The following is a 57671-nucleotide window of genomic DNA, read 5'->3' as shown; positions in this document are numbered from 1 at the left end:
GCATATCTCCTAATGGCCCGCTGTCCCAGATACCGATAAGTTCTTTATTTTCCAGAATATTGATGGCAACAGATTCTGGCTGATTGGCTAACATATCATTGGGGTACATGAGTATTAACTCAGACTCACATATGACTTGCTGCTCTACACCGGATAATGGCGGCGGAGAGAACATCAAGGCGAGATCAATTTTGTGTTCGAGTAAGGCCTGTAATACATTTTCGTTGTGAATGGTCTCTAAGTTTATATGGATTTCCGGATGGGAGCGCCTATAGGCCGCCACTGAGGCGGGTAATAGATCGAAACCTAAAGCTGGAGTCAGGCCAATACTGATGCTGCCACTGCGGCTTTTTCTTATGTTGTCGGCCGTATTGCGCACCGCATGGATCTGCTTATAGACCTTATCCACTTCACTGAACAGCATCTGGGCTTCGCTGGTTGGGCTTAAGCGGCCTTTTTGACGCTGAAACAGGGGAAAACCCAGCTGCATTTCGGCATGGGCCAGCACCTTACTGACCGAAGGTTGTGAAACATGCAGAAACTGAGCTGCATTGGTTATCGATCCCGTAGTATAGATGGCATGAAAAACCTCAATATGACGTAATCTCATCGGACCCTCGTTTTTATATTTATCGTATCAATGGGTTTGGTATTAACATTCTTATCCTGACTAAGCTCTATTTAACAGTAAAGTGCTTGCTGATAAAACTAGCTGTGAGTCATATGAGCTATCTATTCGGTAGTTTAGATTGTATGAAAAATCTCAAAGACCAAACAAAATTCAATGATGCGCTTATTTTAATTGATGATATTGCCCTGATCGAGTGACAGTCAGCAAGTATTGTTTGCTCTAAGAAGTATTCGCTTTAACTTGTGTGTACACACCTGTTTGTTTTTTTGATGTGTTTAGTATATTATCTCAGGTTATTATCAGAGGTGTAGTGAGTTTGTATGTATTTTTTACAAGTGTTGAGATGGATATAAATATGAAAGTACTACCCGAAGGCGTGAGTTATTCAGAAGGACTCTATGCCGTTGAAATCTCAAGTTGCAGTGGCCTGGAGACTAAGTATTATAAAGATCCGCTGATAGCATTTACTACCAAAAGAAGGGCCGATCGTAAGGAAGCCATTAGACAAGATAAACGCTTGGCTATGCAGATGGTTAATGACTAGTGCTATTCATAGTAATACAAAATCATTTTTATAAACCAGTTTAACTATTACCACAGCCTATTAAAATAATCATAATTGTGAATGGTGACTATAAATATTAAGTCATATGTAAGATTGGATAATATCTTAATTGTTAAAAGTTCGTTTGTGTTTGTTTTATTTATTCTGGTTCGCATCTGTTTTTCATGGTTAATATAATGATAGCTCAACTTCTTGTTTTGGTTTTTTAACTATATGCTTTTGCAAAGTGTTGAAAGTTATTATTAATTTGTCTGTATTTTTTAACTTTTCTGATGGTTAATTGTTTTCATTGATTACTTCTGCGAGAATTAACAAATATAGATCTTATTGGTATCACCTGATTCAATTTGTATCTTTATGGTGTTATTTATTTGACTCTTGAGTTGTTTTTGAACACTTTGAATAAGTGAAAGCTAAACAATATTTATTCAAGCTATCAATATATTCCTAGTTAATTCTTAATTTATTGAATTTAGAAAAGGAGTTCGACATGAAAATATCAAGTTCAGTTAGTGCCTTATTTCTGTTTATGGCATGTTTACCATTCCTGGTTTCTGCTAATACACCAGAACCTATCTACCCAGATCAATTGAAATTATTTAACCTTGGATCAGAGAACTGTGGAGAATCTTATCGCACCGTCACCCGTGATGAGGCCCAATCGGCTAAGTCTTCTATCGTTGCCAAAATGGGAAAATGGCAAATATCCGGTCTCGCCGATAACTGGGTGATCATGGGGCCCGGATATTACGGTGAGATAAAGCCAGGCACAGCAAATAATACATGGTGCTACCCTAAAAACAGTGATATTGATGAGATCCCTGTTTTATCTACGCGTGCTATTCCCTCTGGTGATGAAGTGGATGTGCAATGGCGACTCGTTCATGATCAAAATTATTTTGTTCAGCCTGCTAGTTATTTAGCTCACTTTCTAGGTTATGCCTGGGTCGGTGGTAACCATAGCAACTATGTTGGTGAAGATATGGATATTGTCCGCGAGGGAGATAGTTGGCGTATTCAAGGTAATAACCAAGGTTCTTGTAGCGGCTACAGGTGTGGAGAAAAGACATCCATTAGGGTCAGTAACTTTGCGTACACCCTGGACCATACTGGTTTTTCTCATGGAGAAATTACTGAATCAGGTAAGCAACTGATTAAAACGATTACTGCCAATGCAGTGAATCATGAAGATACGCCTCAACAGGTGGTAGTGACATTAAGGTACGACACGGCCAGCAATTGGTCGAAAACAGATACTTATGGTTTAAGTGAGAAAGTCACTACAAAAAATAAGTTTAAGTGGCCCTTGGTGGGAGAAACTGAAATCTCAATCGAGATAGCTGCAAATCAGTCTTGGTCTTCTCAAACTGGCGGGTCTGAGAATAACGGTGTATCGGTTGAAGCTAGACCTATGGTACCGGCCAACTCGACAACTCCAATCAGGATAGCCATTTATAAATCAAGTATTTCATATCCTTATCAGTTCGATGCCGATATCAGTTATGATTTGACCTTAAATGGTTTCTTACGTTGGGGAGGCAATGCTTGGTATACCCATCCGGAAAATCGTCCGACCAAGTCTCATACTTTCACCATTGGGCGGTGGAAAGATAATGCCAGCAGCATCACTTACCAATGGGATAAACGTTATATCCCAGGTGAGATCAAGTGGTGGGATTGGTCATGGACAATCGATGAATATGGTTTATCTACCATGAGAAATACGTTGGGGCGAGTCCTAAGGCCAATAAAATCTTCAGTTACGGGTGATTTTTATGCTGAAAACCAATTCGCTGGTGATATCGAGATTGGTTACCCTAAAACTCGTCAGCTTGATAGCTCGAGAAATGGCGGACAAGGGGTAGAGCTTAAAGATATCAACTTCAGTGCAGATGAAATGGATTTACTCGGTTTCGAAAATGTTGAATTGACTGTGACACCTCTAGTGCAACCGTAACAGAGCTAAATCATTTAAGCTGGTAATTAAACAGTAATTACCCCATTCCTTATGGTTTGGGGTAAATTAAATAATTGGTCTATCTGAGTTATCCTCTCTTAAAATATGATTTATGTAAAAGTCTATAATAAATTAATTGATGAAGTTTTATTAGTTTTATAGCTTAAATAAATGGGTCATATTAACTAAGCTACTTAAATTTTTAACCATCCTCACTTATAGCGTCAATTTCTCTATCACTTGTCAATTTTTTGCGCCATAAATTTACTCAAAGATAGTTCTTTCTTCCGATTGTGCACGTATTTTTAGCTCTATAGCATGATGGTTAACGATTTGTTGGTTTTATGTGGTTTATGGTTTTTGATTATATAAAAAATTATGTTTTGCATAGGTTTTATATGAGTTTGTTAATCAAAACACTTACCGACATGAATATCATCGAGTTGAAAATGACTTGGGTATCTGTATTTTCAGAGATTCTATCTTTTTAATAAATCAATGGGTCAAAATAATGCTAAACAATAAAATGTCTTTGGTTTTTCTCGCTGTATCGGCGTCTATGGCGAGTTCAGCATATGCAGCCAATAAAGTTGACGTGTTTAACTTGATAAATACAACGGCCAGTAATAATATTCAGAATATTATCTCTGCCGAGAAAGGCAGTGAATTTAGAGTATCTAAGGAGATATCTCTGGGGAAATTAGGTACTAAACAACGTTTACAGCAATATTTTTATGGTATACCTGTATTTGGTTATTCTGTCAGTGCCTCAAAATCTAATATGGGTTTTTATTCTCAGATACAAGGTTCGATTCTTGCAAATATAGCTAAACCTGAAAGTTTTGTTAAAGCGAAAATAACGTCAGAGCAGGCACTTGATATTTCGATGAAGAAGACGTCGAAAAAAAACCTGAAGTCTGATGTAAACAATCCTAAATCTGACATGTGGATCTATCATGATAAATCGGGTGAGCCTAGACTGGTATATATCACCTCCTATGTGGTTTATGGCACGAGTCCCAGCCGTCCTTTTACTATTGTGGATGCCAAAACTGGTGCAGTCATCGAGCGTTGGGAGGGTCTTAATCATGCACAGGTAGGCACCGGACCTGGCGGTAACGATAAAGTTGGCCAATACGAATATGGTACTGATTTTGGCTTCTTAGATGTGATTGAATCTGGTGATAACTGCACCATGGACTCGGCTAATGTAGCAACTGTTAACCTCAATCATGGCAGCAGCGGCAACACGGCATTTAGTTACCTTTGTCCTCGCAATACAGTGAAGGAAATTAACGGTGCTTTCTCTCCGCTCAACGATGCACATTTTTTCGGCAACGTCATCTATAACATGTTTAGCGACTGGTATAACACTGCGCCATTGAGCTTTAAATTAACCATGCGTGTGCATTATGGCACCGAATACGAGAATGCGTTCTGGGATGGCTCAGCGATGACATTTGGCGATGGTAAAGACTTCTTTTATCCTTTAGTGAGCCTGGATGTGTCAGCCCATGAAGTCAGCCATGGATTCACCGAGCAGAACTCAAGCCTAGTGTATGCCAATCGTTCGGGAGGGATGAATGAAGCCTTCTCTGATATGGCCGGTGAAGCCGCAGAATTTTATATGCTAGGAAGTAATGATTGGTTAGTGGGCGCTGGGATTTTCAAAGGGGAAGGGGCGTTAAGATATATGGCCGATCCGACCCAAGATGGTAATTCAATCGGTAATGCGGCGGATTATTATGATGGCATCGATGTGCACCATAGCTCTGGAGTATTTAATAAAGCCTTCTATACCTTAGCCAACACATCAGGTTGGGACACTCGAAAGGCATTTGATGTGATGGTGAGGGCCAACCAAGTCTACTGGACCGCTAACAGTAAATTCTGGGATGGGGCATGTGGTGTGAAGAGTGCTGCTGCCGATCTTGGTTACAGTGAAGCCGATGTACTGGCTGCGTTTACAGCTGTGGGTGTGGAGGCGTGTGTCGAGCCGGATCCTGAGCCAGAACCTACTCCGGAAATATTGACTAACGGTACTTCGGTACAAGTCTTAGGAAATACAGGAAATAAAGCTTATTACACCTTAGAAGTTGGTGCACAGGTTACAGATTTGAGCTTTGTTATCACAGGTGGAACAGGTGATGCTGATCTCTATGTGAAATTTGGTGAAGTGCCATCATCTGATAACTATGATTGTCGCCCTTATGAGTCAGGAAATGAAGAGACATGTTCAATCGATTCAGCCCAAGAGGGGACATATTGGGTAATGTTACATGCTTGGGAAGCATTTGATGGCGTAAGCCTGACAGGCAGTTACCAAGGCGTTGATTTGCCAAATGAGGCGCCTGTGGCCGCATTCGAAGCAAGTTTTGATAGGGGCAATGGCACATTTACCAGTACCAGTACCGACAGTGATGGTGATATTTCGGATTGGAGTTGGAGCTTCGGCGATGGTGCATCGGCCAATGGAGAATATGCGACTCACAGTTATGCAGCGTCGGGGAGCTATGATGTTAGCCTAACCGTCATAGACGATGATGGAGCCTCTACAACTGTGACTCAGACCTATGAGGTTGAAGTGTCTGATGCCGCCATCGATTTGACCGTGACACGAGCCAAGATATCTAACCGAGGCACAATTCGTGTGACGCTGGATTGGAGTGGTGACTTTGCTCAAAGTTACACCGTCTATCGTGATGGAACAGCAGTAGGCACATCGACAAATACTCACTATACCGACAGGTTCCACGGTGAAGTGGGTAGTAGCTTTACCTATAAGGTCTGCTTATCTGATACAGAATGTTCAAATGATAGAGTCGTGAGTTTTTAAATTAACCATTAACGTCATTGATACCGATAGGTATTAACAAAAAAACCACTCTTATCCAGGGTGGTTTTTTAATGCTTAACGCTTACTGAATTATCATCGAGAAGAAGATAACCTTAACCATTACTGATAAAACCTTCATGCTTGTAGGGTAAAATTGTGCTGGCGACTTGTTTCATCGCCGAGGTTAGCTTGGTCAGCTGCTTTGGTGTGATCACATAGGGCGGCATAATATAAATCAGATTAGAAAACGGTCTAATCCAGACGCCTAAATCGACAAACTTTTGCTGAAGCTCAGCGGTATTGACGGTCGCGTTCATCTCTATAACCCCTATGCCGCCCAGCACTCGCACATCTTGTACTTCCGGGAAATCGATGGCTTCTGCCAGCTCAGTTTTTAATTGAGCTTCTATGCTGGCGATTTGTCCTTGCCATTCACCATTTGCAAGCAGGTCTAAGCTGGCACAAGCGGCGGAGCAGGCTAACGGGTTACCCATAAAGGTGGGGCCATGCATAAACACGCCGGCAGGGGAGTCGCTGATCCCTTGTGCGACTTCATCACTGCATAGGGTGACAGCGAGAGATATATAGCCGCCGGTGAGCGCTTTGCCTAAACAGAGGATATCGGCCTCGACGGTGTGTCCATTAATTGTGGCGTGCTCATAGGCAAACATCTTACCGGTGCGGCCAAAGCCCGTGGCTATCTCATCAAGTATCAGTAGCACCTTAAATTCATCACAAAGCTGACGCAAGCCGACCAGGTAATCCGGGTGGTAGAAACGCATGCCCCCAGCGCCTTGCAGAATTGGCTCGATTATCACTGCGGCAATGTCATCGTGCATCGCCTCAAGCTTGGCCCGCATCTCGCACAGTTCGCTGGGATTAAAACTGGCGCCAAAACTGGCCTGTGGCGCGCTAACAAATTCGTGCTGAGTGACTGAGTCGCCGAACATAGTGTGCATGCCACCTTCAGGATCACATATGCTCATGGCGGCGAAAGTATCGCCGTGGTAGCCGCACTTTACCGTGAGAATGCGCTGTTTGTTAGGCTGATTTCTGCCTTGCCAATATTGTAGGGCCATTTTAAGCGCCACTTCGACGGCAATAGAGCCCGAGTCCGCTAAAAATACCTTAGTTAGGTTATCACTGGTCATGGCGATCAGTTTTTTCGAGAGTTCGATGGCTGGTTGATGTGTTATGCCGCCAAACATCACATGGCTGAGTTTGCTTAGCTGTGTCTGCATTGCATCGACGATGACGGGATGACTGTAACCGTGAACACAGGCCCACCAGGAGCTGGTGCCATCGATAAGCTGGCGGCCATCATCTAAGGTGAGTTCGCACTCTTTTGCCGATACCACACCGAACGCGGGCAAGGCATTACTCATTGAGGTATAAGGGTGCCAGATGTGCTGCTTATCAAACTCAAGATCTATGCTGGATGTCGAAGATTTTGATGTAGAAAGAGTCGCTGCTGAGATACTAGGACTGATATCGGAATTGTTTTTGTTCATATATTGACCGTTAGTAAACCTATTTGACTGGTTGGCGTTGACAGATTACGACCTGCAGGTATCCTAGGCAAGATAAAAACAAATTATATTGAGCAAAAAGGGTAAGTTAAATGTCGGATATACAGCTGCGCTATAATTGGCAACGTGATGAAATAAAAGAACTTTTTGATTTACCTATGAATGACCTCCTGTTTAAGGCCCATTCATTACATCGTCAGGTATTCGATCCAAACGAAGTGCAGATCAGCCGATTATTGTCGATTAAAACTGGTGCTTGTCCCGAAGATTGCAAATATTGCCCCCAGAGTGCCCGCTACGACACGGGTCTGGAGAAAGAGCGACTCATCGAGATTGACAAGGTATTGACCGAGGCTCGTAGTGCCAAGGCTGCCGGTGCTTCACGTTTCTGTATGGGCGCCGCCTGGCGTAATCCCCACCCAAGAGACATGCCTTATTTAAAAGATATGGTCAGCGAAGTCAAAGGCATGGGAATGGAGACCTGCATGACCTTAGGCATGCTTTCTCCTGAGCAAGCCGGCGAGCTGGCTGAGGCGGGACTGGACTACTATAACCATAACTTAGACACCTCTCCCGAGTACTACGGCGACATCATCACCACGCGAACGTATCAGGACAGACTCGATACCCTGTCTAACGTGCGCGCCGCCGGCATGAAAGTCTGTTCCGGCGGCATCGTCGGCATGGGCGAACAGGCAAGTGATCGTGCCGGTTTATTGCAGCAGCTGGCGAACATGGAGCAGCATCCTGATTCTGTCCCCATTAATATGCTGGTTAAAGTCGCTGGCACGCCGTTCGAGAATATCGACGATCTCGACCCCTTAGTCTTTGTGCGTACGATTGCCGTGGCGCGGATCTTAATGCCTTATTCAAGAGTTCGCTTGTCGGCAGGGCGTGAGAAGATGTCTGATGAGATGCAGGCCATGTGTTTCTTCGCCGGGGCTAACTCTATCTTCTACGGTTGTAAGCTATTAACCACCAACAACCCGGAAGAGAATGAAGATATGACACTGTTTAAGCGTCTGGGTTTACATCCGGAGCAGGGCAAGTATGCCACGGTCGAAGATGATAAGGCCGTATTTGTTAAGGCGACGGCTAAGGCGAATGCCATCAGAGATAAAAAGAGTGCTGCCTTCTACGATGCGGCAGCCCTATAAATTAGATGAGAGTTCTGAATTGGCTCTCGAGTGAGTAAGGGCGATGAGTACTGCTATGCTTGATAAGATTGAAAAGGCTCAGGCCCAGCTTGCCAGTCGAGGCTTGCTGCGCCGCAGAAATGCTATTTCAGCAAGCTTGCCTTGCGAGCCAAATCTTGAATTGTCCGGCGCGTTATCCTTCACGCTAGAGGGCAAGCATTACCTGAATTTTAGCAGTAACGACTATCTTGGCTTATCTCGCTCATCTAAGTTAATCGATGCCATGTGCAGCGCCGCCAAACGTTATGGTGTCGGCAGCGGTTCTTCACCTTTGGTGACAGGTTACAGTGAGGCGCATTTAGCATTGGAGCAGAGGCTGTGCAAGATCACCGGCCACCAGGCGGCCTTGTTATTTTGCTCGGGTTTCAGTGCCAATACGGCATTGATGAAGACCCTGTTCGACTCAAGTGACACTGTGATGGCAGATAAGCTAATGCATGCCTCTGTCATCGATGGCTTAAAAGATAGTCAGGCTCAGTTGAAGCGGTTTTTACATAATGATATCGCCAGCGCCGAGCGCATAATGAATCAGCGAGTTCCCACCGCCTTAGTCACCGAAAGTATTTTTAGCATGGACGGTGATATAGCACCGCTTTCATCGCTGTCTCAACTCTGTAAGCGGAATAATGTCAGCCTGATTGTCGATGATGCCCATGGTTTTGGCGTGCAAATACCGCCGTTAGTCGATGCCAAAATTGCCGATATCCAGGTGGTGACCTTTGGTAAGGCCTTAGGTTGCCAAGGCGCGGCTATCTTAGCCAGTCAGCAGGTGATCGATTTTCTGGTCTCTAATGCCAGAGAGTATATCTACTCGACCGCCATTTCACCTGTGAATGCTTGCGTTGCTCTAGCCGCGGTGGATTTGATTGATACAGACAGGTCTCTGGCTCAAAGACTCGGTGATAATATTCGCTACTTTAGATTGCAATGTGAACAGGCCAACATCAAATTGGCCGATTCAGGCACTGCAATTCAGCCCTTGGTATTGGGTGATGTTGATACCACCTTGCTCGTTGCCGACAAACTTAAGCAGTTAGGACTCTGGGTCGGAGCTATCCGTCCTCCAACAGTGCCTAAAGGCTCTGCGCGACTGCGAATGACCATCACAGCTATGCATACTCGCGATGATATCGACAGGTTAGTGGACGGACTGAGCACTAGCTTAGCCTAATTTCGAATAGTGATATTTAATGGTATTAAAGGCTCTGCACGACGACGAATGACTATCGTGCACGGCCATGCATACTCGCGATGATATCGACAGATTAGTGGATGGATTGAGCACTAGCTTAGCCTAATTTCAAATAGTGATAGGAAGGAGCCCGAAGTAGTGAATCAAAGGGTAGCACAAAGCGTTAATGGTCAAACAGTTGCTCAGCGATTTTCCGCTGCAGCAAAGCATTACCATGAACATGACAGAGTGCAGAAGCTCTCCAGCATGCAGCTTTTTGACACCATGACCCCAAGCGGGGTCATGCTGGACATAGGTGCGGGGCCGGGGACTGATTTCAGTCAGTTTTCATCGGTTAACCAAGTGATAGCATTAGATATCGCTCAAGGCATGCTTGAGCAGGTTAAGCTGGACTTTCCCGATTATCAGACGGTTTGCGCCAATGCCGAATCCATCCCACTGCCTGATAACTCAATTGACAGTGCCTATTCTAATCTCGCCCTGCAGTGGTGCGGCGACCTTTCCAGCAGTTTCAATGAGACGGCTCGGGTGTTAACAGCCGGGGGCGAGTATCATCTGGCGATTGTTGCCCAAGACAGCTTACCTGAGCTTGCAGAATTAGGCTTTAGGGTGAATGCATTTCGGTCGATGGAGGAGATCTTGAGTCATTTTGATAGGGACCAGTGGCAGATTATCTCGTTTGAAACGACGGCGATTAGTGTCTACTTTGCCGATCTGAAATCGTTACTCTATTCCATTAAAGGCGTCGGCGCCTCTATTCATGGGAATGGCGATGACAATGAAAGAACTAAGGACAAGCTAAGCCATGGGATCCGTGGCAGAGGCGATTGGCACAAATTATTGGCGGCCGCTGAGCTTAGTCGAACTGCGCAAGGCCTCCCGCTGACTTATCAGATTGCTAGTATTTCTGCAAAAATAATAGGTTAATCCATGAAATTTTTCGTCACCGGAACAGACACTGATAGCGGCAAGACCTTGGTCACTTCGGCGCTCTTGTATAAAATGAAATTAAGCCAGGCTTATGGCCGTACCTTAGGCCTTAAACCTGTCGCCTCTGGTTGTGAGACGACTGAGAAGGGCTTGAGAAACAGTGATGCACTGGCCCTCATCGAGCAATCCAGCATAGAGTTGGATTATGAGCTGGTAAATCCTATCTCTTTCTTGCCTGCGATTGCGCCGCATATTGCAGCGTCACAGACAGGAGTCGACATCAGTCCCGGCGCAATACTGGCGAAGATACAGCAAAGTATTGTTGCAGCAGAGCTGAATGATAATGATGTTTGCCTCATCGAAGGGGCGGGGGGCTGGCGTCTGCCTTTAGGGGAAGGTCAATTTCTCTCTGAGGTTGTGCAGAGCTTAGATATACCTGTAATTTTAGTCGTGGGTGTGAAACTAGGCTGTTTAAATCACGCAGTACTGACACATGAAGCGATCATAGCCGATGGGTTAACCCTTGTTGGTTGGGTCGCTAATATCGTGGAACCACAGACCCGCTGCCTGGATGATAATCTCGCCAGCTTACACCAACTCATGCCTTCTTCGTGTCTAGGAGTTGTGCCCTATCTCAGTGAGGCTACAGCGGAAGCCGCCGCTGAGCATCTGAATCTGGCTGCTTTGGTTTCATAAACAGCTAAGGTTTCTTGGACTGTTTAGCTCGTTTAGCTCGTTTAGGTTGCTTAGCCCTGAATGTTATCAGGGCTAAGCTTTAGCCATTCTTTCTGGATTAGTCTTTCAACCCCCTGCGCTTGAGTAGGGCGTCTGTGGTCGGTTTATTCCCCCTGAAATGCATATAATCTCCCATCAAATCTTGGCTATTTCCCTTGGATAGGATGGCTTGGCGGTATTTGTTCCCATTTTTCAGGGTCAGACCGCCGGTCTTATCCATGTAAGAGAAGGCGTCGGCTGCCAGCACTTCAGTCCAGAGGTAAGCGTAATAACCCGCCGAGTATCCGCCGCCAAAACTGTGGCTGAAATAGCTGGTCTTATATCTGGGAGGCACTGGTGCGTAGTCTATACCGTGTTTGGCTAATACCTTATGTTCAAATTCCTCAACATTATCGATACGCGTACCGGGTGCTATTGAGTGCCATTCCATATCTAAGATGGCGGCGGCGAGGTATTCTGTGGTGTCATGGCCCTGATTAAACTTGTGGGACTTAAGGATCTTGTTTAACAGCTTGGCCGGGATAGGCTCCCCCGTCTGATAGTGCTTGGCATAGTGGGCGATCACCTCAGGGTTTATGTCCCAATCTTCGTTAAACTGAGAGGGAAATTCGACGAAGTCTCGAGCGGTAGCCGTGCCTGCGATACTGGGATACTTCACCTCGGAGAATAGGCCATGGACTGCATGGCCAAACTCATGAAACATGGTGGTGACCTCATCGAAGGTCATCAAGGTTGGCTTTCCTGCTGCGGGCTTAGGGATATTCAGTGCGTTGTACACCACAGGATGGGTGCCTAATAAACCGGATTGAGTGACAAATTCATCCATCCAGGCGCCGCCATTCTTACCTGGACGTGCATAAGGGTCGAGATAGAAGATGCCAATAGAGCTGCCGTCTTGGTTGAAAACTTCGAATGCCATCACATCTTCCTGCCACACGGGCAGATCGGTGCGAGGCTTGATCTCTATGCCGTAGAGTCGATTCATGGCGTAGAATAGTCCATCTTTCAATACTCGGTTAAATTCGAAGTAAGGCTTAATCTGGTTTTCATCAAGACTGTATTTTTGCTGACGGACCTTTTCGGCATAAAAAGCCCAATCCCATGGTTGAAGCTCAAAATTGGCTCCCTCCCTCGTCATCTCTTCACGTATGTCCTCAGCTTCTGCTCTCGTCTTGGCGATAGCTTTGGGAACAAGATCGTCGAGAATGGCGAACACGGCGTCTGGGGTCTTAGCCATTTGATCGGCAAGGGTATAAGCTGCCCAATTAGGGTATCCAAGTAGGGCAGCCTTATCTGCGCGCAGTTGTGCCAGCTTAATGGCTAAGGGACCATTGGTGTCCATGACGCGATTGGTAGATGCTTGCCATATTTTTTGGCGCAGTTCTCGATTATTCAACTTTGCCAGTATGGGCTGCCTGGTGGTATTGACTAGGGTTATCATGTACCCCTCTGTGCCTGTGGATTTCGCGGCAGCGGCGAGTGTGGCTATCTCATCGGCTGACAAGCCGAGCAGTTGGCTCTTATCGGTGACAAGAATCACCTCATTTTTAAACGACTTTAAAACATTTTGCGAGAAGTCGGCGCCAGCTTTGGCCAGAGAAGTATTGAGGTCTCGTATCTTAGCTTGATCTTTCTGCGAGAGCTTGGCTCCGGCACGCAGGAAATTGTTGTAGTAGAGCTCGGTGAGGCGTTTTTGCTCACCTTTTAGTGCGTCTTTATGTTGGTAAATGGTCTCGATGCGGGCAAACAGGTCTCGATTGAGATAGATATTATCCTCATGGGCTGTGAGCTCTGGCAAGATAGTATCTTGGATCTTAAGCATCTCATCATCGGATATCAGGCCGGAGAGGTTGAAAAACATGCGCGACACCCGGCTCAAAAGAGCGCCGGAGGTCTCCATCGCCGAGATAGTATTGTCGAAGCTAGCAGAGGCTGGATTATTGATGATCTTACTGATATCTGTCTCGTGTTGTGTCATCCCCAAACGAAATGCCGGTAGATAATCATCGGAGACTATTTTATCGAATTGAGGGGCCTGATCCTGTAATGGACTGGGATGAAGCAGCACCTTGTCGGCATTTTGTTGAGTGATCATGTTTGCCTTTGCTTGAGTTTGCGGCGTATCGTCAGATTGAGTTGAACATCCACCCAAGACAAATACCATACTCATTGCGATTGTTATTAGATTTTTGCGCATGTGAAATCTCTTCTTCTATTGTTGGTTGACCAGTTTGTTTTATTTAGTTGGTAAGTTCAGGTCTTAACTTTTGTTGCCGTGACACCCTAGCAAGCTTGAAGTCTGCTGCATAATGTTAAACTTTAGTCAGACTTAAGCTGGTGTCATTTATGTTTGATAAATCTTGAGCATTTGATTTTACACTGTGTAAATCATTTGTTTTTATTGTGTTTTGTGCGGGTTGCTTTTGTGAGGGGGTTGGTGTTCGAGATCACTCCAACGACTGAAAACATCAGATCTGTCCTATTTTCTCTTAACTTAGATCATTGTCTCAATTGTGAATAATATGATCGCCCGTTAAGGCCCTTATGGTCAGGAGCTGCTGAGGTTAATTTTTATTCATCTTTGGTGAGCTTGGTAGTCAGTTAACTTGGTCTGTGCTCTTTACTCTACTCAATTCCTAGACTAGTCAGCGCCTGATTCATCATCTTTTCTTGCTCATGTAGAAATAGGCGCATCTCATCACCTTGTAGGAAGAGTTCTTGCCAGACTTGGGCATCACGGGTTTCCGCCCAGAACTTAGTCTGATTGAGTTTATGGAGTAAATATTTACTCATAGCGTATTGGGCGTGCTAAATCTACGAATCGCGATATGCCATTGTGAACATATTTTCATCGAATGATACCGAAACTGTAAGCAGGTGATGGGTTAATCGTTGACAACTTTGGCCGCCTATATGGTGTGACACAAAGGCCTATAAGAAAGTGTAGCGGGAAATTAAGTATTAGGGTGACATCAGTCGCAACAAGATTTGAGAGGTATCTGTGGAGGAGATGTCTCTAATTAACCAAGTTTAATGCTTATTGTCAGCTGTAGTTAAGCTAGCCGCAGTTAAGCTAGCCGCCGAGTTTTAAGCTTTGCTTAATGTAAGCCTCCTAGACTGCATCTTCTTTACTATGGAAGGTCAATAGATCTTAGTATTTTGCGAGTTTAAAGTGATCCCGAATTGAGTTTAATTTGTCCAGATGTACATTTTTTTACTATTCTCCCCTTGAATTCTCGCCATTCGGACATATTATGTCTTTAGAACGCAACATCAGGTACTCAAGTACCCAACAGGAGCTTATTTAATGCGTATTTTTTTATTGATTGCGACCAACATGGCAATCTTACTTGTGGCCTCAATTGTGATGTCACTATTAGGTGTTAATACATCTACCATGGGCGGTTTACTCGTCTTTGCTGCTATTTTCGGTTTTGGCGGTGCTTTTCTCAGTTTAGCTATCTCTAAATGGATGGCTAAAAAGACCATGGGCTGCGAAGTCATCACTACACCTCGTGATAATACCGAGCGTTGGTTAGTCGAGACTGTCGCTCGTCAGGCTGAGCAGGCAGGTATCAAGATGCCGGAAGTGGCTATCTATCAGTCTGAAGAGCTTAATGCTTTTGCGACGGGTCCAAGTAAAGATAAAGCCCTTGTTGCTGTGAGTAGTGGTCTGCTTTATGGCATGAGTCAAGATGAAATTGAAGGTGTGCTTGCCCACGAAGTGAGTCATGTGGCAAATGGCGACATGGTTACCCTGACCCTTATTCAAGGTGTGGTTAACACTTTCGTTATCTTCGCTGCCCGTGTCGTTGCTGGCATTATCAATAACTTCGTTGCTAGTAATGATGAAGAGGGTGAAGGCTTGGGCATGTTCGCCTACATGGGCGTGGTATTTGTCCTCGACATGTTATTCGGTATTCTTGCCTCTATGATCGTGGCCTACTTCTCGCGTATTCGTGAGTTCAAGGCAGACGAAGGTGCAGCTAAACTTGCGGGTAAAGATAAGATGATTGCGGCTCTCGAGCGTCTACGTCAGGGACCTGCAACAGGTGCTATGCCAGCTCAGATGTCTGCACTAGGCATCAATGGTAAAAAGTCTATGTCAGAACTGATGATGAGCCATCCGCCGCTAGAGAAGCGTATCGCAGCACTGCGTGCCAGCTAGTCACTAGTCAGTAATCATTACAAACACAACGGGAGCCTAGGCTCCCGTTTCTATGTCTGGACTTCTTATAGTAAAGAGTTATGCAAGCACTTAGGTAACTAGGTAGTCATATGTGCTTTCGCTCTTAGCTAGATGTTTACTACACTTATGTCATCGGGATATACAGTTCACGCACTAAGAAGCTTATTCGAGAATATAGGCAGGTGAGAATGAATATCATTACTGTGATTTTATGAAGTTTTCTTGCATAGTTATTAAGTCTTTTTACTGAATTTGATCTTGAATTAAATGAGAGGGATTATGCAGTATCACATAAGGATTATGTGATAGGGCTCACTATATGACTGAATTCAGTACATAAGTAACAGCATAATTTGATTAAGCGCACAGTTTCAAACTTGCTTTGACGATATCATAAATCTAAGAAAAGTTGCGTATTTGCAGTTCCTTAGCTATTTTATGCAATGTCGTGCTAAGACTGTTGAGAGCAAGATGGGGTTAACTAATAAAACTTCACTATGCTGTCATTATAAGAGGATATGATTGTGAGCAAAAAAATACTAAGTGCATTATTCGGTGCTGCTTTGGCAGCATTAGCTTTATCACCAGTTGCTATGGCTGAGCCACAAGAACTTGCAGAAATGCATGTAGAGATGGATGGCTGTGAAGCCTGTCATGCAGATGGCGAGCCATCTGCAGATGGTGCTTATGAGTTTGAGCAGTGCCAGAGCTGTCACGGTACACTGGATGAGATGGATGCTGTACACCAACCACATGAAGGTAATCTAATGTGCGCCGATTGTCATGCTCCCCATGACATGAATGTCGGTGACAAACCAACATGTGATAGCTGTCATGATGATGGCCGTACACCTGAGTCCATCTTGAAGTAGAGCTGTAATAAGCGTTTAAATAAAGTATCTGATTATCAGGTGCTTGAAAAATGGGAGCTTAGGCTCCCATTTTTACGTTTGGATAATTGTTCGCCTCTTAAGATTTAGTAATACCAACGGTGTCGTGCTGGATAACGATAATCAGCTGTTGTCGACAGAGTTAATATAGAATCCACTCTATAATTTGTGGTAAGATTTTTTACCTGCACCTTCTTAATTTCTTCCTAAAATGATAAAAACTGATGAATGATATAACGATAGTAACCCACGACGGTAATTTTCATGCCGATGATGTTTTCAGTATCGCCGCACTTAAGTGTGTTTTTCCGACTTTTAATCTCGTAAGGACACGTAATGCTGACATTATTGCTAAAGCAGATGTCGTGCTTGATGTCGGTGGAGAGTATGATCCGGATGCAGGCCGCTTTGATCATCATCAACGTGGCGGAGCAGGTGAGCGTGAAGATGGTATCCCGTATTCATCTTTTGGCTTAATTTGGAAAAAATATGGCTTAGAAATTTGTCAGGGTGATCAAGAGTTAGCTACATCAGTTGATGCTGGTTTAGTATCGACCATCGATGCTATTGATTGTGGCCATGTTACTGGTGTTGCTACAGGTATTAGTCTTAGTCACACTATTTCCATGTTTAACCCAACTTGGCAAGAAGAGGGTGACTTTGATGCTAGCTTTAACGAAGCGGTAGACTTTGCATCACGGATTTTAACACGCTTTATTGCTTCGGCTAACGGTGGTATTAGCGCAAAAGCGATTGTGGCTAAAGCGATTGATGATGCTGAAGATCCAAGAGTGATTGTATTAGAAAAATATACACCTTGGAAAAGAACTGTTCATGCCTTATCTGAAGCGGCTTTATATGTTGTTTATCCATCTCAGTCAGGGCAGTGGAGAATTCAAACCGTACCCGCAGAACTTGGTTCATTCGAAGATAGAAAGTCGCTACCAAAAGCGTGGGCAGGATTAAACGGTACAGCGCTTCAAGAAGTGACAGGCATAGATGATGCAATGTTTTGCCATAACGGTTTGTTTATCGCTGGTGCAGAATCGTTTGCAAGTACCATGAAGATGGCAAGCATCGCACTCGCTGAGCAGTAAATAAGTCTGTCTGCAGCAGCTAGAGTAAGAAACATTTGAGGTTAGCCTTTATAACATTAAGGGCTAACCTTTAAGATAAGTAAATAAGTTACTAAATAAAGTTTTTTATAAAGTGTTTTAGCCTCTGAACACTCCCCCAGCGTGTGATCTGTGAGCCCCATATTGGTGCAACTTCTTACAGCTTTTACCTACTGATTGCACTCTCTTTGCTCATTTTATCAAAAAACAATACCGGATAATTTTTTTATTGTTAATTATCAATTAATTGAATGTTGGCGCGTTGGTTGCAATCTTATATTTATCGCGAACATAAGTGGGTGATATGAGATGGAAAGTGCCGATATTATTGAATTTAAACATAGCAAGAATGTAAATCTCGGGGATATCTCATCCTCGCACAGAGTGGCTATTATTGGTGCTGGTTGTGGTGATGTTGAGCTACTGACGCTTAAAGCCGCTCGTCTAATTTCTTCTGCGGACGCTTTGATCTATGACAGTCTGGTCAGTGAAGATATTCTTGATTTGGCATCGAATGAGTGTGAGATGCACTTTGCTGGTAAGAGGTGTGGTAAACCTAGTGCCAAGCAAGATGATATCAATCAACTACTGGTGGCTTGTGCGAAGCGGGGACTCAAGGTCGTGCGATTAAAAGGTGGCGATCCCAATGTATTTGGCCGGGGTTGTGAAGAGGCCATGTTTCTGGCTAAACATGGTATTAAGAGTCAATTTGTCCCCGGTATTACAGCTGCTTTGGGCTGCGCCGCCAGCGCTGGGATCCCTCTGACTCATAGAGGGGTAGCAAGGTCTGTGACCTTAGTGACTGGCACTGTCATCGATGATGCTTCCCGGACTGGCATAGGCTGGCAGGCTCTGCTAACTGCGCAGTCGACGTTAGTGTTTTATATGGGTAAGGAGCAGGCAGCGCATATCGCACATGGTCTGTTAACGGCGGGGGCAAGCATCAAGCTGCCTATGGTATTTATCAGTAGCGGGGCTAGAGTCGAGCAGAAATTAAGTTTTGCCACGTTAGGAGCCATGGCCGAAGTGGCCAGTCAGCTCCAAGTGTCGGGTCCTACTTTGATGATAGTTGGCGAAGTGGTTTCTGTGGGACAAGAGCTTGCGGAGCTAATCAATCAAGTCGAGAACAGCAAAAATAATGTCATTTCCAGTGATAAAGAGATGAGTGAGTCTGCTTAGATTCTTCTGCCGATATAAACATGAGTTTGATTGTGGTGAGAAAGGTTATCCTTCATTAATTTATGTCTTTGTTTTAAATTGAAATAATAAGAGGCTGTAGACTCCATGAAGAAAGCCTATCAGGGGTTAATAAGAACATTAGGGCGAGGTGAGAAAGGCTCCCGATCATTGACGCTCAGTGAGGCGCACTTTCTTATCAAAGGTTTCTCTGACGGCATTGGCACTAAGGTGCAGCTCGCTGCGGCGTTGATGTTGATGCGGGTCAGGGGAGAAACCTGTGAGGAAGTTGCTGGCGCGGCTTTGGGGATTAAATCAACCATGAGCACCCAATGGTCAAATCTCGATGTGAGCATCGACTGGCCCTGTTATGCAGGAAAACGTGAATTATTGCCTTGGCTATTACTCGCCGCAAAAGTACTGGCAAATCAAGGTGAACGGCTACTACTGCATGGAGACCCTAGATCGCTCAGTCATAGAAAGCATATTGCGGCTTATGTTGAGCGACTTAATATTCCTAAGGCGAGCAATCCAGAAGAGGCTCAATCTGCATTAGATTCAGTGGGAATTTGTTATGTCGATGCCGATAGTTTCTCGCCCTTGGTTGCGCAATTTCGCGAGTTACATCAAGAGCTAGGTTTAAGAAGTCTGTTTCAGATAGCCATTCGCTGCACTAATCCTGCTAATGCTCCTGTTAGCCTGCGCAGCTATTTTCACCCTGGTCTGGATAAGATGCATACCAAGGTCGCTAAGCTGATGTCCCATGCGTGTTTAGATGTGCGTCTGCTGGATGACTCTTTTAATGACAGTGTTGAAAGCACTGCTGTAAATGCTGCCGAGCAAGCTTTTGCACTCAAAGGTAGAGTCGGTATTTTTAAAGGGGTTCAGGGAGAGACTGAAATTAATCCAAGGATTTCTACCGAGCTGACCATCGCATCGCGGGGTGACAGCCAAGTTATTCATCTTCCCACCCGGCTTGAAGGTTTTGTTGGCATGAACACCTTGTCATCAGAGCTTGCACTTGTACCGGAACAAGCTTCCCTGATATTGAGTCAGATTTGGGATCAAGGTGAGAGTGATCATCGCCGTGGAATCGACTCAGCATTATTCATTAAGCTAGGAGAAGTTGCCGAGGCGAGTGTGATAGGTACACTGTCGGCAGTTTATCTACTGCAAGGTAAGTGTCAATCAGTGTCAGAAGCTGAATCTTTAGCCGATCAGGCATGGAGAATGAGATGACTATTTATACCTGTTTTACAGATCAACCTGATGAGCTTCATATCCATGATACTCACTGGCAAGTTACTAGCTTAACTAAGTTACAGGATATAGAGAGAGTACCTCTTTGCAATGAACAAGATCTTCTCGTTTATGTTTGCTCAGAGATGATTGGCGTCGATCTTCAACTGTTGTTACGCCTGATGCAATTCTCTCCCATTCCGCTGGTGGTGAATGCTAAGTGCTGGCAGAAAGAGGACCTGACGAGATTACTCGAATGTGGCAGGGTGACATTTGTCCCCGGTGAATTTGAGCCCGCTAGACTAAAGCAAGTCATAGAACTGGCCAAGCTGAGGTTCAGCTTGGCCAATGAGCAGCAACAGAAGATCATTCAATTAGAATCATCATTAGCAGCACAGAAGTTGCTGGCCAAGGTGAAGGCGAGACTCCAGCAAAACGGATTGAGTGAATCTCAAGCCCATAAACTCTTGCAAAAACAGGCGATGGACAGCGGGATATCTATTGAACAGCTGGTTCATCAATTGCCGCTAAGCTAAGCTTTCATTTATCTATCGTCACTCCTCAGCTCTCATCATTTCAAAGCCTCACTATTTCAAACCTATCCATTTCAAACTTAAGCATTTCAATTCCGCCCAAAATGGTGCAGAAGCGCCTTGGTTGTGCGATCACTCATTTCATTTCGTACCAGAAAACATAATAAGCGTAGTTAAATCAAAGGCTTGGTCTTGTTGTTTTCTTGGCATAATCACTGCAATAAGTAATAAGCTTTAAGACAACAAGTAAAATAAAAATTCGGATCTAATCGGCAATGGCGCCATGTTCTCACTTGAGAGCATGGCGCCTTTTTTTTTCTAGCAGATCTGCAGTTTCAAAAAGAGATGGGGAGTGTGTTATGGGTTGTGCAAAAACAGATTTGGAGCGTAAGCCTAGGTTACTCGTCGTGGGTAACGGCATGGTTGGCCATCATTTTATAGAGCAGCTTTGCGATCAAGGGCTCAATGAAGACTTTCACATTGAGGTATTTGGCAGTGAACAACTTGCTGCCTATGACAGGGTGCAGCTGTCTAAATATTTCGAGACCGGCAGTGCCGATAGCTTAATGCTGGCAAATGTCGATACCTATGCCAAACAGGGAGTGACCTTACACCTTGGCAAGGAAGTGACCGGGCTCGATACCGAGAATAAGTGCCTGCATACCCAAGATGGCGATTTTTGGTTTTATGACAAACTCATGTTGGCCACAGGGTCTTACCCCTTCGTGCCACCTATCGCGGGCAAAGACAGGCCCCAGTGTATGGTGTATCGCACCATCGAAGATCTGGAGCAGATACAGCAAGCCGCCGAGAAATCCACATCCGGGGTGGTGATAGGTGGTGGCTTATTGGGATTAGAGGCCGCCAATGCCTTACTGACCTTAGGCTTAGATACCCATGTTGTTGAGTTTGCATCTCAGCTGATGCCTGTACAGCTCAACGATAAGGCGGGTGACCTTCTGCGTGACAAAATTGAGCAGTTAGGGGTATCTGTACATACCAGCAAGGCGACCACGGCTATTGTCGCCGGTGAGTCGGCGCTGCACCGGATGAATTTTAATGACGATACCTATCTTGAAACAGACATGATTGTCTTCTCCGCCGGTATTCGTCCACAGGACAGCCTAGCCAGACAAAGCGGCATAGAAGTGGGTGAGCGTGGCGGTATTGTCATAAATGATCACTGTTTAACATCAGCCGATGATGTTTATGCCATAGGCGAATGTGCCATCTGGCAGCAGAGAATATTCGGACTCGTCGCGCCGGGTTATCAGATGGCGAGGGCGGCGGTATCCCATATTAATTCTGGTGCTAACAAGGCTGGCACATCTTCGAGCTTAGTGAAGTTCGAAGGCGCGGATATGAGCACTAAGCTTAAGTTGCTTGGGGTGGACGTAGCTTCAATCGGTGAGAGTCGTGGGTTTGATAATGCACAATTTGTTGAGCTTACCGATAATCAAGCCGGTACCTATAAGAAGCTCTGGTTAGATGAATCTGGCCGTTATCTCAAAGGCGCTGTCCTTGTAGGTGATGCCAGCGATTACAGCCTGCTGTTGAATCAATACTTGTCTGGTGATGAGCTTGTTGGCCCCGCTGTTGACTTGCTGCAGCGCGAAGAGGGCGTCAGTGTTGTGATGAAAGATGACGCGATTATCTGTTCCTGTCACCAGGTGACTAAGGCCGACATCGTTGCGAGCGTTCAGGCCGGCTCCCATAGTCTGACTGAAGTGAAAGCCTGCACTAAAGCGGCGTCAGGTTGTGGCGGTTGCAGTGCCTTGGTTCAGAGTGTGCTCACTCAGAGCATGGAAGAGCAAGGCCTAGAGACTGAGAAGGGGCTCTGCTGTCATTTTGAATACGACAGACAGGAGCTGTTTCATCTTTGTCAGGTAGAGGAGATAGGAGATTTTACCACCCTAATTAAGACTCATGGCAAGGGGGAAGCTGCCGTTGTGGGCCTAGGTTGTGATATCTGTAAACCTGTTGCCGCCTCAATATTTGCCACTTTAGAGAACGAATACGTACTCAACATTCAACATGCCAACCTGCAAGACACCAACGATGCGTATCTGGGCAACCTTCAAAAAGATGGTTCTTACTCTGTGGTGCCTCGAATTGCCGGTGGTGAAATTACTCCAGATAAGTTAATCGCCCTGGGTGAGATTGCTAAGCGTCACGATCTCTACACCAAAATCACCGGTGGTCAACGCATCGATCTCTTTGGGGCTCAGCTCTCTGACTTGCCGATGATCTGGCAAGAATTGATTGAACAGGGATTCGAGACGGGACATGCCTACGGTAAGTCTTTAAGGACAGTTAAGTCCTGTGTCGGCAGCACTTGGTGCCGCTATGGCGTCCAGGATTCAATCAGTTTAGCCATAGATCTGGAAAATCGTTACAAGGGACTACGCGCCCCACACAAGATCAAATTCGCAGTATCGGGTTGTACCCGCGAATGTGCCGAGGCCCAGAGTAAAGATATTGGAGTCATTGCCAGTGACAAGGGCTGGAACCTATTTGTGGGTGGCAACGGTGGCATGCGACCTCGTCACGGGGATCTGTTTGCAACCGACCTATCTACAGCAGATTTAGTGACCTATATCGACCGTATCTTGATCTTCTACGCTAAGACTGCCGCCCGCTTGCAACGCACTTCCGTGTGGCTTGAGTCTTTAGAGGGAGGCCTAGATTACCTTAAGTCAGTGGTCATCGATGATTGTCTTGGAGTGGCCGAAGATCTGGAAGCTCAGATGGAAAAAGTCATCTCGACGTATCAGTGTGAGTGGCGAACTAGTCTGGAAAGTCCTGAGTTCCTATCTCGATTCAGCGAGTTCGTTAACCCTGAAAAAATGCCTCAAGTGAATGTAGAGCAATATCGCTATAGCCGTGGACAGCGTTTCCCTGTGGGCTCAGTAGGCACGATTGCCGTGACTAATTTGCCCAGTGATACATCCAAAAATGTTGAGCTAGTTGAATTATCTAAGTAAGGCCATTGGCTTAAAGGAGTGACAAGTATGAATTGGGTCAATATTTGTGAGAAAAAAGAATTGCCAGACTTTGGCGGAGTCGCCGCTTGGTTTGAGGACAGGGCTATTGCCATTTTTAACTTAGGTGAGCGTGGATTATTTGCTCTGGATAATACCGATCCCGCCACGGGCGTGAGTCTATTGTCCCGCGGGCTTATCTGTGATCTCGAAGGGGATATTTTTGTCGCATCGCCTCTGCATAAACAACATTACAGTTTGCGCGATGGCTCCTGTATCGAAGATGAGTCCTTAAGTGTCGAGGTGTACCAGATCAAGTGCGAAGACGGCAAGGTGCTTGTGAAAAGCGCCTATGACAGTTCTGGTAATTATTCATTAGTATAAGGCGGTAATGATGAGTTCTGACAAATTTAATCTTTTCTCCTTCTCGGGAAAAATGAAAATAATGCACCTCAGTTGGATGGCCTTCTTCGTCAGTTTCATGGTCTGGTTTAATGCCGCGCCTCTGATGGGGGTGATTGCCCTGAGCCTGGGGTTGACCAATGAGCAGATTAAAACATTGCTTATTCTGAATGTGGCGTTAACGATTCCCGCGAGGATTATCATAGGCATGGTGACCGATAAATTTGGTCCTAGGCTGACCTATTCGGCGCTGCTGATATTGTGTAGTTTTCCCTGTTTCATGTTCGCACTAGGAGAAACATTCGAACAGTTAGCGCTGGCACGCTTCCTACTCGGCTTTATCGGTGCAGGGTTCGTTATCGGTATTCGTATGGTCAGCGAGTGGTTTCCGGCGAAAGAGCTCGGCACGGCCGAAGGGATCTATGGCGGTTGGGGCAATTTTGGCTCGGCTGCCGCCGCGTTTACCTTACCCGCTATAGCCATTGCCTTCGGTGGAGATAATGGCTGGAGATATGCCATTGGGTTAACAGGCGTGTTGAGCTTTGTGTTCGCCTTTATTTATTACTTCAATGTTTCCGATACGCCCAAGGGTTCAACCTACTTTAAACCTAAGAAGGCGGGCGCCCTGGAAGTGACAAGCAAGGGGGATTTAGCCCTGCTTATCCTGATGAAATTGCCCATGTATGCCACCTTGGCATTACTCGGCTGGAAGTTATCACCAGCGGGTGTCGGCATGTTCACTCAGATGGAGGTCTATGGTATCTATGGCATCTTGGTTGGCGTGCTTATGGTCGACCTGTATCAAACCTATCAGGTGAACAAGCATATCTTCGATGGCCCGGTACCCGAGTTTGAACGCTATCCCTTCAAGCAAGTTGCGGTATTAAATGTACTGTATTTTTCGACGTTTGGTTCAGAGCTCGCCGTGGTCTCTATGTTGCCGCTGTATTTTGCCGAAACCTTCGAGCTTGGGCTGACTCAGGCAGGCATGTTGGCCTCCACTTATGCCTTTATGAATCTGGTCTCAAGACCGGGCGGTGGCTGGATAAGTGATAGGTTCGGTCGCAAGCCAACCCTGATGATTTTGACTGCTGGCTTAGCACTGGGTTACCTTGGTATGGCACAAATAACCTCGGATTGGGCGTTACCATTGGCTGTGATTATGGTGATGACTTGCTCTTTCTTTGTTCAAGGAGGTGAAGGGGCTGTCTTTGCCGCTGTTCCCTTGATTAAGCGACGATTAACTGGTCAGATTGCCGGCATGACCGGAGCCTATGGTAATGTTGGGGCTGTATTTTTCCTAACTGTCTACTCTATGGTGTCTACGCAAATTTTCTTCTATGTTATCGCTGCCAGTGCGGTGCTGGGCCTTGTGAGTCTGCTGTTTCTCATTGAGCCTAAGGGGCATATCGCCGAAGTGAATGAGGATGGTGAAGTGACCTTGATCAGTATCAATTAACCAGTTATAAAGAGGGAAATGGTATGTCAGCATCGGGCGTAGCGTCATTGAGTAAGAGTCTGGTGGAAGATGATTTAACATCTAAAGCTGAGCCGAGTGTACCAGAAGAACCGTCTCTCAATGGAGAGCTGCCTTTGAGTGGGGAGCTTGAAATCGGGGCGGGTCAGTGCTCTGCTCAAGGGGCCAAATCCACCAATGAAGATGCCATCGGCATACGTATACCCGATGGCTTGATGCTGACAACTAAGGGCGCTGTGTCGGTCATTTGTGATGGGGTGAGCGCCGCAGAAGCGGCAGAGAAAGCCAGCGGCATAAGCATCAGTAATTTTATCTCCGATTACTATTCGACGCCGGATACCTGGAGCGTCGAGAAATCCAGCTCTCAGGTACTCACCGCACTGAATCGTTGGCTCTATGGTTTGGGTCAGGACTATCGAGAGGCGCAGCGGGGTTATGTATGTACCTTTACCGCCCTTATTTTTAAATCTTGCAGTGCTTATCTGCTCCATGTTGGCGACTCCAGAGCCTATCGGTTCAGAGCTGGCAAGCTTGAGCGTTTGAGCCGAGACCATGTGACTGTGCTTGGAAAAAATAAGCGCTACCTAGCGAGGGCATTAGGGTTAGATGTGAAACTGGACGTGGATTACCGCAAGCTCGAGTTAGCGCAGGGCGATCTCTACCTGCTGACCACAGACGGCATTCATGACGTTATCAGTGATCAAGACTTGGCAGTTAAATTGTCTGAGTTTATGTCTAAACTAAAATCTAAACCTGAGTCTAAAGTAAGCCTTAAACAAGAGTCAGACGCCGCAATCGATCACGATGAGTTTTGCAGGTTATTGTGCTCTCAGGCAATCGATGCGGGTAGTCTGGACAATGTCAGCTGTCAGCTGTTATCCATAGGTACATTACCTAAGTTAAATATCGACGATCTCTATCAGAGGCTATCTAAGTTACCTTTTCCGCCTCCATTGTCTGAGGGGATGAAGCTAGACGGTTACCTGATAGAAGAAATTTTACACCAGAGTCAGCGCAGTCAGGTATATCTGGCATCCGATGCAGATGGCAACAAGCGTTGCATCAAGACGCCCTCGGTTAATTATCTCGATGACGCGGCTTATATCGAACGTTTCATGCTCGAGAGTTGGATAGGCCACAGGATAAACAGCCCGAACGTGGTGAAGTTATTAGACAGAGATCGGGTGAAAAGTGCGCTTTACTATGTCACTGAGCATCTCAACGGCATGTCATTGAGTACCTGGATCACTCGTAATCCTAAGGCTTCGGTGCAGGAAGTTTTGCTGCTGTTGAAACAGATAGAATCCGGGGTGAGGGCGTTTCATCGTAAGGAAACCATACACCAAGATCTTAAACCCGATAATATTTTACTGACCTATGAAGGCCAGATTAAGCTTATCGATTTTGGCTCCTGCCATATCAAGGGAATAGCCGAAATTGCCACCCCTCTTCAACGAGATAGTATCTTAGGCACCGCAGACTATTCCGCCCCCGAGAGTGTATTAGGGTACCGGGTTACCAACAAAGCCGACCTGTTTTCCATGGCAGTGATCACCTTCGAGATGCTCACCGGCCAGTTGCCTTTTAAAGGAAAATTGGCACAATGTCGCACCAAACAAGATTATCTTAAGCTGGTTTACATCCCGAGTTATGAACTCAATCCACTCATTCCCTTATGGATGGACCCACCACTGAAGAAAGCCTTAAGCTTCGACCCCGTGAGTCGCCAGGTTGATACCAGTGAGCTGTTATATGAACTCAATCAACCATTGGTGAATTGGGATAAACCGGAAGTGGGACGCTCATTTTTAGAGAGGGATCCCGTGAGGTTCTGGCAAGGTGTCTCGGTATTGCTTGGCTTGAGTACATTACTCTTACTGCTAAGTTAAAAAACACCCCCTATTATCACAAGGCATATTTTGATCTCGCTAGGGCACAATATGCCCTGGGAAGACGTAATTCAGCAAGAAACTCGATTAAATTGGCCTTGGAATATGCCGAAATGCCTAAAATCCAGAGGTTGTACCGAGCTAAACTTAGTTGGTTGAATAAGATGTAATTTAAATAAAACAGTCGCTTAAAGTGCGTTGGCTGTTTTTAAACTCGCTCCCCAACAATATCAAAATCGACAGCTGATCCATTACGACTTTACATCTAAAGTTGTATCTGGCGTAGTTATAAAGTCTATATCCCCCTCTAATTTCGATCCCTTTGGTTAAGAATCGTTAATACTCGTGATGGATGTTGTGATTCAAATTACTCCGCATAATACTCACCAGTTAAACTCGATAACAATTTAATGCAGTCCGTTTTACTGCCTAATGGAATTAGGCTTCCTATTTCATTATCGAGCTAATGATTGATTTCAGTAGGACATGTTTAGAGGCATTTAGGCTCTAAATTCACAATTCGGTATGACCTTGTGAGTTCGCTAATTGGTGATAACGCTTTGTCAGCCTTTAACTAAGCTATAGAAAAGGGAAAACAGGGAAATGAAACATTCTAAAATTGCGCTATTAGTTTCGGCTGCACTATTTGCATCATTTGGTGCCAATGCTGCGAGTACTCAAAACAGAGCTACAGTGGACCAAGACGGTAGCAGTAATACTGCTACCGTGACTCAAACCGATGAGAGCGTAAATAACCAAGTTACTATCGGTCAAACTGGTAACGGTAACACTGCCCATGCGACTCAAGCGCGAACTGCGCAAACAACTGCGACTATTAACCAGACAGGTAATGATAACCTGGCTACTGTAGATCAGATGGATGCGACTGAAACAGCTGTTGCGACTGTTGATACTGTTGGTAATGACAACAAAGCGTACATCACACAGAAGCTGAACAATGCTGTATCTGCTAACGCGGCAATCGCACAAAATGGTAATGAGAACACTGCAACAATCACTCAAAACGATGGTGATGGAGCTGTTTCGACAATTACTCAAAATGGTAATGGTGATACTGCTGAGATTAATAATTACTGGTCAGACTATGCAACAGCGACGGTAACCCAAAATACAGGTACAGGAAATAATGCATATGTAGATCAGTCTGTATCTGATCACAGTACAGCCGACTTAACTCAAACGGGTTCAGGAAATGATGGTGATATTCTTCAGAACACTGGCAATCGCTGGCAGAATGGCACAGACGATACCAATGCTTCATTGACTCAATCTGGGGCGACAAATACTGGTTTTATTTCTCAAACAGCCATGCATAACAGTGCTGTTGTTTTACAAGAAGGCGATTTAAACACTGCTAGTGTCACTCAGAGCGCTGAATCAAATGCTGCTGACGTAGTTCAAGATGGTGACTCTAATACTGCGACTGTAGCTCAAACCGCTATGGGTAATACTGCAGATGTTGATCAAGTAGGTAACGGCAACACTGCAAATGTCGATCAGAGTGGACCAAGCAATGGTGCGACTATCGCGCAAACAAGTTCTGGTAGTTTGGCTCAGGTTACTCAAACTGGAGAAAGTAACGGCGCAACTGTGACTCAAACGGGTGCGGATCAGTCGGCCATAATCACACAGAATGATTTTTCAAATACAGCTGCAGTAACTCAGTCTGGTCTAGGTAATGGTCTAACACTTACTCAAGGTGGAAGTGATTTTGGTACTGGTAATACGGCTACTGTTAATCAAGATGGTGATAACGATACAGCTACATTGAGCCAAACTGGTAATTCAAACCAAGTGGTGATCGCTCAAAGTGCTAACAGCTATGATAATAATATTTCAGTGACTCAATCTGGTGCTTCGAACTACGCTGGTGCCGCTACTGAATTAGGTGGTGGCAGTTCCATCACTATCACTCAGACTGGTACTAACAACAGTGTTAGGAATAATGACAATGCTAATAATTATTATGGTTCAGATATAGGCGCGGGTACTTACGGTGCTAATAACATGCTAGTAATTAGCCAATCAGGTAATGATAACACTGCTTATGCTGATGCTTCTCATGATAATTCATCTGTTGATATAGCTCAATCAGGCGAGTTTAACGATGCGACGGTTGAGTCATGGTTCGGTAGCGAAAATGACCTGTCTGTCAGCCAAACTGGCGATTATCATCTTGCTGATGTCTATGTTGTAGGTGGTTCAATGAACTCTGTTAGTGTGACTCAAACAGATTCCTACAATACAGCCAACGTGACAAGTTCCGGTTCTAATAACGTTGTTATGGTCACTCAGGGTACTATGTAATTATTAAGTTTGTAGTGACTTTTCAAGGGGCTTAGGCCCCTTTTTTTAGTTATTTAAGATTGCTGGGTGAATCACAGAATTTGAATACTTGTCTGTTGGCTAGGTTCAATAAGTCTTGCTGTTTTACGACTGGTGTTTTGGACTTTGAAGGATCAGATGAAGGCTCCGTTATTATGCTGCTTTATGGAGATTATATTTGCAGTTCAGAACTAACGGCATATTTAATCCTTTTATGAAGGTAAAAGGATCTACATAGGCTTTGTGTGGACTAAGGACACACTGTCCAGGTTGTAGTAGAAAGGTATTGCTTACCTGCTGCATATACAACTTTATGACCTGATCGTTAATACTTTAGATGGATGTCGCTAGTATTTTATGCCTACATAATCAACGTCAATAATCTGACACTGGTTTATCGACATGGATTCGCAAGGACAGCGTAATAAACGGCTTATTCTTAAAACTAAAGTGTTTACACTCTTTAGTTACCTGTTAGTGTCCTGCACTTTTTCTTCTTATGTCTTCGCCAACTCAGATCTGAGCTCCTTAGATGAGCTATCCAGCCAAGATAACTCCGTGTATAGCATCCAGACGGGCTATGAGCATTCAATTTTAATTCAGCAACACGGCACAGGACACAGGATAAGTGTTGCTCAATGGGGAAGTTCGCAAACCGCGGTGGTGACTCAGGGTCAAGCATCGGACTAAAGGAAGAGGAAACAGGGAAATGAAACAATCTAAAATTGCACTATTAGTATCGGCAGCTTTAATTGTGTCGACAGGCGCTTTAGCTGAAGATAGTACGAATAATCTAGCAACAGTTAACCAAGATGGGGCTGGAAATTCAGCAACAGTGACACAAGCAATAGATAGTTCATTTAATGATGTGACTATTGATCAGCTTGGCTCAGGTAACCTTGCTACAGCAACACAGTCTAATACTCAAGATACTAGCGCAGACATCGACCAGGATGGCTCAGGTAACCAAGCTTATATCACTCAGAAAGACACCGCAGATACTTCATTGTCGACGATTAATACCATTGGTGACGGAAACTTAGCCACAATCCTTCAAGAAAATGGTACAGAAGAGAGTGCTCATGCCTTGATCACTCAAAATGGTAACGGTAATACGGCGCAAGTTACACAAAACAGTGCCGATGCATCGCTTTCTAGCATAGATCAAAATGGAAGCGGCGATACTGCAATAATCAATAACCAACAAACAGATAGAGCGGTGGCTACCATCACCCAGAACATCGGTGGCGGTAACTATGGTTATATTGGTCAAACTGACTCAGATTATGCCTCTGCAGACGTAACTCAAACCGGCAGTGGTAACTCTGGAATCATTTATCAGACGACCACAGCTGATGACTGGTCTGAAACCGATGATACAACAGCGACCATTACTCAAACGGGTAATGGTAACTTAGGTGATATTGAGCAGAACGCTAAGCACAATGGCGCAACTGTGACTCAAAGCGGCAATGGTAATTCAGCTACGATTGCACAGAATGCTGAAAATAACGATGCTACGGTCACTCAAACAGGTGATAGAAACACGACTTATGTCACTCAGTCTGATACTGGCAATACAGCAGTAGTGAATCAATTTAGTAAGGATAGTGATGTATTAGTGATGCAATCTTCCGCTGATAACCTAGCAAGCGTTGATCAGTTGGGCACATCTCAAACTGCTAACGTTTACCAGTATGGCGGGGGCAATAACGCTGATATTGATCAAAGCAATAACGGTAACACTGCCACTGTGACTCAAACGGCTACCGACCCAGCATTTGGTAACTATTCTAGGGTTGAGCAATACGGTGATAGCGACACATCGTCAGTCACTCAAAACGGCACAAGTAACAATACAACTATTTACCAAGGCTTAGGTAGCCATGACAGTGAAATCACGGTTAATCAAACTGGTGATGCTCATTATGCTGGTGTTGTTACCGCTTTTGGTGGAGATAATACGGTAAATGTGACTCAAACTGGTGAAGGTCAATCTCTGACAGGTTCTATAGGGTATTCAGGAACCATAGGAGACAGTAACACGCTAACAGTCAACCAACATGGTACAGATAATACCGTTGAGTCTATTTCAGGTTATAGCGGTTCTAATGTCGATCTGCTTCAGGATGGCCAAGATAACTTTATCAGCGCTGTTGCCTTCGGCGACCAAAATATCATAGACATTGACCAGTATGGCTCGAACCATGAAGCCAATGTATTTGTTGGTTATGGACTGGGTAACAGTGTGACAGTTCATCAATATGATACGAGTAACACCGCAAATGTTTCCAGTACAGGTGCTGGTAACACAGTCGTTGTCACTCAAGGTTCAATTTAAATAGTTAACTATTTTTGATTGATTAGATTGAGGGGGCGGAAACGCCCCTTTTTTATTTGTGCAAGATGATCACAAGTTACCCCCGTTCTGTTTCTAATTCTAGAGTTTTTATTGTCCTAGCTGAAGTTTTCAAAATATGCCAAATGGAATTACTCTTAGTTCATAAGTGCGCGCACCTGTTTACAACTCGTGTAAATCTGCGGGCAAGCGTGTAACAGTTTGTTTTACAAGTCATTACATTTTAGGTGGCCCGGTAGCTTGCAGAAATCCTTTGTTTGATAGTACTTAAGTTGTAGTAATAAGGGACTAGTTAGCTTGTGAAAATACGATGTTTGAGCTATCTGGCTTCATACTTTTGGATGATGATGTTCCCCCCTGTTAGCGACATACTAACGTCAATATTTTGACTGGTTAATGCAGGATGCAAGATGTTGCTTACAAACATGGATAAAATGGAAAAGAGTTTGTTGAATCACTGGGGGAAACTCCTGGTGATCACCGGTTTGTTTTTATCTCCTATGGCCCACGCAGATGAAGATATCAGTAGTTTCGATGAACTCTCTGGTGCAGGGAATCAAGCTTTAGTCAACCAGATAGGCGATAGCCATTCTGCGAATATAAGCCAGCAGGGTATGAGCAATGAGCTATATCTGGCACAGACTGGTTACAACACTTCACTTATCGCCAGCCAACAAGGAGTCAGTAATGAAATTCTACTCTTGCAATCTGGCTCAGATATCGAAGCGAGCATACAACAAACGGGTTATGGCAATTTGGTTATAGCCAATCAGCTCGGTACGGCTCTTGAGATAGATGTGACTCAAAATGGCTATGGTAATCAGGCTTATATACATCAAACAGGATACGAAAACTCAGTCTGGATCCAGCAAAATGGTTCCGGGCATGTAGTCAGTGTGGCTCAGTGGGGCAGTTCACAAACAGCCGTCATCACTCAAGGCCATGCGTCTAACTAGGGAAAGGGAAAAACACAAATGAAGCAGACCAAAATCGCACTTGTAGTATCAGCAGCACTCTTAGCATCAACAAGCGTTTATGCCGCGGATAGCACTCATAATGTAGCGGAAGTCTCTCAAGTCGGCGGTGTACAGAACACGGCGACAGTGACTCAAACTGATGCTAGCTCATACAACAAAGTATTAGTTAACCAGGAAGGTTCGAATAATACTGCGACAGCAACTCAAGCGAGAACAGTTGAGACTGAAGCCCGCATTAATCAGCAAGGTAACGGTAATACAGCAACAATAGATCAAAAAGATGCAACGTCATCTGCGTTAGCCACTGTCGATTCAATCGGTAATGAAAACACTGCATCAATCGTTCAGAAGTTAAATAATGAGCAGTCAGCACTTGCATCGGTTGCTCAAAATGGCAACGAAAATACAGCAACGATTACTCAAAATAACGCAGATGCGGCAGTGTCTTCAGTTATTCAAAATGGAAATGGTGATACCGCTGAAATTGACAATCATTGGTCTGATAATGCTACTGCAACGATTGAGCAAAATACGGGTGCAGGAAATAATGCGTATGTTTCACAAGACCGCTCTGATGCAGCATTCGCTGAACTAACTCAAACGGGTTCTGGCAATGATGGTGATATCCTGCAGAAAACGGGTAACTTCGCTCATGATGGTAGTACAGATACTACACGAGCAGAACTGATTCAATCAGGCAATGACAATATAGGTTTAGTTGAACAGTTTGCTAAAAAGAACACTGCAGCGTTAACTCAAACTGGCGATCGAAATGATGGCCATATTCGTCAAACTAAGGCAAAAAATACCGCCTCACTTGACCAGCTTGGTAATGATAACACTGGCTTTATTCGTCAAACAGCAAAGAAAAATATAGCCTTCGTTAACCAAGATGGCAGCAATAACAATGCCAGGGTAAAGCAGAGTGCTCGCTTCAATACTGCCGATGTTCAGCAAAGTGGTCTGGGTAATATTGCCGATGTACTTCAATCGGCTAGAAGCAACGAAGCTGTCATTAACTCTGACGGTGAAGCTAACCAAGCTTATGTCGTTCAGTCAGCTGCAGGTAACAGTGCAGTGCTTAACCAAGTTGGTGATTTGAATATTGCCAATATAGATCAAACTGCAGCGGGTAACATTGCGCTAGTCGATCAGCTAGACGAAGGGAATACTGCCGATATCGATCAGACTGGGGAAGAAAACTTAGTGTCAGTTGATCAGAACAGCTTCGGAAGTTCAGCAAGTGTGCTGCAAACGGGTTCACTTAACGATGCAAGTATCACTCAAACTGGTGATGAACAGACGGCTAACGTAACTCAAAATGATTTCTCAAACATTGCTAATATCGACCAAAGCGGCGCGAGTAACTCGTTAACCTTAACTCAAGGTGGAAGTCTTGAAGGTTCGGGTAACACGGCCACTATCAATCAAGCCGGTACTAATGATACAGCGCTTGTATCTCAAACTGGTAATTCAAACACAGTGCTTATCGACCAAACTGATTTTAGTTTCGGTAATACCATCAGTGTGACTCAAATGGGCAGTGACAACTATGCAGGTGCTGCAACTCAAGGTGGTAACGCGAGTGAAATTGTCATCGTGCAGTCAGGTACAGGTAACCGTGTAACCAACAGCGCGACTGCGAGCAATTGGTATGGTGATGACTTAGGTGCGGGTACTTATGGTAATGACAACATTATTCATATCACTCAAACGGGTACTGAAAACTTAGCTTATGCAGACGCTGCCGATAGCGGTTCGCAAATTGATATCGCTCAGACTGGCGAGTTTAACAGCGCGACTGTTGAGTCTTTCACTGGCGCAGGTAATGATATCGATGTGGTTCAATATGGTCAGCATCACATTACTGATATCTATGTGGAAGGCGGAGCTGGAAACGTTGTGAGCGTGAGTCAGTATGACGCATACAACACAGCGAATGTGACGAGTTTCGGCTCTAATAACCAGGTGACTATCATGCAAGCTAGTGTGCCTGAGTAAGAGTGTATAAGGCAAAAGGGTGTTTAGCACCCTTTTGAGTTATACATAAATAAAATGGATGGATACATTTGCTGCACTAGTGTAGCTTAATTGTTACATTAAAGGCATCTAGCACAGTAAATATTACGACATGGAGTCAGCTGTATGTTTAAAGTCATAAATTGGATTGTCGTTTCTCGTTCTCAATTACTTGCCGATCTGCTGGATACACGTTGGCCTCAAGAGTTTTTGGTTAAGTTAGTCAAAGTGACGCCAGAGAAAGTTGAGCCCGAGATCAAGAAGGGAGGTGTGTCACTTATCGTTATTGATTTAGCCACGGTTGACGTACAAAACGCTTATCAAATTCAGCGACACGTCGAGAAAGAATACGCCTCGAGAGTCGTATTCTTACATTATCCCAGACAGATCGATGCTCGTTTTCTTATCCATCCAACAGTCACAGCCGGTATTTTCTATTGTGATTCTTCATTAGAAGACGTTGGACAAGGCTTAGCCAATATTTTGCGCGGTAAGTCTGTTATCCCGGCTCAGTTAATCCATAACAGTAGCGATGACCAATCGAACCTGGAAGGAAGTGATAATCTTACCATTCGAGAAAGAGAAGTCCTCCAGGCATTGCTCAGTGGTAGCACTAATGTTGATATCGCTAGCCAGTTGTTTGTGAGTGAGAGCACCATTAAAACTCACCTCTATCGCGCGTTTAGAAAAATAGGTGTTTCTAGTCGCGGTCAAGCGATAGCGTGGGCACAGACTCACCTTCATGAGGTTCATCTGTGAAGCAAGTCGTTTGCTTTTTATTTTTGTTTAGTATGGTCTTTTTTATTTCGGCGGAGGAATTACATAAAGCAGAAGTCAAATCGAAGCAAGCTCTTGAATCTCAAAATATCAGTGATGCAAAGCCAAAGCGAGAGACTGATCTTGTTGATGGCTTGATCCTAAATAGGGCTATGACTCGGGTTGGCCACCGTTTTTACCGCGAGTTTGTCTCGGCATACAGAGACATTGGTGGGATTTCATCGCATTCAGGCTTGAGTATTGTCGAGCGAGCAACGGCTCGCAGCGGCAGTAAGGTCACCATTTTACACAATAGAAAACCAATATATATCACTGTGGTATCACCTGTGAGTCGTAATATCGATGATCAGGCTGCTGCAGCGGCTTCCAGGGTTAATCAAACTTTGAGGCAAAATAAGAAACAAGCAAGTTGGGCTCAATTCTTAGACCCAGATCTTGCTCCAGATGAATTTTAGACAGGGACCGCACATGAATAAGTTCAGATTACTGGGAAGTGGCATAGGATTTTGCCTGATGGGGTTTTCCGTCAGCGCAACTCAATTGATTTATACGCCTGTAAACCCAAACTTCGGTGGCAGTTATCTAAATGGTTCATACCTTTTAGCCAATGCCTCGTCTCAGAATGATCACAAGACCAGTTCTGGCTATACACCACCAACGGCACTCGAAAGAATGGCCAGCTCGTTAGAGTCTCGTTTGATGAGCCAGCTGTTCAACGATGCGGCTAATGGTGGAGAAGGTTATCTGAAAACAACGGATTTTGAGATTAATGTTGTCAATGAAGACGGCACATTACTGGTACATATCACAGATATAGTTACAGGTGAAACAACAGTGATTGAAGTCGGTGGATTAGTCGATACGGGCACGGGGGGCTAAGTATGAAGACGTTAATTCTCAGTGCTGTCTTGTTGCTTTTGACTGCTTGCTCGAGCACGACCGAATTCGAAGGTATAGAAGCATCGTCGAGCCTGATGCCAAAAAGCGATACCTATTATGATCTGATAGGTTTACCTCATCCACAGGGAAGTATGGTTGCCGCAGTTTATGATTTTCGCGATCAAACGGGGCAGTATAAGGCCATACCATCGAGTAACTTCTCGACGGCGGTCCCCCAGAGCGGCACAGCATTCCTTGCCCAGGCGCTGAATGATTCAAGCTGGTTTGTCCCCGTAGAGCGTGAAGGCTTACAGAACCTGCTAACAGAGAGAAAAATTGTCAGAGCAGGTCTTAAAGGCGAAGTGAATAAACTGCCTCAATTAAGTTCAGCACAAATTTTGATGGAAGGCGGTATTGTCGCCTATGACACCAATATTAAAACAGGTGGTGCCGGAGCAAGGTATCTGGGTATAGGAGTGAATACTAAGTTTAGGGTCGATACGGTAACGGTTAACTTAAGAGCCGTTGATATCCGAACCGGGCGCTTACTCAGCAGTGTCACGACGACTAAGTCAATACTGTCTAAAGAGGTTTCTGCTGGAGTATTCAAGTTTATCGATGCTCAAGACCTACTCGAATCTGAACTTGGTTACACCTCAAATGAGCCAGTGAGCCTCTGTGTGGCACAAGCAATTGAGAGTGCCGTGGTGCATATGATCGCCGATGGGATCTGGAAACGCGCCTGGAATTTAGCGGATATAGCGTCAGGGTTGAAGAATCCTGTGTTGCAAAAGTATTGGCTAGAAGCTCATTCAGAAGCAAGAGTGAGTGATCGCATAAAGCAGGGCTAAATGAACTAGATATTTAGACTAGGGAGTGATAAGCGATTATCACTCCCTTTTTATTTGGGAAACGAGGGAAGTGAGTGTGTTTACATGTTGAGTAGTCACATGTATACTCTGTTGTGTTTACTGTTCAGATGTGCCGAAAAATCTGAACCGCATATCCAAATATGAGGTCATTATGTTCAAGATTAATATATCAGTTGCAGTTATCGCATTCGCTTTTCTTGGACTTGCCTCCACAACCGCGCAAGCTGCAACTCTAGGTTGTGAGCGAGCTGGTGGTATTAAGTGTCAGAAACTAGGTCATAAACGTGTTGCAAGAGCGCCTATTGTGGTCGTTCCAAGGCATCACCATCATTACAATGCTTTTCGCTCTCCCATGCTGACAGCATTGGGTATTGCCATTGTATTGGACGCTGCAGGTAGGGCTGTAACTGATAAAGGCCAACAGGTTGTGGTGTTAGGTGAAGGGAATGAAGTTAAGAATGTCTATGAAAAAGATGGTGTTGTCTACCTGATTAAAGCCTAATAAAGCTAAAGTAAATGCCTGATACTCGATACCAGGCGCATTTTTGACCGATTATTTAGCTTTCAATCTTTCAGCATGCAAGAAAGCGAATCCTTGTTTCAGGAATGAAAACTCTTCAACATCGGGTAAGCTCTCTACACTGGCTAACATTTGAGAGAAGGCCGAATCTATCATCAGGCGATCTGACAGTTTCAAATAGTCGTAAACTACGGGTCTAATGACGACAGTGAAATCACCGGATAGCTCTTTATATCTTTGCGCTTCGATGGCGGTGGTGTTTTCAACTAACTCCCGCATACACAATGCCGCTAACAATGAGTTTTTATCACTAAAAGATTGGTACTGAGCGGCTCTCGAGTAGCCAGCTTTCTTATGTACATCGGACATGTTCAAGGCAATCATGCCTTTTTCTCTTATCAGCTCACCAGCGGCGTCGAGCAGAGCGGTCTCTTTATTTGTCAGCATTGAATATATTTCCTTAAAATTTCCATTATTAAAAAGGGTTTAGTTCCTTATGTCAACTCCCTTGTGTACGCAAGTGTATATTTTGTTGTGGGTTTGTGTTTTTGGATGATTTTGTAGTCGGTTGTTTTTACTCTTTACTCCCATATCCTCACAAGTTATAAATTTATGCGTATACTGTGGCAACCCTAAAGAAAAGAGGACAGTCAGATGGCTGAAGAAACCATTTTTAGCAAAATCATTCGACGTGAAATTCCCGCAGATATCCTATATCAAGACGATTTAGTCACGGCATTCAGAGACATCAATGCCAGAGCGCCGACCCACATATTGATCATCCCAAATCATTTGATCCCGACGACAAACGATGTAAAAGCATCGGATGAGAAGGCGTTAGGTCGTATGGTCACAGTCGCAGCGAAATTGGCTGAAGAGGCGGGGATTGCCGAAGATGGCTATCGCATCATAATGAATTGTAATAAGCACGGCGGTCAAGAGGTGTTTCACATACATATGCACTTACTGGGTGGTTGCTCTTTAGGTCCAATGTTAAGCATTAACAGCTAGTAGAGAGCGAATAGTCATGCAGGTCAATTCAGATTTTTTCCCATTGACGCAAATCGCAACTCGCTTTGTGGATCAACTGGCCCAATGTCGCCGTTTAAAATTAAAGGTGCACGAAGCCAGCGAGCATCACGTACTCATTGAGCTGCCATATAATAAGCAGCTGATTGGTTATCCGGATACCGGTGTTATTCACGGTGGAGTGATCACCACCTTGATGGATACCGCCTGTGGTAGTGCTGTGGTTTGCGCTATCTATGATAAATATCAATCACTGGAACTCTCGCCAACACTCGATCTTCGAGTGGATTACATGAAGCCTGCGGATCCCAATAAGCCAGTGTATGGCTTCGCCGAGTGCTATAAAATTTCATCCAGCGTCTCTTTCACTCGAGCCATAGCTTATCAAGACTCTATCGATGACCCGATAGCACATGCCGTTGGCTCTTTTATGCGGATAAGCCCGGAAATGATTGGCGATGAGTTTCGTCAGGCTCTCTTAGGTCAACAAGGTCAGACTTCAGAGTCCCTTGAAGTTAAAAACGGTGTGCTTGAGACAATAGCATCTAATCTTTTGGCTCCTGATATAAAAGAGTTAGACGTTAAAGAACTCGATGTTAAAAAAATAGTCAAGCAGGCGACAGCACTCAACGACTTCGGTCATCTTCTCGCTCACGTTCCCTATACTGATTTTATCGGTATGAATGTGGAGCGCTTCGGTGATGAGTTAGTGTTTAGATTGCCAGCAAAAGATGAGAATATCGGTAATCCTACACTGCCAGCTATCCATGGTGGCGTCATTGCCGGCTTTATGGAGATGTCTGCGATTGTGCAACTCATGGTGTTTATGCATACCTCAAGAGTGCCTAAGGTGGTGGATTTTTCCATTGACTACTTGAGAGCGGGATACCATAAAGATACCTTTGCAGAATGTAAGATCACCAGACAGGGGCGCCGGGTTGCGAATGTGAGTATTAACTGTTGGCAAACCAACAGAAAGAAACTTATCGCTACCGCCAGGGCTCACTTTTTGATCGACTAATTTTGACTGGTACTGACAAATATATTGTCAGTAGTGATAATTGGGGGTGGTTAACCTTAGCGCGAGTTTAGGTTAAGCTCCTCTTATAAACACTCACTTATAATAAGTAGATAATGATTAGCCCTTATCCATAGGGCTAAATTAATTTGGAGCGAATGAAATGAAAAAAATCGTTTTGGTCTTAGCATCGGCCCTTATTTTCACGGCTTGCGCTCAGCACACTGCGGGTGTGATGGGCAGCTCTACCGGTGAAGTCAGAGTAGATAACAGTAGTTTCGCTCGTGAAGTGGGAGTCGAGCAATTAAAGGCCCGTCAACAGGGCGATCTACTGCAAGGCTCTGGGGTGATCATGAGTAAGGTCTCCACAGATTTAAGACTGCAATACAAGTTTACCTGGTATGACATAAACGGTTTTACCTTGGAAGATGAAGCCAGCCCATGGAAATCATTGAAGTTGCATGGCATGCAGCGTATGCAAGTTATGGCGGTTGCGCCCAATGCAAATGCCGTTCGCTATGAGCTATATGTGAGAAAAGCTTTCTCTAATTAATCTTTTGTTGATTAAATGCGTATTGCAATGAAATTGAAAAACGTCAGCTAGGCTGACGTTTTTTGTGATCCAAGTGTGTGTAAATTCATCACTTGATGACATATCTTTGTCAAAACCTTGTTTTATTCATGTATAATCCCGCCTGCCAAGGGGTGAGACTGTTATTTCTTATATACCAGTTTCTGAGATGTCAGATGACAAACCCTTTGAACCTGATCCGGCTAATACCGGCGTAGGAATGGGCCAATAGGTTTGATGCTTTCGAGGTGTCTGTTAAGAACATCTGTAGTCGACCACAACATCCTTTCTCGCTTTTCCAGTTGCCGGATCTCAAAAATTATAATTTGGGGTCCTATGTTTACACTTAAATCTTTATGTTTCGATTCTACCGTCTTGAAGAGATTCTCTCCGGTAGCGCTCGCGGTATCGACCGCACTAATCAGCCCAAACGCTTTCGCTTCTGAACCAACTGAGACACCTTCCGATGAGATGGAAGTCATCGTGGTGACCTCTGATTTTCGCGGCTCGACACTGGATAAAATGCCGTCGAGTATTACGATTATCGATCAGCAGCAGATAGAAGACGAAGGCGCGCAGCATTTTGAAGATGTGCTTAACTCCATCGCGAACTTTAACTGGTCCGGCGGCAGCTCTCGTCCTAAATACTTCCAAATTCGTGGTGTCGGCGAGCAGGAGGAATACCAAGGTGCGCCGAATTCATCTGTTGGTTACATTATCGATGATATCGACATGTCAGGTCTGGGCATGATTTCCAGTATGTACGATCTGCAGCAGGTAGAAGTGCTGCGTGGTCCACAAGGAACGCGCTACGGCGCTAATGCCTTAGCGGGTTTGATATACCTTAAGAGTAATGACCCAACCGATGTGTTTGAGCATGGGGCTGAAGTGTCGGTGGGGGATGATAACCTGACGACTTTTAGCGGCTTTAGCTCTGGGCCTTTGACGGATTCCGGCAAATTACTTTACCGTGTCTCTTTGCAGCAACATCAACAGAACGGCTATCAAAACAACCTCTATCTGAACCGCGACGATACCAATGCCCGGGATGAGTTTACCGGCCGGGCGAAATTGCGTTGGTATGCCAGCGACGATTTGGAGATTGATTTTACCTTACTTCACGCCGATTATGATAATGGCTATGATGTGTGGACCTTAGATAACAATGGCGAAAATACCCTAACAGACGCGCCAGGCGTCGATAAGCAGCGCACCACAGGTAGCTCGCTTAAGTTTACCTATTCAGGTGCCGAGCAGTTCGAAATCGTTTCTTTAACATCATATGCTAACTCTCAGACTCACCATAATTATGATGGTGACTGGGCAAACCCTGATTACTGGGGCGGACTCGATTGTGGCGGCGAGCCTTGCCAATTCGATTATACCTGGGATAAAGAAGGGGAGCGAAATACCATTAGCCAAGAGTTTAGATTCAGCTCAACTGAAGCTGGACGTATCTTTTCTGGTAGCACAGATTGGTTACTGGGTGTTTATGGTATGCGCTTAACTGAAGACAACGACACAGTTGAAGACTATAACGGCTGGTTAGACACGCTTGCTGCCGAATATGAAGCGAATAATACTGCCGTATTTGGCCAGTTAGACTCAGATCTCGGTGCGGGTTACGCCTTGTCTTTTGGCCTTAGAGTCGAACGTCGAGACGGTGATTACAGCGACAGTGCTGGTGATGAGTTTAGCCCAGGTGAAACCATGTGGGGCGGACATATTGCCCTGAGTAAGGCGTTAAACAGCAGTCATGAAACCTATGCGCGCATAGCTCGTGGTTATAAGGCGGGTGGTTTCAACATGTCATTGCCAGCGGAGCTGTCAGACAAGAAAGAGTATGATACCGAAACCTTATATAATTATGAGATAGGGCTTAAATCACGCTGGCTCGATGGTGATGCCAGCACTAATTTCTCTCTATTCTACATGGATAGGCGCGACCAGCAGGTTTCAGCGTCTCAACAAAATCCAGAAGAGCCGCAAAAATTTATCCTGTATACCGAGAACGCAGGTAGCTCACACAACTATGGCGCCGAGCTAGAAGGGAATTGGTATGCGACAGATAATCTCAAGCTGTATGCGAGTCTTGGTTGGCTTGAGACAGCTTATGGTGATTATGCTTATCAGGACAAGTACGGTGGGACAGTGGATCTAACCGGTCGTGAGCTGGCCCATTCACCTAACTTCACTTACAGTGCAGGAGCGACCTATCGTACCGATTCAGGTTGGTTCGCGAACTTGACCACCAGTGGTAAGAGTGAGTTTTACTACTCAGACAGTAATGAGTCAAAATCACAGGCCTACACTATCTTCAATGCCCGTGTCGGATATGAGACTGATGTCTGGTCGGCTTATCTTTGGGGCAAGAACCTGTTTGATGAGCAATACGGCACTCGAGGCTTTTACTTTGGTAATGAGCCAGATCAAGACTGGGCAGACAAGCAATATATACGCTATGGTGATCCACGCCAGTTAGGATTGACTGTTAACGTCAAGTTCATGTAATTCACTCCCTACGGGATTAAATTGCGGCCGCTAGCGGCTGAAAGCATAGCTAGTGCAAGCAGACATGTGTTTTTTATTTAATTGTGGTGGCTCCTTCTGAAAAGAGTGCCACCTGAGGTCGAGAAATGAAATTAACCGCCGAGATAAGTTGTTACCCGCTGCAAGATAACTACCTGGATCCTATCCTATGGTTTATCGACCGTCTGGATAGCTATGAAAATATTGAACGTAAGACCAATGCCATGGCCACTCAGGTGTGTGGTGAGTATGGCGATGTGATGGCTATGCTGGCGACTGAGATGCAGGCTGCCCATGAAAAGTGGGGTAAGGCCGTGTTTGTATGTAAGTTTATTGGTGGTGAGTTGGATTTGTCACACACTCAATAAGTGTCTTGCGTCATATATATGATGTTTAGCCTATGCTCGCTTGACTTGTAAGAGTCTGGCGAGCATCTGTTTTACGTTAGCAAAGTATTATTTCGGAAAAAGTGATGATAGATTTTTGGTCCGCGCTCATGAGCACAATAGATGGTGCATTAATCCAGGCAACAGCATTAACGGCCTGGGAGGCCGTAGCCGTTGTGCTAGCCGCGGCCTACCTGATACTGGCCATGAAGGGCAATATCTGGTGTTGGTTTGCCGCGTTCGCCAGCACGGCAATCTACACGGCGCTCTTCTGGAAAGTGTCGCTATTGATGGAGTCTGTGCTCAATGTGTACTACATGGCGATGGCGTTCTATGGTTTTCGTCAGTGGTCAAAGGGAAAAGGAGATGATTCTGGCATTGAAGTCATTTCCTGGAGTCTGAGACGCCATATTCTGCTTATACTCACAACCGCTAGCATTTCAGTGGTCGTGGGCTATTTAATGGCTACCTATACCCAAGCTTCCTATGCCTACCTCGATGCCGCGACCACGTGTTTTGCTGTGATGACGACGTATTTAGTTGCAAAGAAGGTGCTAGAAAATTGGCTTTATTGGGTGGTGATCGATTTCGTCTCCATCTATCTTTATCTGCAAAAAGGGCTCATGCTAACGTCACTGTTATTTATCTTGTATGTGGGTATGGCCATAGGTGGTTATTTCTTATGGCGCACGGCGATGCGTGAACAGAAAATTGCATTGGCTCAATAGATCGAGAATATGACATATATAACATGAGATATAGCATGAGATATTGGATGTGATGAAGCAATCCTTACTATTAACGAGTTTGCCGCAGGATGTTAAGACTGGACTGCAAAGTGCAGGCTTAGTGCTGTCCTCTTCTGTTTCAGTTTCTGTGTTGGCTGAGGGGCTGAGTAATCAAAATTACTTGATTCGAGATCGACATATCAGTTGGGTATTGCGAGTGAACTCATCGGCGAGTAGTCAGATTTGTGATCGCGACGCCGAGGTGAGAAACTGGAAGATAGTGGCAGAAAGGGGGCTAGCACCAGATTTGTTTTTTGTCAGTGATGATAATAAATATTATCTCAGTGAATATATCGAGCAAGAGGAGGGGCACAGTTGGGGCAAGTTGATCACCGCAAAATCGGCGCACCCTCTTATCGATGAGTCGATACCATGGCCCGGCGCCGAGTCAGCGCTATTGCTACTATTGACTGAGTTAGCCGGGCTAGAATGTCCTGAAAACAGTCTCAGTGTATCCAGGCAGTGGTCCATTTATCAGGCTTCTATGTATGATATATGGAGCAAAATTTGTAATGAGCAAGCTCAGGGCAATGAGTGCCGCCAGCACACCGAGTGGCGGGAGAAACATCTTCAACTCCTGTCGCTTAGAGACGACATCAGCCAATGGTTAGATGAACTCGATGCCTGCGCATTGGGGGAACAATACAGCCATAGAGATCTTAACCCCCATAACTTATTGTTTAAAAATGGCCGACTTCAATGCATAGATTTTGAATATGCCTGCAGTTCACATCCGTTATTCGATCTGGCAGGCGTGCTATCTAGTCATGCCCTGTCAACGGCCCAACGGCATTTTTTAATCGACGCCTATCTGGATAATCATCCGAATTTGACCCTTGACGCCAAAGCAGCATTGCCAGCGGCAATCAATATCTATTGGGTGTTTTCCGCTTGTTGGTCCCTGCTGATGGCTGCAGACGCTGAAACTGAAATAGAGGTAGCTGAAGTCTTAGATTTACCCAGAGATTCAAGCTCTGAACATGGGACAAAATACCTGGATTGTTTCAGTCAGTTTTATTCGTTAATTTTACCCTAAGCGAGAAGGCACTGCCGTAGTAACCAGAGCATTAGCACTTTTTACTCTGAGATTGGTATAAAGATGAAAGATATTCCCTCTCAATATGGTCTATTCTGACAATAGTATTTGTAAGGAGTAAACATGTTAGTGGTTAATGCGTATCAGAAGTTTTTAAATGTGGTGAAACAGGTATCGGGTATTGCCCCCTTAGCCTTACGTTTGTACTTGGCACCTGTGTTGATGCAAGCGGGATATAATAAGTTATCTCATTTCAGTGACACTGTGGCCTGGTTTGGCAACCCTGATTGGGGGTTAGGTCTGCCTATGCCTGAAGTGATGGTGACTATGGCGGCGGGGACCGAGTTTGTTGGAGGTTTCCTGCTGATTATTGGTCTAGGAACTCGGTTAATCTCCATACCTCTACTCGCTACCATGTTAGTGGCGGCTTTTTCCGTGCATTGGAATAATGGCTGGTTAGCCATAGCCGATGGGGGTTCCTGGTTGGCAAATGATCAGGTACTGGCTGCGGGTGAGAAGCTCAGTGCCGCTAAGACTATTTTACAGGAGCATGGCAATTATGAATGGCTGACTAGCTCAGGTAATTTTGTCATCTTAAATAATGGTATCGAGTTCGCGATAACGTATTCAATCATGTTGCTCGCCTTGATTATGATAGGTGGAGGACGTTATACCAGTGTGGATTACTTCATCCGTAAGGGAGTGTCTAAACGCTATCCTGATAGTAGTTTATAGCTTGAATACAGCTCCATAAAGTGACATTTTCAGTTTGTTGATACTGTAAATCCCACCACATTGGTGGGATTTTTATTTGCGTCTTTGTTATTCTTCCCGGTAAACCAAAGTTACATAACTTGAATTATTCAAGCCCATTCACAGAAGGAAATACTCTTGGACGCGACTGAATTATTACTGACTCGCCAATCTTGCCCACGCCTTATAGCACCCGCTCCCGATGAATCTCAACTGAAAGTCATCTTAGATGCTGGTGTGCGAGTGCCCGATCATGGGGGATTATCACCTTGGGAATTCATTATCGCTCAGGGTGAAGGCCTGAATCGTCTGGGAGATATTTTCTTACAAGCGGCAATTGAGAATGGGGCGGATGAGGCGAAGCAGGCGAAGACTCAGTCTATGCCATTGAGGGCTCCCATGATCATAGTGGTGGTGGCTAAGCCTCAACCTCACGGGAAAGTCCCTGAGCTTGAGCAGTTGATCGCGGCCGGATGTTCGACTATGGCGATGCAGCAGGCTGCATTTTCCCTCGGGCTTGGTGGAATTTGGCGAACGGGTGATTTGGCGTTCGATAAACGAGTGCATCTAAGCTTAGGCTTATCTGATGGCGATCAAATTGTCGGATTTCTGTATCTGGGGACTCAAGCGGTAAAAGCGCCCTTGAAGCCGGGTAAGAGTGGCAGTGAGTTTGCCCGCTACCTCTAGTGATGCCAGTCTAAGCCATACTATTTTACGTTAGTAATAATACAGCCCATAACCTTAAGGTCATGGGCTGTATTATTTGAGTGCAAATAGCTTATCAAGCTTTAATCATTAATCAGGTATTCGAAATGGCCTGACCGACATCGAGTTGCTCAAACCAATCAAGAAATTGCCCCACCTGTTCTCCTTTGAAAATCCTGCCATGTTGAGGGCAGAGGAAATCGATATCGAGTTTACGTACCCGATTAATCCAATCATTCTTCGCGCTGTTTGATGGCATCCATCTCTGATGGAAAAATTTCATCTTTTTGACATGAGCGTCGAAGTCATCGACAAAAATATCGACATCATGATCTTCTAAGGCCGCGCCTATATCTCCTGACATCAGGACTCGAGCGGCGGGGTCATATACATGAAAGTTTCCCGAGGCATGCAAGTAGTGGGCTGGGATAAATTGCACTTCGACTTGATCGAGCAACAGTCTGCTGCCTTCATCTGGGATAGCCTCATAACTGATATTGTGCATGCCAAAATGACGAATAAACCCCTCCCAAAGCCATGGAGAGTAAAGTTTTGCCCCCGGTAGGGTCTGATCCCAGAGCCCGAGAGACGAGATAATATCCGGATCTTGATGGGAGGCAAACAGATGAGTCAGTTGCTCGAGGGGGATGTGTTTGACAATATTGGCTAGCATGGGAGCAAATAATTCAATTCCGCCGGGATCCATCAAGAGGGCTTTTTTTTCAGTCACTAGCATATATTGATTGGTATCTATGATTTTATCCGGCTTCTCTGGATCCCTTCCAAAGTAGATCCACTGATGAGTGGGGGTTTCAACGATAAGCTGACTCTTCATTTGTAAAAGCTCCCTGTCTTTAAAGCGACTGTTTGTTAATGGATATGTAAATTGGTCTTTAAAACCTCAGCATTAAACCTTAGTGTTAAATTAATAAGGGTTAACTGCTTACACATGTGAAAGTGAATGGTTTAAGCGGCTTTTTTAGAAGCTGAAGTATCAAACAGGGCGATGGCATTATCGACCCGTTGACGTATCAGGTTCGCGACACTATCGACCCTGTTGGCCACATCATTAAAGGTTGCCTGATTAGCCACATCCACCCTGCAGGCTTCGATTCTACAAATAGATGCAAGAATATTGGCGGTTCTCAGGTTTCTTTTCAGCTCATGGAGTTGCTGCTCCATCTGGTTAATCAAGGCTTGGAATGATTTCTGTAGTTTGTTGTAGTTACTCACTGTCTGAGCCACGGCGGAATCCATACTGGCTGAGTATTTAGCATCGATGGCTTTGAGTTTTGCTTTTTCGAAGTGTTTGAGCGCTGCAGCAGCTCTGGCAGTATCCGTTGCCATCTTACTCGCGCTATGGGCGAGAATGTTGATGTCGGTCGCCGCCTTCATGGTGTAACAGGCCAAGTCATCGATAAAGCCGGTTAATGCTTTAAATCCTAAGGCAGCATTACCGACTCGAGATGACGCTGCCTGAGCATTGCTCGCGGTAAGGTTAATCTGTTTACAGTGGGCTAAGGTGTGGTTTAGCTCAGCGGCGACAACGGCTGCAATCACATAATATTGACTGACTTGAGTGCGCTTCCTTGACATAGTGACGGGCTTCCTCTGCATGACTGAAACAAGTATAGTCGATATAAACTTTGTCAAAGGAGCTGGGATAAAATTGATTATTTTGGAAACAACTAGACTCATTCTCAGGCATGCCGTATTGACCGATGTTGAGTTTATCTTGGATTTGTTAAACACCCCTGGCTTTATCGCCAACATAGGCGATCGTGGTGTCAGAGATCTTTGTCATGCACAGACCTATCTTCTCGATGGGCCGATTTCCAGCTACCAACAACATGGCTTCGGCCTCTATGTGGTGGAATTAAAATCGAGCGGAGAGTCGATAGGGCTCAGCGGCTTAGTCAAACGTTCTGTGCTCGACTCTCCGGACCTAGGTTATGCGTTTCTGCCTGCGTTCTGGGGTAGAGGCTATGCGGTCGAATCGGCTCTGGCGGTAGTTCGCCACAGTAGAGATCTCTCTATTTCACGCCTCTTGGGTGTCGTGAGTCCGGGTAACACAGCCTCGATCTCAGTGTTAGAGAAGGTGGGTATGGCATTCGATTCGATTATGATGTGGGAAGAGGACAATTCAGAGGTCTTGCTTTATCAATTAACCTAGCCTAATGAATAGCTCTAATAAAGAGTCCTGATGAATAACCCTGAGTATGGTCCAAGTTATATAGTTCAATAATAATTTCATATTAAACGAGTCATTACGGTAATGATGAAGGAGAGTAGATTGGATAGTACAGAGCGAAGCGAGTGCTTATCGGGCGAATATATGGTGCTTGAACCTTTAACTCTCGAGCATGTTCCTGCTTTATCTCTGGCGGTGGCAGATGGGGAGCTCTGGCAACTCTGGTATACCTCGGTGCCACACCCAGATGAGATGAAATCTTATATTGAAACGGCTATCGCAGCCGAACAGCGAGGTGAAGCCCTGGCTTTTGCGGTGAGAGATAAGCGCTCGGGAGAGTTGATAGGCTCGACTCGGATCTGCTCATGGGATCAGGTGAATCGGCGACTCGAGATTGGCCATACCTGGTATGCTAAGCGAGCCCAGAAGACAGGGATCAACACCGAGGCTAAGCTATTGCTGCTCACTTATGCATTTGAAACCTTAGATGTCATGGCGGTGGAGTTTAGAACCCACTGGCATAATCAGGCTTCCAGAGAAGCGATTACTCGCCTCGGTGCTAAGCAAGATGGTGTGCTGAGAAATCATCAAATTTTGCAGGACGGCACAGTCAGAGATACTGTCATTTACTCGATTATTGACAGTGAGTGGTCGACGGTGAAACAACATTTGAAGCATAGATTGCAGCAAAATAAGATGCAGAATCCTTGATTAACTTATGTTGGAATTGATTAACTCTTGACTCGCTATGAACAAGAATAATGGCGTTAACTTATATAGCGCTTGATTAACTAAGGCTGTCTGAATATAGTCGAGGTCACGAGTTACGCCTTAGAGCCGTTTCATTTCAGGTGAAGCCGTATCACAAGAAAAGGGATCCCCAATGCCGAGTTCAGTTACTCGCTTAGTATCGATTAAGAATCGACGTATTAGTCAAATTAAACATAGTCTTATTTTCCCTATTTTATGTCTGGCACCGCTTTCTGTTTCTGCTGCTCCTAGCGAAGCTGAAATTATATTCAGCAATGAAGTGATCGAGTGTGCATCCTATTACCAGATAAGTTCCGATGCCATAGCAGCTATGAATGCGCCTCAGATGCAGGTAGTAGGTGAGCGATTGAAGAGTTCATCGGCCAAGGCCATCTCGATTGCAGAAGAGTATCAGGCTAAAGAAGATGTCGCCGATGTGTTATCGAACGTTCAGCAGAAGCAGTTGGCGTCACTGCCGGATAACAAGAGCTTACGAGGTTTGATGGGCAAGTATAAGGACAGCTGTAAAACTTTACTTGCAGAACCGCAGAAGCGCTTGGACTATTGGATCATGGCGACCATGTAATTTGGCTGTGCTAGAAATAGTCGTCATTTAAAAAAAGAGCCACAAGGCTCTTTTTTTGCAATAAAAATGTGCTCAGATCTGTCTATCTGAATAGTGTCACTCATTATTGACACAGATTAAACGTGAGGACGTCTATGAATTACTACTTTATCGCTGCTGCAATTCTTGGTTTCTTGACCTGTATCGGTCACTTTACCTATGGTGTGAGGCAGTACCTTAACCCTATGCTAGCAGCGTCTTTCGATCCCGTGGCTAAAGCTGTCATGCACTGTGTATTTCATTATGTGTCGGCATTTTTGGTGTTATCGACTCTGGTATTAGCCGTCTGCGGTTTAGATCTTGTGTCATATATGCAAGGCATTAGTCTAGTACTTTTCGTTGCACTTAACTTCGCACTTTTTTCGGTCTGGCAGATCTATTTCGCCTTCTTTAGTGAGATTAACTCTCCCTTCAAGCATCTTTTCCAATGGACTCTGTTTTCAAGTATCTCGGCCTTGAGCCTAATGGGGATCTATCTTACCTAAGCGCTCACCATCATTTTTGCTCTGCAATACTTGGATTAACACCAGGGCGACCGAGTGTTTATTATTTAGTCGAGCTACATAATCCAGCGAGTAAAACTTTCTCTAGATGTTGAGGGGGGTTGTTGCAAAAACAGATGATATTGGTAAATATACCCGTTTACTTCTTAGAGTCGTCACACCATGAGCAACCCTGAATTTAAATGGAAACACTTTGCTGCTGAGGTGATCCTTTGGTCTGTTCGTTGGTATGGCTCCCGATTGAAAGGTTACAGGCTCCTCGCTGATGTTGTCAGAGGAGTGAAATCTACAGATGGAATGAGAGAAATAGAAGATCTAGAACAGAGCGTCGCTTGAATCTCCATACACCAGATTTGACCATAGCTCCCATCAGCACAGCCTTGTAGTTCTTTCAAGGAAGAATCTGATAATAACGAAATAACCTAAAGTATTGATGGTGTTCTGACGTGGCTCTGGAGGGGCACTTCAGAGCCGAAATGCACATGGTGGTCATACTTGTGCTGCAGGAAAATGCTCTAGAAAATATCATTTGGAGAGTTATATTCGAGCTGAGTACATGGACCTTAAATCTTTAAAAGTACCTGATTAAACTGTTCGTATGCTCATCCAATCTCTGGATAGCCTTATCAGGCTACTCTGTCTACACACCTATTCAACATAGATTGAAGGTGTCCATTCGATCACGGTATCATCACTCAAAAGAGCAACAATAGAAGTCGATGGAATGCCCCGATTGTCCGCTAAACGTATATCGGTTTGAGAAAAGTTAGCAATGATGATACTTCCATCACTAAAGGTTGTTTGTTGCAATAAGCCCTGTTTATCAAGCCATTTAAAGTCTGTCATAGCTTTGTCCCATAGCATTTGATGGATGGGTAAAAAAGCTTGTTGATAGTGCTGCAACGCTTTAATTCGTGGTGAATCAACGTGTTTTGCTTCATCCCGGCTCAGATGTACCATAGCAGGCGTGTTATAGAGCTGAGACGTTAAGTCGCGTTCTACTTGTACATCAGATAACTTTAAGCTGTCACTGTGCCAATGGTAGCTATTGATCAGTTCATCATGAAATACCGTTTGATACAGTGGAACCTTGTATTGGGGGGAGAAAAACAGGGTCTTGTATGGCTGTTTCACCCGAGCAGATTTGAAGAAAAAATCTGGTTTATGTTTAGGATACCAAGCCCCCAGAAAATAAGGTGACTTGCGATTGATCTTCATGTCTTTGTCTGTCCAGCCAAAACCAACAGTTTCCATACCATGTGCAAAGGCAATGCCTTGTGTGGTGAGTGAGTTACCATCTTCAGAGCCTAATACAACGTCTTGATTCGATGCTATCCATTCCATGCGCTGGTTAAATGCATCAAGCATTTGTGTCTCGTTCATCCCACCATTTTGAGAGTAGTCTTCCCTTGTCATTGCAGTGGCATCAACATCCAAAAAGAGGCTATTGAAACGACCATAATGGATTATATCTTTGATGCGTTGCTCTACATAGCCTCGCTCACAGACGGGGTTTAAGTAATAACCATTGCCACGAAATCCTTTTGTCTTGTGCCCGTTAGCCTTTTCTATGGCACACTGCTCGCGCATAGCGTTGGGGAGTTGAGCCGTGAGCCAAGAATCGTTGATCCCTTTGGCAATGGCAGTGTTGTAAGAATCGTAGGTACCAATTAGGTATCCCGCTTGTTTGGCTTGATCTACTACTTGAGGCTGATAGAAGGCTGACGTCCACTTATTTAAGCCGATCCAAAGCTTGCTAAGTCCAGCAGCAATTAGGTTGTTGATCATGCCTTTCGACAATCCCTGTCCCCACAGCTCTGCGTCGATTAAATAGGTATTGGCGTTTGTAACTAGCCACGCCTTTCTTTTTTGCGCTGCTTCGAACTGCTGCTTTATACCATTATTATTTGGAGCTGTTTGCTCTACCGTAATAAGCCGTGTTAAAGACAAGTTTATACTCTCAACCAGCAAACGTTTGTGGCTTTTGCTCAACCAACGTGTCCCCTTTCTCAGTTTAAGGAGTCCTTTCTTTGCATCTTTAGTTAGCATTAACTCCGTTTGAGTAAAGTACCATTCGTTCAGCCCCCACCAGTCTTTAACATCTTCTATTGCAAGAACGTCATCACCAAATAAATACACATGACTTGCGCCAATTAAATGCTTGAGTTGAGGTTGCCTAGCGAGCTTTTCCGATAGCGGTGTCGCCAAGCCTTGTTGCTTACGCCACTGACGATACTGTTTGGCACCATCCAGTTGATCATTCCCTAAAGTGATCAAGACTGCAAATGGCTCATGATGATTGAGCATAGTGAATTGGTGCTCTGCCTGCATATCTAGTTTTTGATTGGAGATAGAAAAGTTGAGCTGATTATTGGTCGGATTAATTAGTTGGTAGCTGACATAGTGGTTTGTTTCTCCTGTTACTTCAACACTCCAAAATGGCATCTTAAGATTTTGGGTCGTATTCGAGTTTGAGAAATTGCTTGCCATATACTCCATCCAAGTTTTGTTGTTCGTTGGAATGCGCATCCCCTCACTAAATGGCATAAGCAAGGCGTTCGCTTGCCTGTCAGGCAAATCGAACCATTTCAACGTTAGTGGCATATTACGAGGTATTGGGGTTTTAGACATCTGGTCAAAAGTGATTTTCAGCTCTTTATTAAAAGTAGCATTCACCATTATGTTACTAGGCTCTAACAACCAAGAAGCTGACTTATCTGAAATTTGCATAACCTGAGAGGCGTGTTGGCGAGTACTCTCCACCAAAAGGGCGGATTCATTAATCTGTACATTGGTAGTTTGGGTATACCAATCAATTAGCAAAGAATTAGGATCAATAGCGATAGACTGTTCGCCATTTTGCAGAGTGATAAGATTTGGTAGTTTGCTTTGTGTTTCAGCACTGATAGCGGAAAAAGGCAGACCAATGCCAGCCAAGAGAAGTGTAATTGAAATCGATTTATTCATAATTATGAGGTATGTCCATTGTAAATGTGAGTTCATTACACATCAACTTTGGTTACCTTTTGTCACTCGTTTGTTTTTATTTTAATAGGAAAAGTGAACCTTTGAGCGTATTCAATTCTGACCTCACCTTGATATTCCGACTTAGACACCACCGCACTTAGCCATTTTGCATGGTTTGGAAAATATTCAGGCAAACGAGCATTTTTATAACCTTCAGTGCCTAAATTGGATGTGCTGAGCTGGATTAGTTGTGAATTGCCAAGCATAGTGAACTTGTCATCAAACCATTGCCAACGCATATTAGCAGCTTGGCAACTCGCGAGTGTTTTTGGCACTTGAATACTAATTGGTGAATCGGCATTGCTGTTATTTACTTCAATCCAAGACTGGTCATAGTTGAAAGATAAAATGATAGGGTAAATCGTGTTATCTATGGTTAATTGGTAGAAGCCTGGCGTTGGTGCATAGACAAAATCATCACTTTCTAATTCAACATAACCCTGCTTTGGCTCAGTGGTACTGCCAGATATCCACGCTTGTCCTTGTTGATCTCGCAAAGAAATAGCCGCACTCTTTTCGACTCCTCCAAGGGATACTTTAAGTTTGAAGCCTTGTTGCATTGAATTGGTCTTTTTCTGAATCGTTAGCCTGATATAACGCTGTTGATTAAATGACAAATCTCCCAATAACAACTTACCACATTGAGACTGGCTAATTAGTGTTTGCTTGGCATTCTCCCAGTGCTTTTCATCGATCGATTCTTGGCTTAAGGCCAATAGCATTTCTTGCCAAGCAAGTTGAGTCTTATCTATTACTAAAGCAGAATACATCCGTGAGAGCGGCGTTGGCATAAACCAATCATTAGCAACGACTTGTTGGCTAAAGGCGAGAGAGGCACTTACTAGCCAAAATATTGGTTTTATTGTTTTCATAACGAAGTCTTAATGAGTCGATAGCCAACGCCACGTAGCGTTTCGATATGCAGCACTGGTAGTTTTTGTCTCAGGTGGAGAATATGATTGTCGACTGTTCGAGTCGATGGAAATGCTTGAAAGCCCCATACTTTACTGAGTATCTCATCACGATGAAATACTCGCCCTTGATTTTGAACTAATAGCAACAGTAGCTGAAACTCTTTAGGTTTCAATGTCACCTGTTTACCATCGCTAATGACCACTCGTTTGGATAGATCGATTTGTAGATTCTGGTAGCAAAGTTTGCTTTCACCTAATGGACGTAGCTGAGCGTGAATACGCGCCAGCAGCTCTTGGTGTGAGAAAGGCTTAACCACATAGTCTTTTGCCCCTGCTCTCAAACCTTCGATGCGTTGGTCGATTTCGACTTTAGCTGTTAACACTATCACTGGAATCGCTTTCATCATTAGCCAATTAGGTAGCCAAATTAAGCTATCGCCTTCAGGTAGCTGCCTATCTAAAATGACTAAGTCTGCTTGCATCCAGTGCTTTTTGATTTTATTACAGTCACTGAGCCATTGGCAATCAAAACCCTCTTCGGTGAGATACTGACTAAACCCTTCACCTAGTAGTTGATCGTCTTCAATAAGAAGAATTCGTGTCATAGTGGTAACTCCAAAATATAGCGAGTTGGATTGTTATAGCGGATAAGTCGGCCTCTCATTTTCTTCATTAAGCGAGTAACAATCGTCAACCCCACCCCCATGTTGTCATGGTTAGTGTTGAGTCTTAATCGTTTCACCAGTAGATGGAACTGATTTGGAAAACGACCTTGATCCATGACTTCAATTCGTAGATTTTGATTGGTAGAAATGGTTATAGATACTTCACCTTTACCATGTTGCAGGGCATTTCTTAGTAAGTTATCCAGGCAGATTCCGAGCCAGTAATAGGGCAAAGTTAATTCTTGATCGTTGTCTAGTTCATAATTTAAATTGTATTTACCCAAACAATGATCGAGCCAATCCGAAAGATAAGCCGTTTGCTTTTGGAACTGAGCGTCTGGATCTGCACTTAAAAAACCTTTGCTGGTTTCTGCTAGCTGTGACAAACGCTGGTGATCAGCAAGTAAGCGCCCAAAACTACGTTGAGCGTGCTGATCGAGTTGATCAAAGTGTTTGCGAAATTGCTCAACTGTAAAGCCTAAACTAGTGATTGGCGTTCGTAGTTCATGAGTGAGCAATTGCAATATAAATCGACGCTCTTTCGCTTCTTCTCTATGGTTAACTAAGCCTATAACGAAGAGGCTTGCAGCAAGAAAAGACAGTATTGCAATGAGCAATTGAACACCATTATTACTTGGTGGCGGTGGTTGAATACATAAATTACTGTAGCTCATGGCACATACTTGTTCATCACTGCTTTTTAGCTGAATATCGATTGATAAAGGTCCCAATAGTTGGCGCCATGCTTGTCCCTTAATGCTCACTAATCCGTACTTACTGTTGAGCCAGAGTTTGTCATCTTGTGCAAGATAGGATCGATATCCTGATAGTAATAGGTCGTAACCTTTAGCAGGAAGGTTGTCGAGCAGCTCATGTAGAGGATGACTTGGGTTTGATAGTGTCAACTTGCGATCATGAGTTGCGATAAATTGGGCTTGTTTGTCGGACGCCAAAGTCGCCAAATAGTGATCTGCATAACTGCCACCTGCTGGGTGGAGCATCTCACCTTGGCTATACCAATCATCACTTAACGCCGTGTTGCTACAGATAGCTTTCTCAAATTCAATCGCTCGAACCAGATTTGGGCGTTGTTTGCTATCCAAATCAGTGAATTTCGTTGATAGCCTACAAGTTTGATGCAACTGCCATAGTGTTTGAATGTCATCCCAAGAATAGTGTTCGAAATTAGGGTATTGACTGTCACTTAACAGCAGTGACGCTGGGTAATTGTTAAGCTGTTCAAGAGTGATTCTGGTTTCATAAGGTAAATCGGAAGCTTGATGAAAAAATAGCTGAAAGCGAGTTTGCAAGTTCGGGGTATCAGCAGCTTGAGTAAGAACAGAAGAAGACAAGAATAAAATAGTAGATAGCAACCTAATAGTTCTAAGATAAAATAGGTTAAGAGTCATAAACTTGAGCATCACTATGCGTGTATATGTCGAGTCAGTATAGTAGCTTTAGCTACCCAATTGTCATCTGAATGTCACCTGTTATACATAAGGAAAAGGTGATTGCCGACACCGGTGCCGGTTAACACTGTGTCGCACTAGCCACTGCTTGCGCGCTGGAGGGGATCCCTAGTGAAATCCATATGGGTCAGGTCGATATAGAGAAAGAGCATCCTTATGTCACTAAGATGAAAATCTTAGGCTGTAAGCTGGTGTCTGTCACTAAGGTATTCCCCAAAGATTATTTCTACGTTATTGGCTCTGTTGTTGGCCCACATCCTTTCTCTAAGATGGTGCGTGATTTTCAAAGTATTATCGGCCATGAGGTCAGAGAGCTGTTCCAACAAAAATTCAAAAAATTCTCGAATCATCACTGCCTGTGTAGACGGTGATGATATCGACCTGTTCACTGCATTTTTGGATGATAGCGAGGTAAAAATCGTTGACGTCGAACCAGCCGGTAAAGGGCTAGATATCTCAGAGCACTCAGCTATCCTCACTTTAGGCTCGCTGGGCGCCCTC

At 44.6% G+C, this 57671-nt stretch carries 53 protein-coding genes, 1 pseudogene and 1 riboswitch (2 of these 55 cut by a window edge); of the genes and pseudogenes, 43 read left to right on the top strand and 11 right to left on the bottom strand.

What is annotated here, in order from left to right:
• Nucleotides 1-610, bottom strand: the 5' portion of a protein-coding gene (locus tag FM037_RS17680; protein ID WP_144047060.1) for a LysR family transcriptional regulator. The gene continues 293 nt to the left of window position 1, outside the view; only the first 610 of its 903 coding nucleotides appear in the window; its start codon is at nt 608-610; its stop codon lies off the left edge, out of view.
• A 376-nt stretch (nt 611-986) separates the two neighbouring features.
• Here FM037_RS17680 and FM037_RS17675 point away from each other — a divergent pair, with 376 nt between their 5' ends.
• From FM037_RS17675 to FM037_RS17665, 3 genes are all read left to right on the top strand, one after another.
• Complete coding sequence (locus FM037_RS17675) at nt 987-1175, top strand: hypothetical protein (RefSeq protein ID WP_144047059.1); 189 nt, start codon at nt 987-989, stop codon at nt 1173-1175.
• Nucleotides 1176-1686: 511 nt separating this feature from the next.
• A complete protein-coding gene (locus FM037_RS17670) occupies nt 1687-3153 on the top strand; it encodes an aerolysin family beta-barrel pore-forming toxin (RefSeq protein WP_185976849.1) in 1467 nt (488 codons plus the stop codon).
• A gap of 511 nt (nt 3154-3664) precedes the next feature.
• Nucleotides 3665-5989 carry a M4 family metallopeptidase gene (locus FM037_RS17665; RefSeq protein ID WP_152829053.1) on the top strand — a complete coding sequence of 775 codons (2325 nt, stop codon included), beginning with the start codon at nt 3665-3667 and terminating at the stop codon, nt 5987-5989.
• Nucleotides 5990-6102: 113 nt separating this feature from the next.
• Here the strand turns inward: FM037_RS17665 and bioA are convergent, their stop codons facing one another.
• Nucleotides 6103-7500 (bottom strand): adenosylmethionine--8-amino-7-oxononanoate transaminase, encoded by a 1398-nt coding sequence (gene bioA, locus FM037_RS17660; RefSeq protein ID WP_152829054.1) that lies wholly within the window; start codon nt 7498-7500, stop codon nt 6103-6105.
• Nucleotides 7501-7610: 110 nt separating this feature from the next.
• Between bioA and bioB the strand changes: the two genes are divergently transcribed.
• The 4 genes from bioB (at nt 7611) to bioD (ending at nt 11532) form a co-directional block, all read left to right on the top strand.
• Nucleotides 7611-8675, top strand: coding sequence for a biotin synthase BioB (gene bioB / locus FM037_RS17655; RefSeq protein ID WP_144047058.1), 1065 nt, complete (start codon nt 7611-7613; stop codon nt 8673-8675).
• 43 nt (nt 8676-8718) lie between these two features.
• Nucleotides 8719-9885 carry an 8-amino-7-oxononanoate synthase gene (locus FM037_RS17650; protein WP_144047057.1) on the top strand — a complete coding sequence of 389 codons (1167 nt, stop codon included), beginning with the start codon at nt 8719-8721 and terminating at the stop codon, nt 9883-9885.
• Nucleotides 9886-10044: 159 nt separating this feature from the next.
• The gene (locus FM037_RS17645) at nt 10045-10833 is read left to right on the top strand and encodes a methyltransferase domain-containing protein (RefSeq protein WP_144047056.1); all 789 of its coding nucleotides are present in this window, start codon (nt 10045-10047) and stop codon (nt 10831-10833) included.
• A 3-nt stretch (nt 10834-10836) separates the two neighbouring features.
• Nucleotides 10837-11532: a dethiobiotin synthase gene (bioD, locus tag FM037_RS17640; RefSeq protein ID WP_144047055.1), complete on the top strand. Its 696-nt coding sequence runs from the start codon at nt 10837-10839 to the stop codon at nt 11530-11532.
• A 97-nt stretch (nt 11533-11629) separates the two neighbouring features.
• On the opposite strand, the gene FM037_RS17635 is transcribed toward bioD, so the two are convergent.
• A complete protein-coding gene (locus FM037_RS17635; RefSeq protein WP_144047054.1) occupies nt 11630-13768 on the bottom strand; it encodes a M3 family metallopeptidase in 2139 nt (712 codons plus the stop codon).
• A 428-nt stretch (nt 13769-14196) separates the two neighbouring features.
• The gene (locus FM037_RS28585; RefSeq protein ID WP_185976848.1) at nt 14197-14364 is read right to left on the bottom strand and encodes a hypothetical protein; all 168 of its coding nucleotides are present in this window, start codon (nt 14362-14364) and stop codon (nt 14197-14199) included.
• A 514-nt stretch (nt 14365-14878) separates the two neighbouring features.
• On the opposite strand from FM037_RS28585, the gene htpX reads away from it, so the two are divergent.
• From htpX to FM037_RS17535, 20 genes are all read left to right on the top strand, one after another.
• Complete coding sequence (gene htpX / locus FM037_RS17630; protein ID WP_144047053.1) at nt 14879-15739, top strand: protease HtpX; 861 nt, start codon at nt 14879-14881, stop codon at nt 15737-15739.
• 545 nt (nt 15740-16284) lie between these two features.
• The gene (gene cctA, locus FM037_RS17625; protein WP_144047052.1) at nt 16285-16632 is read left to right on the top strand and encodes a tetraheme c-type cytochrome CctA; all 348 of its coding nucleotides are present in this window, start codon (nt 16285-16287) and stop codon (nt 16630-16632) included.
• Nucleotides 16633-16874: 242 nt separating this feature from the next.
• Nucleotides 16875-17747: an MYG1 family protein gene (locus FM037_RS17620; RefSeq protein ID WP_144047051.1), complete on the top strand. Its 873-nt coding sequence runs from the start codon at nt 16875-16877 to the stop codon at nt 17745-17747.
• A gap of 327 nt (nt 17748-18074) precedes the next feature.
• Nucleotides 18075-18944 carry a uroporphyrinogen-III C-methyltransferase gene (cobA, locus tag FM037_RS17615; RefSeq protein WP_144047050.1) on the top strand — a complete coding sequence of 290 codons (870 nt, stop codon included), beginning with the start codon at nt 18075-18077 and terminating at the stop codon, nt 18942-18944.
• A 105-nt stretch (nt 18945-19049) separates the two neighbouring features.
• Nucleotides 19050-20180: a glycosyl transferase gene (locus FM037_RS17610; protein WP_144047049.1), complete on the top strand. Its 1131-nt coding sequence runs from the start codon at nt 19050-19052 to the stop codon at nt 20178-20180.
• Nucleotides 20177-20716 carry an ANTAR domain-containing response regulator gene (locus FM037_RS17605; protein ID WP_144047048.1) on the top strand — a complete coding sequence of 180 codons (540 nt, stop codon included), beginning with the start codon at nt 20177-20179 and terminating at the stop codon, nt 20714-20716. Before FM037_RS17610 ends, FM037_RS17605 begins: the two co-directional genes overlap by 4 nt.
• A 356-nt stretch (nt 20717-21072) precedes the next feature.
• On the top strand, nt 21073-23697 hold the full coding sequence (gene nirB / locus FM037_RS17600) for a nitrite reductase large subunit NirB (RefSeq protein WP_144047047.1): 2625 nt from the start codon (nt 21073-21075) through the stop codon (nt 23695-23697).
• A 27-nt stretch (nt 23698-23724) separates the two neighbouring features.
• Nucleotides 23725-24078 (top strand): nitrite reductase small subunit NirD, encoded by a 354-nt coding sequence (nirD, locus tag FM037_RS17595; RefSeq protein WP_144047046.1) that lies wholly within the window; start codon nt 23725-23727, stop codon nt 24076-24078.
• A 7-nt stretch (nt 24079-24085) separates the two neighbouring features.
• Complete coding sequence (locus tag FM037_RS17590) at nt 24086-25555, top strand: NarK family nitrate/nitrite MFS transporter (protein ID WP_407695602.1); 1470 nt, start codon at nt 24086-24088, stop codon at nt 25553-25555.
• A gap of 23 nt (nt 25556-25578) precedes the next feature.
• A complete protein-coding gene (locus FM037_RS17585) occupies nt 25579-27462 on the top strand; it encodes a bifunctional protein-serine/threonine kinase/phosphatase (RefSeq protein WP_229380936.1) in 1884 nt (627 codons plus the stop codon).
• Nucleotides 27463-28065: 603 nt separating this feature from the next.
• Nucleotides 28066-29790 (top strand): beta strand repeat-containing protein, encoded by a 1725-nt coding sequence (locus FM037_RS17580; protein WP_144047045.1) that lies wholly within the window; start codon nt 28066-28068, stop codon nt 29788-29790.
• 420 nt (nt 29791-30210) lie between these two features.
• On the top strand, nt 30211-30498 hold the full coding sequence (locus tag FM037_RS29615; RefSeq protein ID WP_144047044.1) for a hypothetical protein: 288 nt from the start codon (nt 30211-30213) through the stop codon (nt 30496-30498).
• Nucleotides 30499-30517: 19 nt separating this feature from the next.
• Nucleotides 30518-32149, top strand: coding sequence for a beta strand repeat-containing protein (locus tag FM037_RS17570; protein ID WP_144047043.1), 1632 nt, complete (start codon nt 30518-30520; stop codon nt 32147-32149).
• A 428-nt stretch (nt 32150-32577) separates the two neighbouring features.
• The gene (locus tag FM037_RS17565; RefSeq protein WP_229380935.1) at nt 32578-33123 is read left to right on the top strand and encodes a curlin; all 546 of its coding nucleotides are present in this window, start codon (nt 32578-32580) and stop codon (nt 33121-33123) included.
• Between the two features lie 18 nt (nt 33124-33141).
• Complete coding sequence (locus tag FM037_RS17560) at nt 33142-35145, top strand: curlin (protein WP_144047042.1); 2004 nt, start codon at nt 33142-33144, stop codon at nt 35143-35145.
• Between the two features lie 144 nt (nt 35146-35289).
• A complete protein-coding gene (locus FM037_RS17555; protein WP_144047041.1) occupies nt 35290-35922 on the top strand; it encodes a LuxR C-terminal-related transcriptional regulator in 633 nt (210 codons plus the stop codon).
• On the top strand, nt 35919-36395 hold the full coding sequence (locus FM037_RS17550; RefSeq protein WP_229380934.1) for a curli production assembly/transport protein CsgE: 477 nt from the start codon (nt 35919-35921) through the stop codon (nt 36393-36395). Before FM037_RS17555 ends, FM037_RS17550 begins: the two co-directional genes overlap by 4 nt.
• 13 nt (nt 36396-36408) lie before the next feature.
• A complete protein-coding gene (locus FM037_RS17545) occupies nt 36409-36819 on the top strand; it encodes a curli assembly protein CsgF (protein WP_144047040.1) in 411 nt (136 codons plus the stop codon).
• A 2-nt stretch (nt 36820-36821) separates the two neighbouring features.
• Nucleotides 36822-37670 carry a CsgG/HfaB family protein gene (locus FM037_RS17540; protein WP_144047039.1) on the top strand — a complete coding sequence of 283 codons (849 nt, stop codon included), beginning with the start codon at nt 36822-36824 and terminating at the stop codon, nt 37668-37670.
• A gap of 172 nt (nt 37671-37842) precedes the next feature.
• The gene (locus FM037_RS17535) at nt 37843-38193 is read left to right on the top strand and encodes a hypothetical protein (RefSeq protein ID WP_144047038.1); all 351 of its coding nucleotides are present in this window, start codon (nt 37843-37845) and stop codon (nt 38191-38193) included.
• Nucleotides 38194-38244: 51 nt separating this feature from the next.
• Here FM037_RS17535 and FM037_RS17530 read toward each other — a convergent pair whose 3' ends face one another.
• Nucleotides 38245-38658 carry a helix-turn-helix domain-containing protein gene (locus FM037_RS17530; protein ID WP_144047037.1) on the bottom strand — a complete coding sequence of 138 codons (414 nt, stop codon included), beginning with the start codon at nt 38656-38658 and terminating at the stop codon, nt 38245-38247.
• Nucleotides 38659-38865: 207 nt separating this feature from the next.
• Between FM037_RS17530 and hinT the strand changes: the two genes are divergently transcribed.
• From hinT to FM037_RS17485, 9 genes are all read left to right on the top strand, one after another.
• Nucleotides 38866-39222, top strand: coding sequence for a purine nucleoside phosphoramidase (hinT, locus tag FM037_RS17525; protein WP_144047036.1), 357 nt, complete (start codon nt 38866-38868; stop codon nt 39220-39222).
• A gap of 16 nt (nt 39223-39238) precedes the next feature.
• Nucleotides 39239-40261 carry a PaaI family thioesterase gene (locus tag FM037_RS17520; RefSeq protein ID WP_144047035.1) on the top strand — a complete coding sequence of 341 codons (1023 nt, stop codon included), beginning with the start codon at nt 39239-39241 and terminating at the stop codon, nt 40259-40261.
• Nucleotides 40262-40421: 160 nt separating this feature from the next.
• Nucleotides 40422-40811 carry a YcfL family protein gene (locus FM037_RS17515; RefSeq protein ID WP_144047034.1) on the top strand — a complete coding sequence of 130 codons (390 nt, stop codon included), beginning with the start codon at nt 40422-40424 and terminating at the stop codon, nt 40809-40811.
• A gap of 138 nt (nt 40812-40949) precedes the next feature.
• Nucleotides 40950-41067, top strand: a riboswitch (TPP riboswitch).
• Between the two features lie 98 nt (nt 41068-41165).
• Nucleotides 41166-43340: a TonB-dependent receptor gene (locus FM037_RS17510; RefSeq protein WP_144047033.1), complete on the top strand. Its 2175-nt coding sequence runs from the start codon at nt 41166-41168 to the stop codon at nt 43338-43340.
• Between the two features lie 125 nt (nt 43341-43465).
• The gene (locus FM037_RS17505; protein ID WP_144047032.1) at nt 43466-43726 is read left to right on the top strand and encodes a hypothetical protein; all 261 of its coding nucleotides are present in this window, start codon (nt 43466-43468) and stop codon (nt 43724-43726) included.
• Between the two features lie 104 nt (nt 43727-43830).
• A complete protein-coding gene (gene pnuC, locus FM037_RS17500) occupies nt 43831-44472 on the top strand; it encodes a nicotinamide riboside transporter PnuC (RefSeq protein ID WP_144047031.1) in 642 nt (213 codons plus the stop codon).
• A gap of 52 nt (nt 44473-44524) precedes the next feature.
• A complete protein-coding gene (locus FM037_RS17495) occupies nt 44525-45568 on the top strand; it encodes a phosphotransferase (RefSeq protein WP_144049017.1) in 1044 nt (347 codons plus the stop codon).
• Between the two features lie 123 nt (nt 45569-45691).
• Nucleotides 45692-46303: an HvfX family Cu-binding RiPP maturation protein gene (locus FM037_RS17490; protein ID WP_144047030.1), complete on the top strand. Its 612-nt coding sequence runs from the start codon at nt 45692-45694 to the stop codon at nt 46301-46303.
• Nucleotides 46304-46459: 156 nt separating this feature from the next.
• Nucleotides 46460-47008, top strand: a complete 549-nt coding sequence (locus FM037_RS17485; RefSeq protein WP_144047029.1) for an NAD(P)H nitroreductase — start codon at nt 46460-46462, stop codon at nt 47006-47008.
• A 112-nt stretch (nt 47009-47120) separates the two neighbouring features.
• Here the strand turns inward: FM037_RS17485 and FM037_RS17480 are convergent, their stop codons facing one another.
• The gene (locus tag FM037_RS17480) at nt 47121-47861 is read right to left on the bottom strand and encodes an oxygen-binding di-iron domain-containing protein (RefSeq protein WP_144047028.1); all 741 of its coding nucleotides are present in this window, start codon (nt 47859-47861) and stop codon (nt 47121-47123) included.
• A gap of 131 nt (nt 47862-47992) precedes the next feature.
• Nucleotides 47993-48622, bottom strand: coding sequence for a chemotaxis protein (locus FM037_RS17475; protein WP_144047027.1), 630 nt, complete (start codon nt 48620-48622; stop codon nt 47993-47995).
• A 19-nt stretch (nt 48623-48641) separates the two neighbouring features.
• On the opposite strand from FM037_RS17475, the gene FM037_RS17470 reads away from it, so the two are divergent.
• The 5 genes and pseudogenes from FM037_RS17470 to FM037_RS29610 all read left to right on the top strand — a co-directional run.
• Nucleotides 48642-49199: a GNAT family N-acetyltransferase gene (locus tag FM037_RS17470; protein ID WP_227992535.1), complete on the top strand. Its 558-nt coding sequence runs from the start codon at nt 48642-48644 to the stop codon at nt 49197-49199.
• Between the two features lie 105 nt (nt 49200-49304).
• Nucleotides 49305-49928, top strand: a complete 624-nt coding sequence (locus FM037_RS17465) for a GNAT family N-acetyltransferase (RefSeq protein ID WP_144049015.1) — start codon at nt 49305-49307, stop codon at nt 49926-49928.
• A gap of 172 nt (nt 49929-50100) precedes the next feature.
• The gene (locus FM037_RS17460; protein WP_144047026.1) at nt 50101-50553 is read left to right on the top strand and encodes a hypothetical protein; all 453 of its coding nucleotides are present in this window, start codon (nt 50101-50103) and stop codon (nt 50551-50553) included.
• A 134-nt stretch (nt 50554-50687) separates the two neighbouring features.
• A complete protein-coding gene (locus FM037_RS17455) occupies nt 50688-51077 on the top strand; it encodes a hypothetical protein (RefSeq protein ID WP_144047025.1) in 390 nt (129 codons plus the stop codon).
• A gap of 180 nt (nt 51078-51257) precedes the next feature.
• Nucleotides 51258-51377 (top strand): annotated as a pseudogene (locus FM037_RS29610) (IS6 family transposase); the annotation flags it as partial.
• 366 nt (nt 51378-51743) lie between these two features.
• Here FM037_RS29610 and FM037_RS17450 read toward each other — a convergent pair.
• The 4 genes from FM037_RS17450 to FM037_RS17435 form a co-directional block, all read right to left on the bottom strand.
• Nucleotides 51744-54062 (bottom strand): glycoside hydrolase, encoded by a 2319-nt coding sequence (locus tag FM037_RS17450; protein WP_144047024.1) that lies wholly within the window; start codon nt 54060-54062, stop codon nt 51744-51746.
• 62 nt (nt 54063-54124) lie between these two features.
• The gene (locus tag FM037_RS17445; protein WP_144047023.1) at nt 54125-54994 is read right to left on the bottom strand and encodes a DUF2861 family protein; all 870 of its coding nucleotides are present in this window, start codon (nt 54992-54994) and stop codon (nt 54125-54127) included.
• Nucleotides 54991-55641, bottom strand: a complete 651-nt coding sequence (locus FM037_RS17440; RefSeq protein WP_144047022.1) for a response regulator transcription factor — start codon at nt 55639-55641, stop codon at nt 54991-54993. The genes FM037_RS17445 and FM037_RS17440 overlap by 4 nt, the downstream gene beginning before the upstream one ends.
• Complete coding sequence (locus tag FM037_RS17435; RefSeq protein ID WP_144047021.1) at nt 55638-57122, bottom strand: ATP-binding protein; 1485 nt, start codon at nt 57120-57122, stop codon at nt 55638-55640. The genes FM037_RS17440 and FM037_RS17435 overlap by 4 nt, the downstream gene beginning before the upstream one ends.
• A gap of 170 nt (nt 57123-57292) precedes the next feature.
• On the opposite strand from FM037_RS17435, the gene FM037_RS29605 reads away from it, so the two are divergent.
• Together FM037_RS29605 and FM037_RS29600 are read left to right on the top strand one after the other, a co-directional pair.
• Entirely contained in the window at nt 57293-57541 is a 249-nt protein-coding gene (locus tag FM037_RS29605) for a hypothetical protein (RefSeq protein WP_229380933.1), read from the top strand.
• Nucleotides 57542-57566: 25 nt separating this feature from the next.
• A protein-coding gene (locus FM037_RS29600; RefSeq protein ID WP_229380932.1) for a hypothetical protein crosses the window boundary here: on the top strand, nt 57567-57671 show its 5' portion. It continues 81 nt past the right edge of the window; only the first 105 of its 186 coding nucleotides appear in the window; its start codon is at nt 57567-57569; the stop codon falls past the right edge of the window.

This window comes from Shewanella psychropiezotolerans, assembly GCF_007197555.1.
Lineage (GTDB): Bacteria > Pseudomonadota > Gammaproteobacteria > Enterobacterales > Shewanellaceae > Shewanella > Shewanella psychropiezotolerans.
The sequence above is the reverse complement of the archived record's forward strand: the minus strand, read 5'-3'. Positions and strand labels throughout refer to the sequence as shown.

Excerpts from the sequence above, each read along its gene's own strand:
- FM037_RS17675 (WP_144047059.1), top strand. The coding sequence starts at position 987 with ATGAAAGTACTACCCGAAGGCGTGAGTTATTCAGAAGGACTCTATGCC.
- FM037_RS17670 (WP_185976849.1), top strand. The coding sequence starts at position 1,687 with ATGAAAATATCAAGTTCAGTTAGTGCCTTATTTCTGTTTATGGCATGT.
- FM037_RS17665 (WP_152829053.1), top strand. The coding sequence starts at position 3,665 with ATGCTAAACAATAAAATGTCTTTGGTTTTTCTCGCTGTATCGGCGTCT.
- bioA (WP_152829054.1), bottom strand. The coding sequence starts at position 7,500 with ATGAACAAAAACAATTCCGATATCAGTCCTAGTATCTCAGCAGCGACT.
- bioB (WP_144047058.1), top strand. The coding sequence starts at position 7,611 with ATGTCGGATATACAGCTGCGCTATAATTGGCAACGTGATGAAATAAAA.
- FM037_RS17650 (WP_144047057.1), top strand. The coding sequence starts at position 8,719 with ATGAGTACTGCTATGCTTGATAAGATTGAAAAGGCTCAGGCCCAGCTT.
- bioD (WP_144047055.1), top strand. The coding sequence starts at position 10,837 with ATGAAATTTTTCGTCACCGGAACAGACACTGATAGCGGCAAGACCTTG.
- FM037_RS17635 (WP_144047054.1), bottom strand. The coding sequence starts at position 13,768 with ATGCGCAAAAATCTAATAACAATCGCAATGAGTATGGTATTTGTCTTG.
- FM037_RS28585 (WP_185976848.1), bottom strand. The coding sequence starts at position 14,364 with ATGAGTAAATATTTACTCCATAAACTCAATCAGACTAAGTTCTGGGCG.
- htpX (WP_144047053.1), top strand. The coding sequence starts at position 14,879 with ATGCGTATTTTTTTATTGATTGCGACCAACATGGCAATCTTACTTGTG.
- FM037_RS17620 (WP_144047051.1), top strand. The coding sequence starts at position 16,875 with ATGAATGATATAACGATAGTAACCCACGACGGTAATTTTCATGCCGAT.
- cobA (WP_144047050.1), top strand. The coding sequence starts at position 18,075 with ATGGAAAGTGCCGATATTATTGAATTTAAACATAGCAAGAATGTAAAT.
- FM037_RS17610 (WP_144047049.1), top strand. The coding sequence starts at position 19,050 with ATGAAGAAAGCCTATCAGGGGTTAATAAGAACATTAGGGCGAGGTGAG.
- FM037_RS17605 (WP_144047048.1), top strand. The coding sequence starts at position 20,177 with ATGACTATTTATACCTGTTTTACAGATCAACCTGATGAGCTTCATATC.
- nirB (WP_144047047.1), top strand. The coding sequence starts at position 21,073 with ATGGGTTGTGCAAAAACAGATTTGGAGCGTAAGCCTAGGTTACTCGTC.
- nirD (WP_144047046.1), top strand. The coding sequence starts at position 23,725 with ATGAATTGGGTCAATATTTGTGAGAAAAAAGAATTGCCAGACTTTGGC.
- FM037_RS17590 (WP_407695602.1), top strand. The coding sequence starts at position 24,086 with ATGATGAGTTCTGACAAATTTAATCTTTTCTCCTTCTCGGGAAAAATG.
- FM037_RS17585 (WP_229380936.1), top strand. The coding sequence starts at position 25,579 with ATGTCAGCATCGGGCGTAGCGTCATTGAGTAAGAGTCTGGTGGAAGAT.
- FM037_RS17580 (WP_144047045.1), top strand. The coding sequence starts at position 28,066 with ATGAAACATTCTAAAATTGCGCTATTAGTTTCGGCTGCACTATTTGCA.
- FM037_RS29615 (WP_144047044.1), top strand. The coding sequence starts at position 30,211 with ATGGATTCGCAAGGACAGCGTAATAAACGGCTTATTCTTAAAACTAAA.
- FM037_RS17570 (WP_144047043.1), top strand. The coding sequence starts at position 30,518 with ATGAAACAATCTAAAATTGCACTATTAGTATCGGCAGCTTTAATTGTG.
- FM037_RS17565 (WP_229380935.1), top strand. The coding sequence starts at position 32,578 with ATGTTGCTTACAAACATGGATAAAATGGAAAAGAGTTTGTTGAATCAC.
- FM037_RS17560 (WP_144047042.1), top strand. The coding sequence starts at position 33,142 with ATGAAGCAGACCAAAATCGCACTTGTAGTATCAGCAGCACTCTTAGCA.
- FM037_RS17555 (WP_144047041.1), top strand. The coding sequence starts at position 35,290 with ATGTTTAAAGTCATAAATTGGATTGTCGTTTCTCGTTCTCAATTACTT.
- FM037_RS17545 (WP_144047040.1), top strand. The coding sequence starts at position 36,409 with ATGAATAAGTTCAGATTACTGGGAAGTGGCATAGGATTTTGCCTGATG.
- FM037_RS17540 (WP_144047039.1), top strand. The coding sequence starts at position 36,822 with ATGAAGACGTTAATTCTCAGTGCTGTCTTGTTGCTTTTGACTGCTTGC.
- FM037_RS17535 (WP_144047038.1), top strand. The coding sequence starts at position 37,843 with ATGTTCAAGATTAATATATCAGTTGCAGTTATCGCATTCGCTTTTCTT.
- FM037_RS17530 (WP_144047037.1), bottom strand. The coding sequence starts at position 38,658 with ATGCTGACAAATAAAGAGACCGCTCTGCTCGACGCCGCTGGTGAGCTG.
- hinT (WP_144047036.1), top strand. The coding sequence starts at position 38,866 with ATGGCTGAAGAAACCATTTTTAGCAAAATCATTCGACGTGAAATTCCC.
- FM037_RS17520 (WP_144047035.1), top strand. The coding sequence starts at position 39,239 with ATGCAGGTCAATTCAGATTTTTTCCCATTGACGCAAATCGCAACTCGC.
- FM037_RS17515 (WP_144047034.1), top strand. The coding sequence starts at position 40,422 with ATGAAAAAAATCGTTTTGGTCTTAGCATCGGCCCTTATTTTCACGGCT.
- FM037_RS17510 (WP_144047033.1), top strand. The coding sequence starts at position 41,166 with ATGTTTACACTTAAATCTTTATGTTTCGATTCTACCGTCTTGAAGAGA.
- FM037_RS17505 (WP_144047032.1), top strand. The coding sequence starts at position 43,466 with ATGAAATTAACCGCCGAGATAAGTTGTTACCCGCTGCAAGATAACTAC.
- pnuC (WP_144047031.1), top strand. The coding sequence starts at position 43,831 with ATGATAGATTTTTGGTCCGCGCTCATGAGCACAATAGATGGTGCATTA.
- FM037_RS17495 (WP_144049017.1), top strand. The coding sequence starts at position 44,525 with ATGAAGCAATCCTTACTATTAACGAGTTTGCCGCAGGATGTTAAGACT.
- FM037_RS17490 (WP_144047030.1), top strand. The coding sequence starts at position 45,692 with ATGTTAGTGGTTAATGCGTATCAGAAGTTTTTAAATGTGGTGAAACAG.
- FM037_RS17480 (WP_144047028.1), bottom strand. The coding sequence starts at position 47,861 with ATGAAGAGTCAGCTTATCGTTGAAACCCCCACTCATCAGTGGATCTAC.
- FM037_RS17475 (WP_144047027.1), bottom strand. The coding sequence starts at position 48,622 with ATGTCAAGGAAGCGCACTCAAGTCAGTCAATATTATGTGATTGCAGCC.
- FM037_RS17470 (WP_227992535.1), top strand. The coding sequence starts at position 48,642 with ATGACTGAAACAAGTATAGTCGATATAAACTTTGTCAAAGGAGCTGGG.
- FM037_RS17465 (WP_144049015.1), top strand. The coding sequence starts at position 49,305 with ATGAAGGAGAGTAGATTGGATAGTACAGAGCGAAGCGAGTGCTTATCG.
- FM037_RS17460 (WP_144047026.1), top strand. The coding sequence starts at position 50,101 with ATGCCGAGTTCAGTTACTCGCTTAGTATCGATTAAGAATCGACGTATT.
- FM037_RS17455 (WP_144047025.1), top strand. The coding sequence starts at position 50,688 with ATGAATTACTACTTTATCGCTGCTGCAATTCTTGGTTTCTTGACCTGT.
- FM037_RS17450 (WP_144047024.1), bottom strand. The coding sequence starts at position 54,062 with ATGAATAAATCGATTTCAATTACACTTCTCTTGGCTGGCATTGGTCTG.
- FM037_RS17445 (WP_144047023.1), bottom strand. The coding sequence starts at position 54,994 with ATGAAAACAATAAAACCAATATTTTGGCTAGTAAGTGCCTCTCTCGCC.
- FM037_RS17440 (WP_144047022.1), bottom strand. The coding sequence starts at position 55,641 with ATGACACGAATTCTTCTTATTGAAGACGATCAACTACTAGGTGAAGGG.
- FM037_RS17435 (WP_144047021.1), bottom strand. The coding sequence starts at position 57,122 with ATGCTCAAGTTTATGACTCTTAACCTATTTTATCTTAGAACTATTAGG.
- FM037_RS29605 (WP_229380933.1), top strand. The coding sequence starts at position 57,293 with ATGGGTCAGGTCGATATAGAGAAAGAGCATCCTTATGTCACTAAGATG.